Annotated in this window: 55 protein-coding genes (2 of these 55 cut by a window edge); 28 read left to right on the plus strand and 27 right to left on the minus strand. The window is 71.2% G+C overall.

From position 1 onward, the window contains the following. Both DEJ09_RS17955 and DEJ09_RS18185 read right to left on the minus strand, forming a co-directional pair. Positions 1-957, minus strand: partial view of a helix-turn-helix transcriptional regulator gene (locus tag DEJ09_RS17955; RefSeq protein ID WP_146245722.1) — the 5' portion only. 6 nt of this gene lie to the left of the window's left edge; 957 of the gene's 963 nt are visible here — the first part of the coding sequence; the start codon lies at positions 955-957; its stop codon lies off the left edge, out of view. After that, entirely contained in the window at positions 954-1,121 is a 168-nt protein-coding gene (locus tag DEJ09_RS18185; protein ID WP_181433362.1) for a hypothetical protein, read from the minus strand. The genes DEJ09_RS17955 and DEJ09_RS18185 overlap by 4 nt, the downstream gene beginning before the upstream one ends. A 196-nt stretch (positions 1,122-1,317) precedes the next feature. Here DEJ09_RS18185 and DEJ09_RS13065 point away from each other — a divergent pair, with 196 nt between their 5' ends. The 3 genes from DEJ09_RS13065 to DEJ09_RS13075 all read left to right on the plus strand — a co-directional run bounded on the left by DEJ09_RS13065 (position 1,318) and on the right by DEJ09_RS13075 (position 3,641). After that, a complete protein-coding gene (locus tag DEJ09_RS13065; protein WP_111088875.1) occupies positions 1,318-2,076 on the plus strand; it encodes an AraC family transcriptional regulator in 759 nt (252 codons plus the stop codon). Positions 2,077-2,182: 106 nt separating this feature from the next. Beyond that, entirely contained in the window at positions 2,183-2,560 is a 378-nt protein-coding gene (locus tag DEJ09_RS13070) for an ATP-dependent DNA ligase (RefSeq protein WP_071245963.1), read from the plus strand. A 55-nt stretch (positions 2,561-2,615) separates the two neighbouring features. After that, the gene (locus tag DEJ09_RS13075) at positions 2,616-3,641 is read left to right on the plus strand and encodes a glycosyl hydrolase family 18 protein (protein ID WP_111088876.1); all 1,026 of its coding nucleotides are present in this window, start codon (positions 2,616-2,618) and stop codon (positions 3,639-3,641) included. 98 nt (positions 3,642-3,739) lie between these two features. Here DEJ09_RS13075 and DEJ09_RS13080 read toward each other — a convergent pair whose 3' ends face one another. The 4 genes from DEJ09_RS13080 to DEJ09_RS13095 are packed head-to-tail and all read right to left on the minus strand — an operon-like array spanning position 3,740 to position 9,451. Continuing rightward, positions 3,740-6,253 carry a glycoside hydrolase family 3 N-terminal domain-containing protein gene (locus DEJ09_RS13080; RefSeq protein ID WP_220034942.1) on the minus strand — a complete coding sequence of 838 codons (2,514 nt, stop codon included), beginning with the start codon at positions 6,251-6,253 and terminating at the stop codon, positions 3,740-3,742. Continuing rightward, on the minus strand, positions 6,250-7,131 hold the full coding sequence (locus tag DEJ09_RS13085) for a carbohydrate ABC transporter permease (protein ID WP_017886791.1): 882 nt from the start codon (positions 7,129-7,131) through the stop codon (positions 6,250-6,252). The genes DEJ09_RS13080 and DEJ09_RS13085 overlap by 4 nt, the downstream gene beginning before the upstream one ends. Then, positions 7,131-8,153, minus strand: a complete 1,023-nt coding sequence (locus DEJ09_RS13090; RefSeq protein ID WP_027464452.1) for a carbohydrate ABC transporter permease — start codon at positions 8,151-8,153, stop codon at positions 7,131-7,133. Before DEJ09_RS13090 ends, DEJ09_RS13085 begins: the two co-directional genes overlap by 1 nt. A 2-nt stretch (positions 8,154-8,155) precedes the next feature. Further along, positions 8,156-9,451: an ABC transporter substrate-binding protein gene (locus tag DEJ09_RS13095; protein WP_111088877.1), complete on the minus strand. Its 1,296-nt coding sequence runs from the start codon at positions 9,449-9,451 to the stop codon at positions 8,156-8,158. 146 nt (positions 9,452-9,597) lie between these two features. Here DEJ09_RS13095 and DEJ09_RS13100 point away from each other — a divergent pair, with 146 nt between their 5' ends. After that, positions 9,598-10,641, plus strand: a complete 1,044-nt coding sequence (locus tag DEJ09_RS13100) for a LacI family DNA-binding transcriptional regulator (protein ID WP_181433144.1) — start codon at positions 9,598-9,600, stop codon at positions 10,639-10,641. A gap of 13 nt (positions 10,642-10,654) precedes the next feature. Here DEJ09_RS13100 and DEJ09_RS13105 read toward each other — a convergent pair whose 3' ends face one another. Beyond that, entirely contained in the window at positions 10,655-11,638 is a 984-nt protein-coding gene (locus tag DEJ09_RS13105) for a helix-turn-helix domain-containing protein (protein WP_111033623.1), read from the minus strand. Between the two features lie 121 nt (positions 11,639-11,759). Here DEJ09_RS13105 and DEJ09_RS13110 point away from each other — a divergent pair, with 121 nt between their 5' ends. After that, complete coding sequence (locus tag DEJ09_RS13110) at positions 11,760-12,206, plus strand: MarR family winged helix-turn-helix transcriptional regulator (protein WP_111029629.1); 447 nt, start codon at positions 11,760-11,762, stop codon at positions 12,204-12,206. Positions 12,207-12,301: 95 nt separating this feature from the next. Here DEJ09_RS13110 and DEJ09_RS13115 read toward each other — a convergent pair whose 3' ends face one another. The 4 genes from DEJ09_RS13115 to DEJ09_RS13130 form a co-directional block, all read right to left on the minus strand. Next, positions 12,302-13,150 (minus strand): carbohydrate ABC transporter permease, encoded by an 849-nt coding sequence (locus DEJ09_RS13115; RefSeq protein ID WP_027464448.1) that lies wholly within the window; start codon positions 13,148-13,150, stop codon positions 12,302-12,304. Continuing rightward, positions 13,150-14,118 (minus strand): carbohydrate ABC transporter permease, encoded by a 969-nt coding sequence (locus tag DEJ09_RS13120; RefSeq protein ID WP_171907805.1) that lies wholly within the window; start codon positions 14,116-14,118, stop codon positions 13,150-13,152. Before DEJ09_RS13120 ends, DEJ09_RS13115 begins: the two co-directional genes overlap by 1 nt. Beyond that, a complete protein-coding gene (locus DEJ09_RS13125) occupies positions 14,115-15,434 on the minus strand; it encodes an ABC transporter substrate-binding protein (protein ID WP_111088878.1) in 1,320 nt (439 codons plus the stop codon). The genes DEJ09_RS13120 and DEJ09_RS13125 overlap by 4 nt, the downstream gene beginning before the upstream one ends. Positions 15,435-15,653: 219 nt before the next feature. Then, the gene (locus DEJ09_RS13130; protein ID WP_258373898.1) at positions 15,654-16,670 is read right to left on the minus strand and encodes a LacI family DNA-binding transcriptional regulator; all 1,017 of its coding nucleotides are present in this window, start codon (positions 16,668-16,670) and stop codon (positions 15,654-15,656) included. Between the two features lie 201 nt (positions 16,671-16,871). Between DEJ09_RS13130 and DEJ09_RS13135 the strand changes: the two genes are divergently transcribed. From DEJ09_RS13135 to DEJ09_RS13155, 5 genes are read left to right on the plus strand one after another with little or no spacing between them, the layout of a single operon-like run. After that, entirely contained in the window at positions 16,872-18,107 is a 1,236-nt protein-coding gene (locus DEJ09_RS13135) for an ABC transporter substrate-binding protein (protein ID WP_071405204.1), read from the plus strand. Positions 18,108-18,109: 2 nt separating this feature from the next. Then, positions 18,110-19,075, plus strand: coding sequence for a carbohydrate ABC transporter permease (locus tag DEJ09_RS13140; protein ID WP_027464443.1), 966 nt, complete (start codon positions 18,110-18,112; stop codon positions 19,073-19,075). Further along, complete coding sequence (locus DEJ09_RS13145; RefSeq protein WP_111039974.1) at positions 19,068-19,955, plus strand: carbohydrate ABC transporter permease; 888 nt, start codon at positions 19,068-19,070, stop codon at positions 19,953-19,955. Before DEJ09_RS13140 ends, DEJ09_RS13145 begins: the two co-directional genes overlap by 8 nt. A gap of 32 nt (positions 19,956-19,987) precedes the next feature. Beyond that, entirely contained in the window at positions 19,988-20,833 is an 846-nt protein-coding gene (locus tag DEJ09_RS13150) for a ThuA domain-containing protein (protein WP_111088879.1), read from the plus strand. Then, positions 20,830-21,933, plus strand: coding sequence for a Gfo/Idh/MocA family protein (locus DEJ09_RS13155; RefSeq protein WP_111088880.1), 1,104 nt, complete (start codon positions 20,830-20,832; stop codon positions 21,931-21,933). The genes DEJ09_RS13150 and DEJ09_RS13155 overlap by 4 nt, the downstream gene beginning before the upstream one ends. Before the next feature lie 139 nt (positions 21,934-22,072). On the opposite strand, the gene opgC is transcribed toward DEJ09_RS13155, so the two are convergent. The 4 genes from opgC to DEJ09_RS13175 all read right to left on the minus strand — a co-directional run bounded on the left by opgC (position 22,073) and on the right by DEJ09_RS13175 (position 28,014). Next, positions 22,073-24,562, minus strand: coding sequence for an OpgC domain-containing protein (gene opgC / locus DEJ09_RS13160; protein WP_146245723.1), 2,490 nt, complete (start codon positions 24,560-24,562; stop codon positions 22,073-22,075). Further along, complete coding sequence (locus DEJ09_RS13165) at positions 24,559-24,969, minus strand: ATP-binding protein (protein ID WP_111047424.1); 411 nt, start codon at positions 24,967-24,969, stop codon at positions 24,559-24,561. The genes opgC and DEJ09_RS13165 overlap by 4 nt, the downstream gene beginning before the upstream one ends. Next, positions 24,966-27,038, minus strand: coding sequence for a glycosyltransferase (locus DEJ09_RS13170; protein ID WP_258373899.1), 2,073 nt, complete (start codon positions 27,036-27,038; stop codon positions 24,966-24,968). Before DEJ09_RS13170 ends, DEJ09_RS13165 begins: the two co-directional genes overlap by 4 nt. A 190-nt stretch (positions 27,039-27,228) precedes the next feature. Continuing rightward, the gene (locus DEJ09_RS13175) at positions 27,229-28,014 is read right to left on the minus strand and encodes a TetR/AcrR family transcriptional regulator (RefSeq protein WP_111088882.1); all 786 of its coding nucleotides are present in this window, start codon (positions 28,012-28,014) and stop codon (positions 27,229-27,231) included. Between the two features lie 122 nt (positions 28,015-28,136). Between DEJ09_RS13175 and DEJ09_RS13180 the strand changes: the two genes are divergently transcribed. Then, positions 28,137-29,060, plus strand: a complete 924-nt coding sequence (locus tag DEJ09_RS13180; protein ID WP_258373900.1) for an NAD-dependent epimerase/dehydratase family protein — start codon at positions 28,137-28,139, stop codon at positions 29,058-29,060. A gap of 107 nt (positions 29,061-29,167) precedes the next feature. Here the strand turns inward: DEJ09_RS13180 and DEJ09_RS13185 are convergent, their stop codons facing one another. The 3 genes from DEJ09_RS13185 to DEJ09_RS18190 form a co-directional block, all read right to left on the minus strand. Further along, positions 29,168-30,502, minus strand: a complete 1,335-nt coding sequence (locus DEJ09_RS13185) for a fibronectin type III domain-containing protein (RefSeq protein ID WP_181433363.1) — start codon at positions 30,500-30,502, stop codon at positions 29,168-29,170. A gap of 319 nt (positions 30,503-30,821) precedes the next feature. Further along, positions 30,822-32,630: a DEAD/DEAH box helicase gene (locus tag DEJ09_RS13190; protein ID WP_071245939.1), complete on the minus strand. Its 1,809-nt coding sequence runs from the start codon at positions 32,628-32,630 to the stop codon at positions 30,822-30,824. A gap of 91 nt (positions 32,631-32,721) precedes the next feature. Further along, entirely contained in the window at positions 32,722-33,186 is a 465-nt protein-coding gene (locus DEJ09_RS18190; protein ID WP_163343313.1) for a MarR family winged helix-turn-helix transcriptional regulator, read from the minus strand. A gap of 96 nt (positions 33,187-33,282) precedes the next feature. Here DEJ09_RS18190 and DEJ09_RS13200 point away from each other — a divergent pair, with 96 nt between their 5' ends. Further along, positions 33,283-35,457: an MDR family MFS transporter gene (locus tag DEJ09_RS13200; RefSeq protein ID WP_111088885.1), complete on the plus strand. Its 2,175-nt coding sequence runs from the start codon at positions 33,283-33,285 to the stop codon at positions 35,455-35,457. A gap of 76 nt (positions 35,458-35,533) precedes the next feature. Further along, positions 35,534-36,121 (plus strand): TetR/AcrR family transcriptional regulator, encoded by a 588-nt coding sequence (locus DEJ09_RS13205; protein WP_071405192.1) that lies wholly within the window; start codon positions 35,534-35,536, stop codon positions 36,119-36,121. Between the two features lie 319 nt (positions 36,122-36,440). Here the strand turns inward: DEJ09_RS13205 and DEJ09_RS13210 are convergent, their stop codons facing one another. The 3 genes from DEJ09_RS13210 to DEJ09_RS13220 all read right to left on the minus strand — a co-directional run bounded on the left by DEJ09_RS13210 (position 36,441) and on the right by DEJ09_RS13220 (position 38,299). Continuing rightward, positions 36,441-36,863 carry a hypothetical protein gene (locus DEJ09_RS13210; RefSeq protein WP_111088886.1) on the minus strand — a complete coding sequence of 141 codons (423 nt, stop codon included), beginning with the start codon at positions 36,861-36,863 and terminating at the stop codon, positions 36,441-36,443. Next, a complete protein-coding gene (locus tag DEJ09_RS13215) occupies positions 36,860-37,465 on the minus strand; it encodes a nucleotidyltransferase domain-containing protein (protein ID WP_111024632.1) in 606 nt (201 codons plus the stop codon). Before DEJ09_RS13215 ends, DEJ09_RS13210 begins: the two co-directional genes overlap by 4 nt. A 72-nt stretch (positions 37,466-37,537) precedes the next feature. Further along, positions 37,538-38,299 (minus strand): SDR family NAD(P)-dependent oxidoreductase, encoded by a 762-nt coding sequence (locus tag DEJ09_RS13220; RefSeq protein WP_111029641.1) that lies wholly within the window; start codon positions 38,297-38,299, stop codon positions 37,538-37,540. A 68-nt stretch (positions 38,300-38,367) separates the two neighbouring features. Between DEJ09_RS13220 and DEJ09_RS13225 the strand changes: the two genes are divergently transcribed. Together DEJ09_RS13225 and DEJ09_RS13230 are read left to right on the plus strand one after the other, a co-directional pair. After that, positions 38,368-38,946, plus strand: coding sequence for a TetR family transcriptional regulator (locus tag DEJ09_RS13225; protein ID WP_027464431.1), 579 nt, complete (start codon positions 38,368-38,370; stop codon positions 38,944-38,946). A gap of 48 nt (positions 38,947-38,994) precedes the next feature. Continuing rightward, positions 38,995-39,405, plus strand: a complete 411-nt coding sequence (locus DEJ09_RS13230) for a VOC family protein (RefSeq protein ID WP_111088887.1) — start codon at positions 38,995-38,997, stop codon at positions 39,403-39,405. 19 nt (positions 39,406-39,424) lie between these two features. On the opposite strand, the gene DEJ09_RS13235 is transcribed toward DEJ09_RS13230, so the two are convergent. Continuing rightward, positions 39,425-39,694, minus strand: coding sequence for a hypothetical protein (locus DEJ09_RS13235; RefSeq protein WP_071245932.1), 270 nt, complete (start codon positions 39,692-39,694; stop codon positions 39,425-39,427). A gap of 94 nt (positions 39,695-39,788) precedes the next feature. Between DEJ09_RS13235 and DEJ09_RS13240 the strand changes: the two genes are divergently transcribed. The 3 genes from DEJ09_RS13240 to DEJ09_RS13250 all read left to right on the plus strand — a co-directional run bounded on the left by DEJ09_RS13240 (position 39,789) and on the right by DEJ09_RS13250 (position 42,483). Continuing rightward, a complete protein-coding gene (locus tag DEJ09_RS13240) occupies positions 39,789-40,664 on the plus strand; it encodes a DUF808 domain-containing protein (RefSeq protein WP_111088888.1) in 876 nt (291 codons plus the stop codon). A 135-nt stretch (positions 40,665-40,799) separates the two neighbouring features. Beyond that, positions 40,800-41,024 carry a VOC family protein gene (locus DEJ09_RS13245; protein WP_111088889.1) on the plus strand — a complete coding sequence of 75 codons (225 nt, stop codon included), beginning with the start codon at positions 40,800-40,802 and terminating at the stop codon, positions 41,022-41,024. A gap of 61 nt (positions 41,025-41,085) precedes the next feature. Further along, complete coding sequence (locus DEJ09_RS13250; RefSeq protein WP_111054938.1) at positions 41,086-42,483, plus strand: FAD-binding oxidoreductase; 1,398 nt, start codon at positions 41,086-41,088, stop codon at positions 42,481-42,483. Positions 42,484-42,603: 120 nt separating this feature from the next. Here DEJ09_RS13250 and DEJ09_RS13255 read toward each other — a convergent pair whose 3' ends face one another. Continuing rightward, complete coding sequence (locus DEJ09_RS13255) at positions 42,604-42,999, minus strand: hypothetical protein (RefSeq protein ID WP_111024640.1); 396 nt, start codon at positions 42,997-42,999, stop codon at positions 42,604-42,606. Positions 43,000-43,276: 277 nt separating this feature from the next. Between DEJ09_RS13255 and DEJ09_RS13260 the strand changes: the two genes are divergently transcribed. Continuing rightward, positions 43,277-43,960 carry a hypothetical protein gene (locus DEJ09_RS13260; protein ID WP_110865654.1) on the plus strand — a complete coding sequence of 228 codons (684 nt, stop codon included), beginning with the start codon at positions 43,277-43,279 and terminating at the stop codon, positions 43,958-43,960. A gap of 141 nt (positions 43,961-44,101) precedes the next feature. Beyond that, positions 44,102-46,525, plus strand: a complete 2,424-nt coding sequence (locus DEJ09_RS13265) for an excinuclease ABC subunit UvrA (protein ID WP_111088890.1) — start codon at positions 44,102-44,104, stop codon at positions 46,523-46,525. A gap of 54 nt (positions 46,526-46,579) precedes the next feature. On the opposite strand, the gene DEJ09_RS18195 is transcribed toward DEJ09_RS13265, so the two are convergent. Continuing rightward, positions 46,580-46,735, minus strand: a complete 156-nt coding sequence (locus tag DEJ09_RS18195) for a hypothetical protein (protein WP_155896774.1) — start codon at positions 46,733-46,735, stop codon at positions 46,580-46,582. A 185-nt stretch (positions 46,736-46,920) separates the two neighbouring features. On the opposite strand from DEJ09_RS18195, the gene DEJ09_RS13270 reads away from it, so the two are divergent. After that, the gene (locus DEJ09_RS13270) at positions 46,921-47,799 is read left to right on the plus strand and encodes a serine hydrolase (protein WP_111088891.1); all 879 of its coding nucleotides are present in this window, start codon (positions 46,921-46,923) and stop codon (positions 47,797-47,799) included. 41 nt (positions 47,800-47,840) lie between these two features. On the opposite strand, the gene mtnN is transcribed toward DEJ09_RS13270, so the two are convergent. Further along, positions 47,841-48,548, minus strand: a complete 708-nt coding sequence (mtnN, locus tag DEJ09_RS13275) for a 5'-methylthioadenosine/S-adenosylhomocysteine nucleosidase (protein ID WP_110864380.1) — start codon at positions 48,546-48,548, stop codon at positions 47,841-47,843. A 57-nt stretch (positions 48,549-48,605) separates the two neighbouring features. After that, positions 48,606-49,562, minus strand: coding sequence for a serine hydrolase (locus tag DEJ09_RS13280; protein ID WP_111088892.1), 957 nt, complete (start codon positions 49,560-49,562; stop codon positions 48,606-48,608). Positions 49,563-49,628: 66 nt separating this feature from the next. On the opposite strand from DEJ09_RS13280, the gene DEJ09_RS13285 reads away from it, so the two are divergent. The 4 genes from DEJ09_RS13285 to DEJ09_RS13300 all read left to right on the plus strand — a co-directional run bounded on the left by DEJ09_RS13285 (position 49,629) and on the right by DEJ09_RS13300 (position 52,406). Then, a complete protein-coding gene (locus tag DEJ09_RS13285) occupies positions 49,629-49,961 on the plus strand; it encodes a hypothetical protein (RefSeq protein ID WP_111046720.1) in 333 nt (110 codons plus the stop codon). Between the two features lie 107 nt (positions 49,962-50,068). Next, positions 50,069-51,196, plus strand: a complete 1,128-nt coding sequence (locus DEJ09_RS13290) for an NAD(P)/FAD-dependent oxidoreductase (RefSeq protein WP_181433364.1) — start codon at positions 50,069-50,071, stop codon at positions 51,194-51,196. Further along, a complete protein-coding gene (locus tag DEJ09_RS13295; protein ID WP_181433365.1) occupies positions 51,196-52,218 on the plus strand; it encodes an arsenic resistance protein in 1,023 nt (340 codons plus the stop codon). The genes DEJ09_RS13290 and DEJ09_RS13295 overlap by 1 nt, the downstream gene beginning before the upstream one ends. Then, positions 52,215-52,406, plus strand: coding sequence for a hypothetical protein (locus tag DEJ09_RS13300; protein ID WP_146245725.1), 192 nt, complete (start codon positions 52,215-52,217; stop codon positions 52,404-52,406). The genes DEJ09_RS13295 and DEJ09_RS13300 overlap by 4 nt, the downstream gene beginning before the upstream one ends. A 122-nt stretch (positions 52,407-52,528) precedes the next feature. Here the strand turns inward: DEJ09_RS13300 and DEJ09_RS13305 are convergent, their stop codons facing one another. Then, positions 52,529-53,131, minus strand: coding sequence for a TetR/AcrR family transcriptional regulator (locus DEJ09_RS13305; protein ID WP_111088896.1), 603 nt, complete (start codon positions 53,129-53,131; stop codon positions 52,529-52,531). A gap of 154 nt (positions 53,132-53,285) precedes the next feature. On the opposite strand from DEJ09_RS13305, the gene DEJ09_RS13310 reads away from it, so the two are divergent. From DEJ09_RS13310 to DEJ09_RS13320, 3 genes are all read left to right on the plus strand, one after another. Next, positions 53,286-54,212, plus strand: a complete 927-nt coding sequence (locus DEJ09_RS13310; RefSeq protein WP_111088897.1) for a chlorophyllase — start codon at positions 53,286-53,288, stop codon at positions 54,210-54,212. Beyond that, positions 54,209-55,186, plus strand: a complete 978-nt coding sequence (locus DEJ09_RS13315; protein ID WP_111088898.1) for an SDR family NAD(P)-dependent oxidoreductase — start codon at positions 54,209-54,211, stop codon at positions 55,184-55,186. Before DEJ09_RS13310 ends, DEJ09_RS13315 begins: the two co-directional genes overlap by 4 nt. 61 nt (positions 55,187-55,247) lie before the next feature. Continuing rightward, positions 55,248-55,580 carry the 5' portion of a GNAT family N-acetyltransferase gene (locus DEJ09_RS13320; protein WP_258373901.1) on the plus strand. Its footprint extends 123 nt past the window's final position, so only the first 333 of its 456 coding nucleotides appear in the window; it begins with the start codon at positions 55,248-55,250; its stop codon lies beyond the right edge, outside the window.

Here is a 55,580-nt window from a genome sequence, read left to right on the forward strand (position 1 = left end):
GCTCGTCTGGAGCGTCTTCTTCGGGTACTCGTCGAAGCGCTGGAAGTACGTGCTCGAGAACCGCCCCATGTGGCGGAAGCCCCACCGGTGCGCGACCTCGGCCACCGTCGTCTGCGCGCAGTCGGCGAGCTGGAGCGCGATCCGGACCCGGTCGAGGCGGACCTGCAGCAGGTACGTCAAGGGGCTCACGCCGACGTGCTGCACGAAGTTCTCCTGCAGCGTGCGGGAGCTGACCCCGACGGCCCCGCAGACGTCCGCGAGCTGGAGCGGCCGGTCGCAGTGCTCCGCGAGCCAGGCCTGTGCGAGCTGCACGGTGTTCACCGTCCGGCGGACCGGCGATGCGTCGGGTTCGGCGTCCGTCCCGCCGAAGGCCCGCAGCACGGACTCGGCCAGCAGCACCTGTGCCGACAGGTGCCCGCCCGGGTTGCGGTCGGGGTGCAGTGCGTTGACGGCGACCGCGTCGATGCGGGCGACCAGGTGGGACACCTCGGCCTCGGCCGGGCGGGATCGCAGTCGGCCGGCGAAGCGGTGGTCGAACACGACCCCGTTCACGGCGTCGAGGAATCCGCGGTCGACCCGCAGGACCTGGACGGTCCCCGCCGGCACGAGCAGCGTGAACGGCCGGTCCGTCGGCAGGAGCACCGGCACACCGGGCCGGGCGGGCGCGTCGTCGTCGACCCGCAGGCACCCCGCGGTCGACCACGCCAGCACCGGCGTGCCGTCCGGCGTGAACGAGGCGGCGGCGGCGGTCGACACCGCCGACGACAGCAGCGCGACGTTGTGGTGGCGCACCGTCCGGTGGCGGAACGCGAACCGGTCGGTGGGCGCGAACCGGACGTCGCGACCGTCGTACACGGCACGCACCGTCCGGACGGCGTCCGCGGTGGTCCGGCCGCACCGCTCGGCGGTCCGGGGCGCGTTGCCGACGGCGACCCGCGGGACGGTGTCGCTGCTCACTGGCCCGACCCTCGCCGGGCGCGGAGGTCCGCGAAGGTGAACCGCTCGCGGTCGACGTCGTCCTCGGACTGCACGATCCACCCGCGTCGGGCAGCGCGTGCCCGAGCCCGGTAGGAGGTGATGTGGACCGGGGTGACCCCCGGTGCACGCTCGTAACCACTCATCAGATCCTCCGATCTGTCCCCGTGCCTCCGACCCTGTTCGGAGGGGGACAGTTTGAGTACCTCTTGGACGATAAGCGCCCTCACCGGGGTCCACAATGGCCCCCGAACGGGTGCGATCCACATCCGCGCACGCCGGATAGCGGCGGCGTCGTGGCGTCGGAGGCCGATCGGCCCGACCGACTCGTACCCTCCACGTATGGACCAGGCACCGACCACGGCGAGTGGTCCCGAGCACGGCGGAGCACGGCTGTCCCGCACCGTGCACGAGGCGCTGCGGTTCGTGCACGCCCACGCCCGCGAAGCGATCTCCGTACCGGACATCGCCGCCGCCGCACACCTGTCGACCCGCGGCCTGCAGAGCGCGTTCCGACGGGAGCTGCAGACCTCACCCGCGTCGTACCTGCGCGGGGTGCGACTCGAGGGCGTCCGCCGCGACCTGCTGTCGATGACACCGGCCGACCGTCGCACCATCGCGGACGTCGCGAAGCACTGGCACTTCAGCAACGCCGGGCGGATGGCGGCCGAGTACCGCGCCGCGTTCGGCACCGCACCGTCGGCGGCGCTCCGGTCGTTCGACCCGGAGGACCCGGACCCCCGCGCCACGTCGGACCTCGCCGGGTCCCCGGGCGAGGGATCACGCTTCCGGATCGTGCTCGACTGCGAGGTGGAGGTCGACGACGCCGACGCGACTTTCGCCCATGCCCTGCGCCGCGCCCAGGGCGACGACCGCCCCTGGCACGGCTACGACCCCGACGGCAGCACGGCCGACGTCGTCGCGTTCCTGCTGGCGAACGCCGTCCGCGGGGTCGCCGAGGACACCTCCGGCCTCCGGCTGCGTGCGGTCAACCCGATGCTGCGGGCGCCGGACGAGCACGGCGGGTACCCGTCCGCCGAGCTCCCGCCGTGGTCGGCGCCGACCGTCCCGCCGTCGGGCATCGGCCCGGACCGGGACTGATCACGCCGTAGATGGACGGAATGCGCCACGCTTCGTGGATCCGCGGGAGGATGGACCCCGCGGGTCCGGCACATGCGGCGGGCCCCGGCGAACGGAAGGCAGCGCCATGGGCCAGCTCATCTACGACTCCCAACCCCTCGAACTCCGCCTCGACGACCGTGCCCTCACGCACCTGCAGATCGTCATCGTGAACCTCATCCGCCGCGGGGAGAGCTTCGTGTTCTCGTGGAAGGACGACCCCGCCGTCGGGGGCGGCCGCAGCAGCATCTGGATCCACCCGTACTGTGGACTGCACTTCAAGTTCGCCGGCGGCAAGTCCCCGAGCGTGAACCGCTCGTGGCTCGACGAGCTCTACGCCAGCGCGGCGAGCGGCTCCGGCCTCGTCCTGAGCCCGGAACCGACGGACGCCGAGGGGCCGGTCTCCGCCGACGACGTCGCCGGCGCCCCGCCGGCACGACCCACCACGACCATCAGCGCCTCCTGACCGGGGCGCCGACGACGCGCCCCGACCGGGCACGAACGACAGGACGCCCCTCCCCGTGACCACCACCCCGCGTCGACGCCGCTCCGCGCTGCTCGCCGCCGCGCTCACCACCGGACTCGCACTCGCCGGCTGCACGGCCCCGGCCGCCGCCCGGGCCGACGCGTTCGACGTGACCGGTTTCCAGCCCGAGAACGCCGACACCGCCCTGGTGGACGCGAACGCCGCCGCGATGGACGTGGTCGGCGTCGACGGCCTACTGCTGAACCGCACGGGCACGAAGGTCACCGCCCCGTCACGCGCCACCAAGGCCCAGCGCAACCGGGCGCACGCCAACGGCCTCACCGCGCAGCTGCTCGTCAGCAACTACTCCGAGGCCGACGGGGACTTCAGCGAGCCGATCGCCCGGAAGCTCCTGACCTCGGCCGCGAACCGCGCCCGGGTCGTCCGATCACTCGCCGCCGACGTGGCCACGGGCGGCTGGGACTCGGTCATGATCGACCTCGAGGCGCTGACCCCGGCCGAGAAGCCCGGCCTCACCGCCTTCGCCCGGGAGCTCCGGGCCGCCGTCGGCGACGACGTCCGGCTCGACATCGCCCTGTCCGCGTCGACCACCGCCGCCGGCTACGCCCGCCTCGGCTACGACGTGCGCGCCCTCCGCGCCCCGCTCGACCACCTGACGCTCATGGCCTACGACCAGCACGGCCCCTGGGAGTCGGACGCACCCGGCCCGGTCGGGTCGCTCGCGTGGTCGTCGAAGGCCGCCCGTGCACTCGCGACCCTCGCTCCTGCCGACCAGATCGTGCTCGGTGTCGCCGGGTACGGCTACCACTGGAAGGGGAAGCGTCCGGCCGGTCAGCTCTCCGACGCCCAGGCCCGGCTCCGGGTCCGGAAGGCGGGCGCGACCGCCCGCTGGGACGCGACGGTCGGCGAGTGGACCGCGACCCTGCCGAGCGGTGAGGTGCTCTGGTGGTCCGACGCACGCTCGCTGCGCGAACGGGTCGCGCTGGCGGAACGGCTCGGCCTGACAGGCGTCGCCGTCTGGTCACTGGACCTGTCCGACCGGATCGAACCGGTCGGGTGACCGCGACCCGCTGACGGGACAGGAGGCGCGGTGCGAGCCCGCACCGCGCCTCCTGTCCGTCACCCGGTCATGCCCAGGACGCGTGGCCCGTCACCAGGTCAGACGAGCGACCACTCCACCAAGCGGGGGTCGCCCGGGGTGACCTCGTGCACCGCGCCCGTGACCGCGACGGTGGCGCGCTCCGTGGCGGTGCCGGGGACGGGGTGTCGGACCGGCCCGTCGCCCGAGGCGACGATCCCACCCGCTGCCACCGGGCCTCCCGGCCGGGACGCCGCCGCGTGCGACGCGACCCAGACCTGCACGTCGCCGGGCTCGACCACCTTGCGCATCCGACGGTCGGTGAACGCGAAGCGCTGCACCGGGACGCGGAAGCGGACCCGCGCGGACTCCCCCGCGGCGAGCGCGACCCGCGCGTACCCGAGGAGCTGCACCTCGGGCCTGGTGACGCTGCCGTGCACGTCGTGCCCGTAGAGCTGGACGACGTCCTCGCCGGCACGGGACCCGGTGTTCCGGACCGTCACCGACGCGGTGAAGACGCCGTCGGATCGGACGTCCGGGTCGACGACGAGCTCCTCGTACGCGAAGTCGGTGTAGCCGAGGCCGAAGCCGAACGGTCGCACCGGCGTCGAGTCGGCGGCCGTGACGTCGGACGGACCGCCGAGCCGGGGGTGCAGGTACGTGAACGGCTGCGCACCGGCGGACCGGGGCAGGGACAGCGGCAGGCGACCCGAGGGTGAGGCCGCGCCGGTCAGCAGGTCGGCGATCGCCAGCCCGCCGCCCTCGCCCGGGAAGAACGCCTGCACGACCGCGGCCGGACGCGGCTGGTCACCGTCGAGCGCCCAGCCGATCGCGTACGGCCGGCCGGTCAGCAGCACCATCACGGTGGGGGTGCCGGTCGCGACGACGGCCTCGACCAGCTCACGCTGCACGCCGGGCAGGTCGAGCGACTCGGTGTCGTTGCCCTCGCCGACCGTGCCGCGGCCGAAGAGTCCGGCCTGGTCGCCGACGACGACCACCGCGACGTCCGAGGCGGAGGCCACGGCGACCGCGTCGGCGAAACCCGCCCGGTCGTCGCCCGTGACGGCGCAGCCCGCGGCGAAGCGGACCGCCGACGAGCCGAGGGCCCGGGTGACGGCTTCGCGGACGGTCGGGATCGCGAAGCCGAGCGGCAGTTCGGGGTGCGAGGCGAGCACGTGGTTGGCGAACGAGTAGCAGCCCTGCAGGGCCTCGGCGCGGTCGGCGTTCGGGCCGATGACGGCGACGGAGGCCCCCGGTGCGAGCGGGAGGACGGGGGTGGTGCCGTCGGCGGTGGCGCTGCCGCTGTCGTTCGACAGCAGCACGAGCGACTTCGCCGCCAGCTGGCGTGCGAGTGCCTGGTGCAGCGGGGTGTCGAGGTCGATCCCGGTGGGGGCGTCCTCGGCGAACGCGTCCGGTTCGAGCAGGCCGAGCCGCTCCTTCTGCCGGAGCACCCGGAGCACGGCACGGTCGACGAGTGCCTCGTCCACCTGCCCGCTGCGGACCCGCTCGACCAGCGGCGCGAGGTACGCGTCACCGGTCGGGAGCTCGACGTCGATGCCGGCCTCGAGCGCCAGCGCCGCGGCCTCGCCACGGTCGGCGGCGATGCCGTGCATGACCTCGAGGAACGCCACCGAGAAGTAGTCCGCGACGACGGTGCCGTCGAAGCCGAGCCGGTCGCGGAGCAGGTCGGTGAGCAGCTCGCCACTCGCCGCGACGGGCACGCCGTCGATCTCGGCGTACGAGTTCATGACGCTCCGGGCGCCACCGTCGCGCAGCGCCATCTCGAACGGCGGCAGGTACACGTCGGCGACCTCGCGGGCACCGGCGTGCACGGGGGCGTGGTTCCGCCCCGCCTGCGACGCCGAGTAGCCGAGGAAGTGCTTCAGCGTCGCGTCGACCCCGGCGGACTGCAGGCCACGCACGTACGCGGTGCCGACCGTGCCGACCAGGTACGGGTCCTCGGCGATGCACTCGTCGACCCGCCCCCAACGCGGGTCGCGGATCACGTCGAGCACCGGTGCGAGCCCCTGGTGGACGCCGAGCTGGCGCATGGATGCACCGATCGCGGCGCCGACCTGCTCGACGAGTTCCGGGTCGAACGACGCGCCCCACGCCAGCGGGGTCGGGAACGTCGCGGCCTTCCACGCGGCGAGGCCGGTCAGGCACTCCTCGTGGACGAGCGCCGGGATCCCGAGCCGGGTCTCGCGCTGCAGGCGGCGCTGTTCGGCCCAGAGCCAGGCAGCACGTTCGTCGGGTTCGACGGGGCGGGTGCCGTAGACGCGGGTGAACTGCCCGATGCCGTCGCGGGTGATGTCCGCCAGGGCGCTGCCCTGCTGCACGGCCGCCATCTCGCCCTGCATGGGGGCGACGACGCCGTTCTGGTCGAGCCAGTAGCCGACGAGCTGGGCGACCTTCTCGTCGAGGGTCATCACGGCGAGCAGGGCGTCGGCGCGGGGTCCGGCGGTGGTCGCGGTCGCGTCCGTCGCGGTCGCGTCCGTCGCGGCTGCGTCCGTCGCGGTCGTCGCGTCCGTCGTGCTGTCGGCCTGGAGGCGCGGATCGCGTCCGGCGGTCCGCGTCGCGTCCGTCGCGGTCACCCCTTCACCGCCCCGGTCAGGCCGCCGACGATGCGGCGCTGGAAGATCGTGAAGAACACGAGCGCCGGGATCATCGACATCGAGGTGAACGCGAGCACCTTGGCGGTGTCGACGGAGTACTGCGACGAGAACGACTGGACCCCGAGCGGCAGCGTGTACGCGGCCTCGTTGTTCAGGATGAACAGCGGCAGGATGTAGCTGTTCCAGCTGGCGATGAACGCCAGGATGCCGACCGTGACGACGCCGGGCAGCGACAGCGGCACGACCATCCGGAAGAAGAACCCGAGACGGCTCGCTCCGTCGATCGACGCGGCCTCCTCGAGCTCGTCGGGGATCGCCCGCAGGAACGGCACCAGGATGATGACGGTGGTCGGCAGCGCGAACGCGATCTGCGGCAGGATCACGCCGGCCAGGCTGTTCGTCAGACCGAGGTCCTTGACGAGCAGGTACAGCGGGGTGATCGCGACGGTGATCGGGAACATCAGACCAGCAGCGAACAGGGCGTACAGCGCCCCGCGGCCGGCGAACCGGTAGCGGGCGAGCACGAAGCTCACCATCAGCCCGAGCACGACGACCCCGAGGGTGGTCGTGACGGCGCTGATCGTGGAGTTGCCGAGCTGCTGCCAGAAGATACCGCTGGACAGCACGGACCCGTAGTTGCCGAACTCGAACGGTGCCGGCAGCCCGGCGGGGCTCGTGGTGATCTGCGAGTTGGTCCGGAAGCCGCCCAGCACGATGTAGAGCACGGGTGCCAGGTTGGCGGCGACGAACAGGATCGCGACGACGTAGGTCAGCGGGTTCGCGCGTCCGATCGCGGCACTGGACCGGCGCTCCCGCACGGCCCGGCGCCCGGGGGCGACGATGCTCGTGGTGGCCATCAGTTCTTCCTCTCGGTGAGTGCACCCGCGGTGTCGCGGCGGAGCACGAAGCGCTGGTAGATCAGGGCGACCACGAGCGAGATCACGAACATCACGACCGCGACGGCGCTGCCGAAGCCGAAGTTGCCCGAGGTCCGGCCGTTGGCGACCATGTACGTCGCCATCGTCGAGGTGCCCGCGGTCGACGCGATGTACTGCCCCCAGATGATGTAGACGAGGTCGAACAGCTGCAGCGAGCCGATGATCGACAGGAACGCCCAGATGCGGATCGTCGGGCCGAGCAGCGGCAGCGTGATGCGCCGCTGGATCTGCCAGTAGCCGGCGCCGTCGATGGCGGCGGCCTCGAACAGTTCCTCGGGGATGCTCTGCAGGCCGGCGAGGAACAGGATCACCGCGAAGCCGATGTACTTCCACGAGATGATCACGAGCAGCGTCCAGATGGCGATGTCGGGGTTCGACAGCCAGTCCGCACGGAGCCCGCCCAGGCCGATGCTCTGGAACAGGTCGTTCACGGCGCCGTTCGACTGGAGCATCAGGCTCCATCCGGTGCCGACGATCACCTCGGAGATGACGTACGGCACGAAGACGAGCACGCGGACGAGCCCGCGGCCGTGCATCTTCTGGTTGAGCAGCAGTGCGAGCACGATCGCGATCGGCCCCTGCAGCACCAGCGAGAGCACGACGATGAAGCCGTTGTGCATCAGGACCGCGTGGAACGCCTTGTCCTGGAAGATGATCAGGTAGTTCTGCAGCCCGACGAAGTCGGTGGGCGGGCCGTAGCCCTGCCACTTGAAGAACCCGTAGTAGGCGGCGAGCGCCACGGGCAGGATCACGAACGTGACGAAGACGATGACCGCGGGTCCGGCGAGGACCGCGATCTCGACGCGCTTCCGCCAGTCCGCGATGCGGCGCTTGGTCCGCCGACCGGCGGGGAGCGGCGAACCGCTCCCCGCCGGGGACGTCCCCGCGGCCGTGTCCGACCCGGTGGTCGGAGTCGTACCGAGCGAGGTGTCGAGGGTCATGCTCAGCCCTTGGCCGCAGCCTGGTTGGTGGTCTCGACGATGTCCTTCGCGCTGCCCTTGTCGGCGAGCAGGTCGACGACGCTGGTGTTCAGCGCGTTGCCGACGTTCTGGCCGTACAGGGTGTCGAGGTACTGCGAGACGAACGGGGCCTCCTGGTAGGCGGCCAGGGCCGACTTCAGGTAGTCCGAGTCGACGACCGACTGGGCCTCCTTGTTCACCGGGATGGCGTTGAAGGCCTTGTAGTAGCCCTCCTGGTTGTCCTTCTGCACGATGAAGTTCAGGAAGTCGGTGCACGCCTTCTTCGGGGCCTGTGCCGAGCAGGAGTTACCGTCGACACCACCCATCATCGACTTCGGGTCACCCTTGCCACCGTCGATCGCGGGGAACGGGAACCAGCCGAGGTCGGGCAGCGGCTTGGCGTCCGGCGTCAGCGACGCGATCACGCCCGGGTCCCACGCGCCCATGAGCTCCATGGCGGCCTTGTGGTTGGCGAGGAGACCGGCGGAGCTGCCGGCGCCCTGCTGTGCTGCGGTGGTCAGGAAGCCGTTGTTGAAGGGCTTGGTGGCGTTGAAGTCCTCGAGCTGCTCGCCGGCCTTCGTCCAGCAGGCGTTGTCGAACTTCAGCGACTTCGCCGTGTCCTCGAGGGTCTTCTGGCTGCACTCGCGGAGCGCGAAGTTGTAGTACCAGTGGGCGGCCGGCCAGGCGTCCTTCGCGCCGACGGCGACCGGGTCGATGTCCTTGGCCTTGAGCTTCGTGATCGCGTCGTTCAGCTCGTCCATGGTCGTGGGCGTGCCCTCGATGCCGGCTTCCTTGAACAGGTCCTTCGAGTACCAGATGCCCTCGGGGAGCACCGCGCCCGGCATGGCGTAGGTCTTGCCGTCCTTCTCGTACCCGGCGAACGTGCCCGCGCTGATGGACTTCTTCGCGTCGGCGCTGATGGAGTCGGAGATGTCCATGAGCTGCCCGGCAGCGATCATCGCGTCCATCTTGCCGCCGCCGCGCTGCAGGAACACGTCGGGGGCGTCGCCGGAGTTGAGGGCGGTCTGGAGCTTGCCGTCCAGGTCCTCGTTCTGGATCGCCTGGGTCTTGATGGTGACGTTCGGGTACTTCTCCTCGAACGCCTTGACCGTCGAGGCCCAGTAGGCCTTGCCCGGTCCGGTGGTCGAGTTGTGCCAGAAGGTCATCGTGACCTTCCCGCCGTCCTCGGAGGCATCGCTGCCCGCCGAGCACCCACTGGCCACCAGTGCTGTGGCCCCGATCAGCGCGATGGCTGCCGCGGCACGGATCTTCCTCGTCATCGTGGAACTCCTGAAGTGTCGTCGTTGACATGCGCGACATCGACTGCCGCTGCGGAGAGCATGCCTGCTGCTCCTGGCCCATGTCAATCGATATCGATAACGTTTTCTTTACCGTTCGCATGGTGCCGCAGCGGTACGGTGTGCACATGGACTCGGCACTCGGCGCGCGTCCCGGTGCCGGCCGGGTGACGATCGGCGACGTGGCGCGGGTGGCCGGGGTCTCGATCCCGACGGTGTCCAAGGTGATCAACCAGCGGGACGGGGTCGCACCCGCCACGATGCTCCGCGTGCAGCAGGTGGTCGACGACCTGGGGTACGAGACGTCGCTGGTCGCCCGGAGCCTGCGGAGTTCGCGGACCGGGGTCGTCGGCATCCTGGTGCCCGAGTTCGAGCCGTTCTCGACCGAGCTGCTCCGCGGCATCTCGCGGGCGGCCACCGGCACCGGCTACGAGCTCCTCGCCTACGCCGGCCTGATGACCGGCGCCGACCGACCCGGGTGGGAGCGCCGGTCGCTGTCCCGCCTGTCCGGCACCCTGATCGACGGCGCGATCGTCGTCACCCCGACCACGGCACTGTCGAGCTCGTCGATCCCCGTCGTGGCGATCGACCCGCACACCGGGCCGGAGGGGCACGCCACCGTCGACGCGGACAACGAGGCCGGCGCGGTGCAGGCCGTCGAACACCTGCTGTCACTCGGGCACACCCGCATCGCGCACCTGCAGGGACGCGCCGACCTGGCCTCCGCCCAGCTGCGCGCGGCCGGGTACCGCTCGGCCCTGACAGCTGCGGGCATCACGGTCGACGAGTGTCTGCTGCGTGACGGCGGCTACCAGGAGGACCAGTCCGCGGCCGTCGCCCGCGAGCTCCTGACCCTCGCCGACCGCCCCACCGCGGTGTTCGCCGCGAACGACTCGTCGGCGATCGGTGTGCTCCGCGCCGCGGCCGAGGTCGGGCTCCGCGTCCCCCAGGACCTGTCCGTCGTGGGCTTCGACGACGTGCCGCAGGCGTCCACCACGACCCCGCCGCTCACCACGGTGTCGCAGCCGCTCGCCGAGCTCGGGTCGCACGCCGTGCAGATGCTCCTGACGATGCTCCGTGGCGAACCGACGACGGACCACGTCCGGCTCCCCACGACCCTGCGGGTTCGGGCGAGCACGGGCCCCGCGCCGAGGCCGACGCCCGGCCGCTGAGCACCCGCCGCCGTCAGCGGCGCAGGGTCTGCTTCGGGTACTCGCCGAACCGGGCCGCGTAGGCCGCCGAGAACCGGCCGAGGTGGGCGAACCCCCAGCGGCGGGCAACGTCGCCGACGACCCCGGCCTGCGGGTCGAGCTCGAGCAGTTCGCCGCGCACGCGGTCGAGCCGGACCTCGCGCAGGTACGTCAGCGGCGACACGTCGAAGACCCGGCGGAACGACTCCTGGACCGACCGCACGCTCAGGCCGGCGACCTCGGACAGCTCCTGGACCGTGACCGGCTCGGCAGCGTGCGCGTGGATGTACTCCACCGCGGCGCGCAGCCGGGCGTTCCGGGGCAGGCCGAGCACCGCGGGCAGGTCGTCGGCCTGCGGCGGGAACGTGTCGAGGAACGCGGTGGCCGCCGACCGCTTGGCCTCGTGCCACGCGTCCGAGTCGGGGCCCTCGGCGCGAAGCGCCCGGGACAGCGCCACGAGCGCCCCCTGCCAGCGCTCGGCGGTCTCCGGTTCCGGCATGCGGGTCGGGTCGAACCGCAGCGGTGCCGCTTCGACCTCCAGGTGCTCGAACGCGACGCGGTGCACGTACTCCCGCCCGAAGTGCACCAGGCGCTGGTCGTGGTCCTCGGCCGTGAACACGAAGTCGTCCTCGGGCGGCAGGAGCACGGGGACGTCCCGGCGCAACTCCATCCGGACGCGCCCGGAGTCCAGGTGCGCGGTCCCGCTGGTGATCCACGTCACCACGTAATCGGCGCCCACGGGGACCGAGCCACGCACGGCACCGCGGAGCTGCGAGCGCCGGATGCTCACGTCGGAGTCGCCGACGGCCGTGTACCGGTACGAGAAGTCCTCGTCGATGCGCCGCACGGACCACCGATCGGCGCCGTGGACGGCGGCGAGGTCGCGCTCGGCCGCGTCGGGGTCCCCGCCGGAGACCTCGAAACGGACCGGTTCCCCGGCGGGTGCAGCGGACTGTGGAGTCGGGACAGGGTCAGCCACGGTGCCCCGCTCCCGATGCCGTCACCCACACCGTTCCACGCTCCGCGTTATGTGGATACGCTGGTGCGGTGACTGCGGCGTATCGTGACCCGGACGAGACCCGTGCAGAGGGGACGTTGTCGTGAGCGATGTCGACCTGAACGCGGCGCTGACCCGGCTCGAGGCCGCGGTCTCCGAACTGCGCGGACGACTGCGCGACGAGCTCGGCGTCTCCGGCGGCGACCTGACGCTGCTGCAGTTCGTCTCGCGTGCCGAGGAAGCAGGTCGGACGGTGCGCGTGAAGGACCTGTCGAAGCACCTGGGACTCACCGGCCCGGCGGTCACCGGCATGGTCGACCGCCTCGAGCACAGCGGACACCTCAGCCGTGTCCCGAACCCCGACGACGGCCGCAGCCGGTACATCGAGCTGACCGATGCTGCCCGCCGCGACTACGCGCGCGCGATGGACGGCACGAACAAGCACCTGCACGACCTGATGGCCTCCTTCTCGGAACGGGAGCGGGCCAGGTTCGTGCGGATCATCGACCGCATCGTCGCAGCCGTCGATCTCGGCGCACCGAGCCCCTGACGGCAGGGTACGGGCGGTCAGGACGGCGCTCGGACGAATGTCCAGCATGCGCAGCTAGGTAAGTTCTCTACCTATCTCCGCATGCCGGACACCCGTCACCCCTTGACGGCTCCGGAGGTCAGACCGGACACGATCGAGCGGCGGAACACCAGCACCAGGATGACGATCGGCACCGTCGCAGCGACGCTCGCGGCGAAGATCTGCGCGAACGGCACCGTGAACTGCGTCCCGAAGAGCGCGATGCCGACCGGGATCGTCCGGAACGAGTTCTCGCTGTTGAACGTCAGGGCCATCAGGAACTCGCTCCACGAGGCCGTGAAGGTGAAGACGCCGACCGTGAACAGGCCCGGCTTCGCCATCGGCAGGATCACCGACAGCACGGTCCGCCACGCCCCGGCCCCGTCGATCTCGGACGCCTCCTCGATCGTCGACGGGATCCCCTGCAAGTAGTTCCGCATGATCCAGATGGCGAACGGCAGGTTGAACGCCACGTACGGCACGATCAGACCCGGGTACGAGTTGAGCAGCCCGAGGTTGCGCTCGAGCAGGTACAGCGGCGTCAGCACCGCGATCGCCGGGAACACCGACAGCATGAGCAGCGAGGTCATGATCGCCGTCCGTCCCCGGATGAACCGGCCGGCCAGGGCGTACCCGGCGAGGAACGCCAGCGCGAGCACGATCACCGTGGTCGACACCGACACGATGACGCTGTTCACCATGTACTGGCCGAGCGCGTTGTCGCGGAAGGCCACCACGAAGTTGTCGAAGGTGAACGACTGCGGCCAGACGGTGGGCGGCGACTGCCCGATCTCGGACGCCGGCTTGAGCGACGTCGTGACGAGCCAGTAGAGCGGCAGCGCGGTGAGCACCGCGATGACGACACCGCTGACGTTGACGGTGTTGACCCACTTGCGCCAACCCTTGCGCACGCGTTGACGGGGCATCAGTCGTCCCCTCCCTTCGCCTGGTTCCGGAACGCCCGGAGGAACAGCAGACACCCCGCCGCGACGATGACCGCGGTGGAGGTCGCGATCGCCGCGCCCGGTCCGATGTTGATGTCCTGGAAGAGCACCTTGTAGCCCATGATCGCGAGGGACTGGGTGGCGGTGCCCGGGCCGCCGTTCGTCAGCACGAACGGCAGGTCGAAGACCCCGAACGCCTGCAGGATGCGGAACAGCACCGCGATCGTCAGGGTCGGGGTGAGCTGCGGCAGCACCACGCGCCAGAACGTCTGCCAGGTGCTCGCGCCGTCGAGCTCGGCGGCCTCGTAGTGGTCCTCCGAGATCTGCACGAGCCCGGCGAGCAGGATGATCGCGACGAACGGCGTCGTCTTCCAGATGTCCGCCACCATCAGCCCGGTGATCGCGGGCACCGGTTCGCCGAGGATCACCGGGGCGTCCCCGAACAACCCGAAGAACCACGTCGCGACGCCGTAGGTGCTGTCGTAGATGTACTTCCACAGCTGCGCGTTGACGATGGTCACGAGCGACCACGGGATGAGCATGAGCGCGAGCATCCAGCCGCGGGTGGCCCCGAGCCGCTCGAGCACCAGTGCGACGAGCATGCCGAGCACCAGCTCGACCGACACCGTCACCACCGTGTAGAGCACCGTGAAGCCCAGCGCCCGGTACCAGTCGGCGCTCTGCAGCAGGGCCGCGTAGTTGTCGAACCCGAACGACTGGATCGTGAAGCCCTCGTAGCCGACCTCGACGTCCGCGAAGCTCAGGACGACCGAGTACACGACCGGGAAGATCGTCACCGCCGCGACCACCAGGAGCGCCGGTGCCGCGAAGCCCCACGCGCCCCGCGAGCGGATGCGGTCGAGACGTGACCGCCCCGTCGGCCGGGGCGGCGGATCGACGCGACCCGTGCCTCCAGGCCGTGCCGGTCGTGTCGCCGTGCCGGCGCTCACAGCGCTGCTCCCTGCAGGGCGAGCGAGATGGCGGAGGCCATCGCGCTGGTGCCGCCGTCGACGGACGCCTGCCCGCCGAGGATGCTGTTGCCGTTCTGGTAGACGCCCTGCGAGACCTTCGGGTAGTAGGCCGTCGAGGTCGGGCGGGGCACGAGCGTGATGCCCGCCGCCGTGTCGTAGGTCGGGCGCTCCTGCCGCTTCGCGTCCGCACTGACGAGGCTCGCCGACCGGGCCGGCAGGACCCCGCCCTCGCGGGTCAGGAACTGCTGCGCTGTCTCGCTCGACATCCAGCGCGCGAAGGTCAGTGCCGCCGCGGGTTCCTGGGTGTGCGGGTTGATGTAGTTCCCCCACCCACCGATCGTCGAGTGGTGCTCGTCCATGCCGTCGAACGTAGGTCGCGCGGCGAGCCCCTCCTTGCCGGCGACCTGGCTGTCCGGGCCGTTCGCGATCCCCCACGCGTACGACCAGTTGCGGAGGAACGCCGCGCGGCCGCCGGAGAAGGCGTCGTTGGTGTCCTGCTCCTGGTATGTCAGGGTGGCCCGTGGCGACGCTCCCGACGTGACCAGCGACCGCATGAACTCGAACGCGCGCTTGGTCTCGGAACTCGTCGTCTCGGGCTTCGTGAGGTCGTCGTTGAGCAGCGACCCACCCGCGTCGGCGACGAACTCGGTGACGTTGCAGGTCAGTCCCTCGTACACGTCGCCCTGGAACGCGAACCCGTACGACACGTCGCCGGTGTCGACGAGCTTCGCGGCGGTCTCGCGCACTTCCTCCCACGACCCCGGCACCTGCAGGGAGTGCTTCGCGAGCAGGTCCTTCCGGTACAGGAAGAACGACTCGTCGATGTAGAGCGGGAACATGTAGTACGTGCCGTCGACACTCGCCGCGAGCCGGAGCCCCTCGGGGAACTGGTCGAAGAAGTCCTCGCCGACGAGCTGGTTCACGGGGGTCGCGAGCTTGTTCTTCGCGAACTGCCCGGGCCAGGCGACATCACCCAGGTAGACGTCCGGCGTGCTGCTGCCGGCCGCGATCTGGGTCGTCAGGCTGGTGCGGTTCGTGTCGGTGTCGCTCGGGGCACTGACGATCCGGACGCGGATGTTCGGGTGCTCCTTCTGGAACTCCGCGATCAGCCTTCGCCGCAGGTCACCGCCGTCCTTCGAGGCGACCTGGCCGGCCCACCAGCTGATCGTCGCCTCGCCCTCGGGCGGTTCGGTGGGCCAGTCCTCGACCCGCGTGCGCTCGGGTCGGGTGGAGCAGCCGGCGAGCAGCAGCACCCCCGCTCCCCCGAGCATGAACGTCCTCCGGTCGATTGCCATCCGTCCTCCTCGACGTGTGGTGCTGCGAACCTGTACGTCCACACAACCAGGCGGAGCCTGGTCTGTCCGCCAGGCGGCGGCGAGTGGTGCCGCGCTTTCGCGGTGGACGACAGTTCACGTGTTCGTGGCCCTGCGAACTGTCGCTCAGCCCGAAACGTGGGAACGGGCGGCCTGGAGGCGCGTGGCGGGGCCGACCCGCGCCTCCAGGCCGGCAGGGGGTCAGGCGGGGGCGGGGGCCGTCGAGTCGGCCAGGTGCAGGGCGCACGGGATGAGCGTGTGGGTGCGCTCGGTGCTGCCGCCCTCGAGGCGGTCGACCAGCGACTCGACCGCCAGGCGGCCGAGCGCCGGGCCGGGGGCGTTCAGCGTCGTGAGCACCGGTTCGGTCGCGGCGCCGGCGCCGTCGGAGGACACGATCGCGATGACCGAGACGTCCTCGGGGACCCGCCGACCGCCGGCCCGCAACCCGCTGACGAGCCCGAAGTTCGAGTCGTCCTTCATGATGATCGCGGCCGTGACGTCAGGGTCGTGCGCCAGCAGGTCCGCCGCCGCACGACGACCGCCCTCGGCCGAGGCGCCGGCGGCGACCACGGTGCCGGTCAGGCCGCGGCGCTCGATGCCGGCGTGGAACGCCGCCTCGGAGCGGACCTTCGGCCCGTAGTCGGCCATGGTGGTGCCGTCGAGGTCCTCGACCACGAGCCCGATCCGACGGTGCCCGAGCCCGGTGAGGTGGTCGAGGGCGTCCTCGACCGTGCGCTCGAAGTCGATGTCGACGTACGAGATGCCCGAGGGGTCGGCGGTGCGGCCGATCGCGACGAACGGGACCTCGAGCTCGGTGAGACGGGCGATCCGGGGGTCGTGCATCGTGACCTCCATCACCACGACCCCGTCGGCGAGACCGCCGGAGATGAGTTCCTGCACGTCGTCCGCCGTCGTCACCGCCGGCCAGAGCACCAGGTGGTACCCGAGCTCGGAGGCGCGGCTCGCGGCACTCGTGAAGAACTGCAGCGCGGTCTGACCGAGCCGGTGCTCGAGCACCGGGAACACGAGCGCGAGGATCCGGGTGCGGCGCGATGCCAGTGCCCGGGCGACCACGTTGTTCCGGTAGCCGAGCTCCCGCATCGCCGCCGTGACCCGGGCACGGGTGTCGGCGGACACGCGCTTGTTGCCGTTCACGACGAAGGACACCGTCGCGATCGAGACGCCCGCCCGGTCGGCGACCTGCTGCATCGTCGCCATGCCGCTCCCTCACCCTGTTGCGCTCACTGTAGCGGGGGCGGTGTCCGAAAAAGTTCGTCTAAGCGCTTTACCATCTAACCGCTTCGATGCTAGCTTCGACCCCACTCGGGACGCGACGGAGCGGTTCTGGTCCGGTCGTCCCCGATCCACGAGCGACACGTTCGACTCGTGTCCGGCAACCATCCAGAGAAGAGCGAAGCAATGAAGCCTCGACACCGCAGGATCGCCCCGGTCCTCAGCGCGGTCGCCATGCTGGCGACCGTCCCCCTCGTCCTCGCCGGCTGTTCCGGCGGCTCGTCCGCGAGCTCCGGCGGCAAGGTGGACTCCATCACCGTGCTCGACTACTACAACCAGGGCAACGACAAGAAGGTCATCGGCGAGTACCTCGACAAGTGCGGGGCCGAGAACGACGTCACCATCAAGCGCAGCCTGGTGCCCGGCTCGTCGCTCATCCAGAAGGTCCTGCAGCAGGCGTCGTCGAAGACCCTGCCGGACGTCCTGATGCTCGACAACCCGGATCTGCAGCAGATCGCCGAGACCGGTGCGCTGTCGCCGCTGTCCGACTACGACATCTCGACCGACGGCTACGCCAAGGGCGTGCTGCAGGCCGGGACCTACGAGGACAAGGTCTACGGCCTCGCCCCCACCGTGAACACCATCGCGCTCTTCTACAACAAGAAGGTGCTGTCCGAGGCCGGTGTCACCCCGCCGAAGACGTGGGACGAGCTGCAGTCCGCCGCGGCGAAGCTGACCAAGGGCGACCAGTACGGGTTCGCCGTCGACGCCAACGCCACCTACGAGGGCACCTGGCAGTTCCTGCCGTTCATGTGGTCGAACGGCGGCGACGAGAAGGACATCGCGACCCCGGAGACCGAGGAAGCGCTGTCGCTCTGGAAGGGCCTGGTCGACGACGGCTCGATGTCGAAGAGCGTCGTGAACTGGACCCAGGCCGACGTGAACGACCAGTTCATGGCCGGCAAGGCCGCGATGATGATCAACGGCCCGTGGCAGATCCCCGGTCTGAAGGAGTCGAAGGTCGACTACGGGATCGCTCAGATCCCCGTGCAGTCCGCCAGCGACAAGGCCGTGGCCCCGCTCGGTGGCGAGGTCTGGACCGTCCCGAACACCGGTGACAAGGCGAAGCAGGCCGTCGCGGCGAAGATCGTCGACTGCATGAACAGCGACGCGAACCAGCTCGCGATGGCGAAGCTGCGGTACACGATCCCCTCGAAGACCGACGTCGCCCAGCAGTTCGGCAAGGACGTCCCCGAGGAGCAGGTGTTCGTCGACCTCGTCGCCGACGCCCGTGCCCGCACCGGCGAGCTCGGTGCCGACTGGCCCAAGGCCGCGACGAAGATCTACACGGCCGTGCAGTCGGCGCTGACCGGGCAGGACTCCCCGGCCGACGCCCTGCAGAACGCGCAGTCGAGCAACTGAGCATGACGAGCACCGCGACCCCCGTCGCCCCACGGCGGGCCGCCGGGAACGGAGCACCCGCTCCGTCCCGGCGGCCCCGCCCGGGCCGCTCGCTGCGCTTCGAACGGATCGCGCAGCTGCTGTTCCTGCTGCCGGCCGTCCTGTTCCTGCTGCTGTTCTTCGGCTACCCGGTGGTCAAGAACATCGTCATGAGCTTCCAGGCGTACACGACGTCGACGTTCTACACGGGCGAGGCGCCGTGGGTCGGCCTGGCGAACTACGCCTCGGTCGTGTCGTCCCAGCTGTTCGGCACGGCGATGCTCAACACGGCGCTGTTCACGATCGGGTCGATCGTCGGCCAGTTCGTCCTCGGCCTGCTGCTCGCCCTGTTCTTCCGACGGAACTTCCCGCTGTCCGGTCTCCTGCGCTCGCTGCTCCTGCTGCCCTGGCTGCTGCCGCTCATCGTCTCGAGTGCGGTCTGGAAGTGGATGCTCGACCAGGACTCGGGCGTCGTCAACCAGTTCCTCGGCACCTTCGGCATCCCGTCGGTCCCGTGGCTGACGAGTCCCGCCGTGGCGCTCATCACCGTCATCGCGGTGAACATCTGGATCGGGATCCCGTTCAACACCACGATCCTGTACGGCGGTCTGCAGGACATCCCCACCGAGCTGTACGAGGCCGCGGCACTCGACGGCGCGACCGGGTGGAAGGCCTTCTGGGCGATCACCTGGCCGATGCTCCGCCCCGTCGTGAGCGTCACGCTCGTGCTCGGCGTCGTCTACACGATCAAGGTGCTCGACATCATCCTCGGGTTGACGAACGGCGGGCCGGCGAACGCCACCCAGACCATCGCGACCCAGTCCTACGACCTGTCGTTCAAGCAGTTCGACTTCGGGCAGGGCGCCGCGCTGAGCAACATCCTCATCGTGATCTCCGCCCTGTTCGCGATCGTCTACCTCCGCCTCAACAGGAAGGCCGTCGATGACTGACGCAGCGTCCACCACCGACGTCCTCCGGACCCGCGCGGTGGTCACCCGCGGCACCCGGCGACCCGTCCGTCCCACGAGCGCGAAGCAGTGGGTGTTGTCCGGCGTCGGGATCCTGATCCTCGCCGTGATGCTGTTCCCCGTCTACTGGATGATCAACATCTCGCTGCAGCCGGCCGGCTCTGCGATCGAGGCCGCCTGGTTCCCGATCAACGCGCAGCTCGGCGGTTACGCGCAGGCCATCGCCGACCAGGGCGGCGCCCTGGTCACGAGCCTGGTGATCGCCCTGGGCAGCGTCGTCGTCAGCCTGCTCATCGCGACGCCGGCGTCCTACGCGCTCGCCCAGTTCAAGGTCAAGGGCATCAACGCGGTGCTGTTCGGCATCCTCATCTCGCAGATGATCCCGGGCATCGTCGTCGCGAACGCCCTGTACGCCGCGTACAACGACCTCGGCCTGCTCAACACCGTGCCGGGGCTGATCCTGGCCGACAGCACCGCCGGCGTACCCTTCGCGATCCTGATCATGCGGGCGTTCATGCAGAACATCCCGCCGTCGATCATCGAGGCCGCCAAGGTCGACGGTGCCGGCAACTTCCGGGCCTTCCGCTCGGTCGTCGTGCCGATCAGCGCCAACGCCCTGATCACCGCCGGGCTGTTCACGTTCCTGTTCACCTGGAGCGACTTCCTGTTCGCCCTGACCCTCACCACCACCGAGGACGTCCGGCCGATCACGCTCGGCATCTACAACTACATCGGCACCTTCACCGCCGACTGGTCGACCGTCATGGCCGCCGCGGTGATGGCCTCGATCCCTGCCATCGTGCTGCTGCTCGTGGCGCAGAAGTTCATCGCCGCCGGGGCCACCGGCGGCGCAGTCAAGTGACCGGGTCCCACCACCCCCGAAAGGCACACACCATGACCAGCACCCCGCTCCGCATCACCGTCTGGGGCGAGAACGTCCACGAACAGGTCGAGCAGCACGTCGCCGAGCGGTACCCCGACGGCATGCACGGTGCGATCGCGGACGGCATCCGCGAGCACCTGCCCGAGGCCGTCGTCCGGACCGCCACCATGCAGGAGCCCGAGCACGGCCTCACCGACGAGGTCCTCGCGAACACCGACGTCCTCACCTGGTGGGGGCACGCCGCACACCAGGACGTCGACGACGCCGTGGTCGACCGGGTGCACAAGCACGTGCTCTCCGGCATGGGGCTGCTCGTCCTGCACTCCGGCCACTGGTCGAAGATCTTCGGCAAGCTGATGGGCACCACCTGCACCCTCCGCTGGCGCAGCGAGCACGACCAGGAGCTCGTCTGGACCGTCAACCCGCAGCACCCGATCACCCGCGGGGTGCCGAACCCGATCGTCATCCCCGAGCAGGAGATGTACGGCGAGTACTTCGACGTCCCGACCCCCGACGAGCTCGTGTTCATCTCGGGCTTCACGGGCGGCGAGGTGTTCCGGAGCGGCATGACCTACCGCCGCGGCCTCGGGAAGATCTTCTACTTCTCCCCCGGTGACCAGGACTTCCCCGTCTACCACCACCCGGACGTCCGCCGCGTGATCGCGAACGGCGCCGAGTGGGCCCGGCCCGAGCGGGAACGGGAGATCCCGACGCTCCGCCGCTACGACCTGGGCGAGTACTTCGACGGGCAGCACTACCGCGGCCCGTTCGACGACGCCGAGCCCGAGACCGCCGAGCCGGCGGCCAGCGAGCCGGCGGCCGAGCAGGCAGCCGAGCGCGACGGGGCGCAGGCGTGAGCCCGCTCCGCGTCCTGCAGGTCGGCGCCGGCGGGATGGGACGGGCCTGGCTCGCCACCGTCGCCGCCGCCCCCGAGGTCGAGCTGGTCGGCATCGTCGACCTCGACCTCGACGCCGCCCGCGCCGGGGCCGAGCACGCCGGCGACCCGTCGATCCCGGTCGGCACGGACCTGACCGTGCTGGCCGCCGAGACCGGTGCCGAGGCCGTCCTCGACATCACCGTGCCGGTCGCGCACCACCCGGTCACGCTGCAGGCGCTCCGGGCCGGGCTCCCCGTGCTCGGCGAGAAGCCAGCAGCGCAGACCGTCGCCGAGGCGCTGTCGCTCGCCGCCGCCGCCGAGGCCACGGGCAAGCTGTTCATGGTGTCGCAGTCCCGCCGCTACAACGACCAGCTCGTCGCGTTCCGGCAGCACGTCCGCGACCTCGGTGCCGTGGGCGGGCTGAGCACCCGGTTCGCGAAGGCGCCGCACTTCGGTGGGTTCCGCGAGGAGATGGACGACGTCCTGCTGCTCGACATGGCCATCCACGCCTTCGACTCCGCCCGGTACGTGCTCGAACGCGACCCGGTGTCGGTGTACTGCGAGTCGTGGAACCCGTCGTGGTCCTGGTACCGGGGCGACGCGGCCGCGGCAGCCGTCTTCACGTTCGAGGACGACGTCCGCTACGTCTACGACGGCTCGTGGTGCGCGCCGGGTGCCGAGACCTCGTGGAACGGCGACTGGCGTGCCTCCGGAGCGGCCGGCACGGCGCTCTGGGACGGCGACCACGACCCGTCGAGCGACCTCGACGGCACTCCCGGTTCCCCTGCCGCTGCGCCGTCGGTCGGGCACGAGATCGCCGGGTCGCTGGCGTCCTTCGTCCGGGCGGTCCGCTCCGGCGAGGTGCCGGACGGCGAGGTGCACGGCAACGTGATGAGCCTGACCATGGTCGATGCGGCCATCACGTCGGCGCGCAGCGGGCGCCGGGTCGTCATCGACGAGGTGCTCGAACAGGCGCACCGGGACGCCCTGGCCGCCGAGCAGGACGACGCGATCCGCGACCGCCTGGCCGGGTGGGAGTCGGTCCGCGGCGCCCTGCGCGAGCGCCTGCCCGCGTCCTGAGACGCGACCGCAGGACGGACGGGAGGCCCGTGGCGACGCCGCCACGGGCCTCCCGTCCGTCCGCCCTCGCTTCGTGAGCAGGAATGGTCGGGTCCGCACGTCGGACCCGACCATTCCTGCTCACCATCCGTGCGCGCGGTCAGCGCGGGATGACCGAGAACAGGAACTTCTTGCGGACCATGTACCAGGCCAGCAGGATCAGCGCCGTGTGCACCACGAACCCGATCCAGAAGTCGCCCCACGGCACACCGGGGATCGACGCGATCGCCAGGGCGAAGAACACCTGCCAGACGAACACGTACAGGCTCGCCTGCCCGAGCGGGATCCAGAGCCAGCCGATGGCGGCGGCGATGGGCTTCCAGAACACCGTGAGGATCGCGTACGACACGACCGCGAAGAACGCGATGTCCACCAGGCGGCCCCACTGCAGGTCCACCCGCTGGTACGCCGTGTTGTACAGGGACTCGTACATCGTCGCCGGGAACGGCACCGGGGTGAACCCGAAGTGGTCGCCGGCCCACACGTAGACCAGGAACGCCGCGTACCCGCCGACGGCGACGCCGACCAGGACCTTGCCGAGACGCCCCGTGAGCGCGCCGACGATCTGCCGCCGGTAGTACCCGAGCACGAGCCCGTGGGTGAACACCACCTGCCAGGTGAACAGGGGGAACACCGCCTCGAACTGTGAGTTCAGCGGACGGAAGTCCGGGTTGAGCGCCTGGAACACGTAGAGCGCCCAGCTGGCGGCGAGGAGCGCCCACCAGAACCCGCGGCGGATCACCCAGATCAACGCCGGGATGAACAGGCTCAGCACCACGAACAGGCCCATGATGTTGAACGGCCACGGCCCCATCTCGAGCAGCAGGAACTGCCGGATCGCGTACCAGGGCGGCGGGTAGGCGAGCAGCTGCATCGCGTTCGGGTACAGGTCGTAGACCCGGCCCTCGGCATCGACGCCGCCGGTGCCCGTGCCGCGGTCGGTGAACGTGGTGATGGCGTCGGTGTTCAGGAACGGGACGAAGCTCAGCGCGAAGACCACCAGGATCACCACGAGCGTGACGACGTACTGCTTGCGCGCGCGCTTCCACGCCCCGATCGCGGCCGCCCACTCGCCGAACTTCTTCACGGCGAACGGGTACGTCATGCCGAGGACCATGCCGGACAGGAACACGAACATCTCGGCGCCGGTGATCGCCCCGACGGCGTGCAGCGTGAGGTACGAGTACGGCCCGCCGATCTCGATGTGGGTGATCACCACCGCGAGGATGATGAACCCACGGAACAGGTCGAGGCGCAGGTCACGGCCGGGCTTGCCGTCGTCGGGGTAGCGCCAGCTCGGCAGGAGCCGTCCGAACACCCCGCTCAGCAGGAACACGATCGCCAGGCCGGCGGCCAGCCAGACGATCCACGCCATCTGGTCGCCGCCGGTCTCGTACTCCTGGGAGATCGCGGCGTTGCCCTGCTGCACGGTCACGCGGTCGGTGACCGGGCCGAAGGCGAAGTCACCGGACCGCTCGAGATCGGCGCGGAAGGCCTCCGCGACGTCCGGGTCCGCGGTGAGCCGCCAGTCGGCCACGCGGTTGCCGGCCTCGGGCTCGCGTCGCTCCGCCTCGAGCACGGTCATGCCCCGGATCAGCGGGCGCTCCTGCACGGCCGCGAGCACCTGCCGCCACCAGCTCCGCTTGACCTGGAGCTCGGTGTCGCCCTGCAGCTCACGGTTGTACAGGGCACCGGTGTCGAGCAGCATCGGACGGTCGTCGGCCGCCGCGAACCGGTCGTAGAACGTGCCCGACTGCGGCTGGTCGTAACCCCAGTCCTCGTCGAACCGCGACTCGACCTCACCGCTGCGGGTGAGCGGCACGGCGCGACCTGCGGCTTCGGTCGGGTCGCCCTTGCCGTACGAGAACATCGAGAGCCCGACCCAGTCGACGGCCTCGGCGCCCGGCCAGTACGGCCCGTACGGGTCGTCGGCACCGGTGAGCTGTCCGTCGCCGTTCGTGTCCGCCTTCGCGACGTCGACCGGGGACAGGTTCCGCAGCCGCCCGGCGGACTCGCCGAACGGGTAGCCGGCACCGTACCCCGGCGACCAGACCATGAGCGCGTCCGACGTGCCCGCGTGCACGGTCGTCCCGAGCGCCCGGAACGCCCGGACGAACTCCGTCGGCTGCTGGCCCCAGCGGACCCACGTGCCGTTCATCTGCGGTGCGAACCGGACGAGTACCTGGGTGTCGTACTGGTCGTGCAGGTCCTCGAACACGGTGTTGACGGCACGGGTGTCCGCGGTGTCGAGCGACCGCAGTTCGCGGTCGGGTTCGAGGCTCACGACGAGCACCGCGCCCTGGGTCGCCGCCGCACGCGCCGAGCGGAGGAGCTCCTGCTTCGCCGTGCGGTCGAGCGGGTAGTCGACGGAGACCCCGTACATCGACGGCGTCGCGCCGAGCCGTCCCTCGTACCCCTCGGGCGAGTCACTGGCCCAGTCGAGGTCGGGGCCGAACCACGTCGACCCCTCGGCCGGCTGCACGGCGGCCGCTGGGTGCACGGACGCAGCCGACGCCGGCAGCGCACCACCGAGCAGGAGCGTGGCGATCGTGACGAGGAGGGCGACCGCGCGGACCACCGGCTGCTTCACCGGTCGCACGCAAGCGTCCAGACGTTGTGGCCGGGCTCGTGCCGGTGCTCGAGGCGGTCGAGGGCGGCGATCGCGAGGGCCAGACCGCGCCCGCTCTCCTGCTCGACGTCGGCCATGGTGACGGCACTCAGGTCGATGTCGACGGGCATCCCGTTGTCGGTCAGCACCGCGGTCAGGGCCTGGTCGGTGGCCTCGAGGCGCACGGAGTACCGGCGCCCGGTCCCCCGGTCGGCACGGACGGTGTGCTCGACGATGTTCGCGGCGACCTCGGCCAACGCGGTCTCGAGTGCGAACCGGAGCCGCACGTCGTCGATGCCCAGGCCGTCCCACCACGCGGCGAAGCGGTCCTGCACCTCGTCGAGGGAGTCGGGCGTCGCGGCGACCTCGAACGTGGTCTCGGTGCTCACAGGGGTCCTCCGGCGGTGCTCGACTCGTGTTCGGACTGGGCTGGGGTGGCCGGGCCGCGGTACCGGACGGCCCGGATCACGATGCTGAAGATGAACAGGTCGAAGACGACCCACGCGGTGTTCACGAGCGGTGCGATCCCCTCGGCCTGGCCGGTCAGGTAGCGGATGCCGATCATGACCAGGGCGGCGACCAGGGCACCCATGGCGTACAGCTGCGGCTTGACCAGGTCCCACCGCGGCTTCTGCTCGGTCTCGTCGCGCACCTTCGGGGTGACGCGGAACCCGAGCGGCTTGCCCCGGTAGACGTTCTGGAAGGCGCTGGTCACCGACTCGATCCAGACCGGGAACAGGGCGAGCGAGTACTGCTGCCCGCGCCAGGTCGGTCTGCCGGCGGCCACCACCCAGAACAGCAGCTGGTTGAACACCAGGAACGGGATGAGCCGGGCGAAGAAGTCGACGCTGTAGGCCTGCACCGGGATGACCCCGAACGACAGGCAGAGCACCGGGGCGGCGATGTAGACGATCGCTGCGAACCCCGACAGGTAGCTCCACATCGTCGAGAAGTACATGAGCCGCTGCCCCCACGACAGCCCCTTCTGCACCAGGGGGTTCTCGCGGAAGAACACCTGCATGGTGCCCTGCGCCCAGCGGAGTCGCTGCACGAGCATCGTCGGCAGGTCCTCGGGGGCCAGGCCCTTCGCCAGAATCTCGTCGTGGTACGCCGACTTCCAGCCGAGGCCGTGCAGGCGCATCGCCGTGGCCATGTCCTCGGTCACCGAGATCGTCGCCAGCGGCATGATCGGCTGCGCCTCGTCGTCGCGGTTGACGTCGAGGGCACGGGCGAGCACCGCGATGGACTCGATGGCAGCGACCGGTGAAGCCTCGCGCCGGCCGAGCACGTCGAGCGCGGCGTCGTCGAGACCGGCGAAGGTGTTGGCGTCGGTCGACATCGCCGCGAGCTCCTGCAGGTCGTTCCGCACGGACTCGAGGTCGGCGGCGGCGAACCGGAAGGCGATGGCGTCGATCCCCCGCTGGAACGCGTAGGTCACGTCACCGAGGGGCTCACCGGCGCGGACCTGTTCGCGCGCCTGGTCCACGACGGCCTCGGCGTCGTCGAGGGCGGCGAGCACGCGCGGGTCGGTCTCGGTCTCGCGGGAGCGGGCGAGGAGCTTACGCGAGGTCGCGAGGGTGCGCTGCACGGACGCCTCGACCTCGGCCACGTAGCGCGAGATGCCCAGCTGCATGAGCGCTTCGCGTCGCAGGATGGCGTTCGACCCGCAGAAGAACGCGGCGTTCCAGCCGTCCTTCGACTGCTGGATCGGACCGTAGAACAGCGGCGCCTGGCTGCCGAGGGGGTCGTCGTCCGGCACGTTCTCGAACCACTGTGGCGTCTGCACGAGCGCCATCTCCGGGTCCTTGAAGTAGCCGAGGGTGCGGTCGAGGATCGCCGGGTCGGGCACCTGGTCGGCGTCGAGGATGAGCAGGAACTCGCCCTGGGTCGCGAGCAGGGCGTTGTTGAGGTTGCCGGCCTTGGCGTGCCGGGGTCGGTCCACCCAGTCGGCACCGCGGGTGATGACGCCGATGCCGAGCGCGTCGGCCGCCGCACGCATCTCGGGGCGGTTGCCGTCGTCGAGGATCCAGGTGGTGTGCGGGTGCGTGATCGCCTTCGCGGCCCGGGCGGTGCGCTCGACCAGGTCGATCGGCTCGTTGTAGGTCGTGATGAAGACGTCGACGGTGACGTCGGTGGACGGCTTCGCCGGTGGTTCGCCGCGCTCCCGGAGCCGCCAGGCCCCGAGGGCGAAGAGCAGGGAGTCGATGACGCTGTAGGTCTCGGCGAGGATCAGCGGCACCGCGATCCACCACGAGTGCCAGTTCACCGAGGCCGCCCAGCGCCACACGATGTAGTTCACCCCGGCGAGGGACGCCAGGAGCGCCACCGTCCGCACGGTCACCAGGCGTCGGCGGGCGGTGCCGGTGGTCAGGCGGCGGCGGTCCTGTCGGCTGACGTCGAGCGCGGTCACCGGGTCGCCCCGTCCGTCGTGCCGCCGCACGTGCTGCGTCGCAAGCATGCCTCCTGATCAGCGCGGGCCCCGGCCGCGTCGCACACGCCCGAGTGTGGTTCCGGCCGGCAGCTGACCCGGGGGTCGGATGCCGGTCGTCCGCTCCGGTCATCGGGCACGACCTCGGCGTGACGACCTGTCTACCGCACGGGCGGGCGCTCTGTCAGGCTGCGCACCCGATCTGGGGACAGCACCCGCGTCAGAACGTGGCGGTGAACCCCAGGTCATCCGCCAGGCGCACGATGACCTGGTCGAAGTAGGCGGCCGGGTCGGACACGGAACCGACGAAGTGCCCGAAGAGCTCGAACGAGATCGTCCCGAACACCGTCGTCCAGGCCATCAGGGTGCGGACGAGGACCTCGTCGGGCAGGGTGATGCCGAACGAGCGCAGGGTGGCGACCCCGTCCGCGACGGCGGGACCGGCCACCCCGGGAGCCGCCGTGGGCGCGGTGGGTGATCCGGGCCTCCCGGCCGGCCCCGGCGTCGACGTGACGGACGAGCCCGCCGCACCGGACGCACCAGGCGCACCGGACGTACCGGGCGCACCGGAGCCGACGGCGTCCGCGACCACGCGCACCAGCGCCAGCGTCGTCCGCGACGCGGGCACGACGGTCTCGCGCGGCGCCGCGTAGCCCGGCACGGGCGAGCCGAACAGCAGCGCGAAGTCCCCCGGGTGCGCGATCGACCAGTCGCGGATCGCCCGGCACATCGCCACCCAGCGTGCACCGGGAGCCGGTCCGGCCGCGGCACCGGCGGCCTCGACCGCGGCGCCGAGTTCGTCGTAGTCGGTGATGAGCAGGGCCGTCAGCAGGTCGTCACGGCTCGGGAAGTACCGGTACACGGCCGACGAGACCATCCCGACGTCACGCGCGACGGCACGCAGGCTGAGGGCGGCCGGACCCTCGTCGGTCAGGCGGGTGCGCGCCGCGGTCAGGATGTCCGCGGTGACGGTCTGCCGTGCGAGTGCTCGGGCGGTGGGTGCCATCCGACGATCCTGGCACGAGAGAGCACCGCACACAAAGGAGAGCACTGCTCTTGCTTTTGCAACGGCGAACCGTCATGCTCGATTCCGAGAGCGGTGCTCTCGCAACCAGGAAGCAGGAGCCCATGCCCCACCACCTCATCGTCGGTGCCGGCCCCGTCGGCCGGCACGTCGCGGAGCTGTTGACCGTCCGGGGCGACCGCGTCACCGTCGTCTCCCGCTCCGGTCGCAGCACGGGCATCGCCGGTGTCGAGCACCTCGCGCTCGACGCCTCCGATGCCGACACCCTCTCCCGCGCCACCGAGGGAGCAGCCGCCCTCTACAACTGCGCGAACCCCGGCGACTACACGCAGTGGGAGCGCACCTGGCCCCCGCTCGCCGCAGCACTGCTCGCCGCGGCCGAACGGACCGGGGCGACCTACGCAATCACCGGGAACCTGTACCCGTACGGCCCGGTTGACGGGCCGATGCACGAGGGACTGCCGGACGCCGCCACAGACCACAAGGGGGTGCTCCGGGCGACGCTGTGGGCGGATGCCCTCGCCGCGCACGACGCCGGCCGTGTCCGGGCCGTCGAGGTCCGCGCCTCGGACTACCTCGGTCCCGGGATCGGCGCGAACGGGCACGTCACGCGCGTGCTGCCGGCGGCGCTGCGCGGACGGGCGGTGTCGATGGTCGGTCGCACGGACCTGCCGCACACCTTCACCGACGTGCTCGACGTCGCTCGGACCCTCGTCGCCGCTGCCGAGGACGAGAGCGCCCACGGCCGCACGTGGATGGTGCCGAGCAACGCGCCGCGGACGCAGCGCCAGGCCCTCACCGACGTCCTCGCGGCGGCGGGGAAGCCCGCGGTGCCGGTGCGCCGGATGCCCGCGGCCCTGTTCCGCGTCGGCGGGCTCGTGTCGCCGATGATGCGCGAGCTGGCCGACCTGACCTACCAGTGGACCGCGCCGTACGTGGTCGACGACCGCGAGAGCCGGGCGCGCTTCGGCATCGAACCGACCCCGTGGGACGAGGTGTGCCGCCGGACGGCCGCCGGCGCGGCCTGAACCACCGCCGCCGACACCGCCACCGCCACAACCCGCCGCCGCCGCCACACACGGAAGGGGGTGGGACGCGCCGTTGCGTCCCACCCCCTTCCGCCTCGCACCGCCGGTCAGATCACCAGCAGCCTCGAGTACTGCGCCGCGTCGAGCTGCTGCGCAGCTCCACCCGCGGCGGGGACCTTCCACAGCCCGACCGAGGGGCCACTGTCGACGGAGACGAACACGTCCCCGTCGGCCGAGGCGGCACCCAGGTGCTCGCCACGCGACCCGGCGGTCAGCCCGGTGACCGGCACGGTCGACGTCCCGCCGCTGCCCACCACGAGCTTGTCCGGGATGCCGCGGTCGATCGTGCACCCGCCCGGCCGGTACTCCGACGGGGCGGGGCAGAACTGGGCCGACTGCAGGAGCGAGAAGCCGTCGGCGTTCGCGGCGGCGTACTCGAACGCGTACCGCGGTTCGATCTGCGTCAGTTGGGTCGCCCCGGGCTTGAGCTGGTACCAGACCCACGACCCGGCGCCACCGGTCGATCGGATGTCGACGTAGACGTTGCCGTGCGAGTCGGCGAGCACGCCGGCGGGGTAGCCGACGATCGTGCCGGTCGGCCCGATGAACGTGCGGGGCGCGATGCCGGTGCCCTTGACGTACGGCTGGCTGACCGTTCCGCCGAGCACGACGACCTTGCCGTCCGGGGTGACCGTCCAGAAACGCTGATCGCTCCCGACGGCCTTGCCACCCAGGTCCAGCACGACCTTCGGGGTCGAGGTGCCGACGGACAGCTTCTGCACCGCACCGCTCACCGAGTCCACCCAGTACAGGTTGCCGTCGGCGTCGGAGCGCAGGTCCGGGGTCAGGTGCAGGCCGGACGCGATGATCGAGACCCCGCTGCCGTCGGCCGGGTCCCGCAGGATCTCGGTGCCGTCCGCCGACGGGGTGAACACGTCACCGTCGGCGTTCGCGGTGAAGCCTTCGCCGTCCGTCGCGACGACGGTCTCCGCACCGCTGCCGGAGTCCGCGAACCGCACGACGTCACCGTTGCCGTCGAGCGCGAACAGCGACTGCGTCGTCTCCGGCTCGGGCACCGACGGTGACGTCCAGCGCAGCGTGATCGTGCGTCCGGTCCCCCGGTGTCCGAGGGCACGGAGGGAGAACCGGTACGTGGTCGCGGGCGAGAGCTCGTCGAAGCGGTCGGAGCGGGCGCGCGGGTGGAGTCGGTCGACCTGGCGGTCGTGGCGGTTCGCGACTGCGGCGACCGCGACCTTCCAGCCCGTCACCTTCGCGCCGTGCTTCGGGCCGCGCCACGTCAGCGTGGCACTGTCCGCGTCGCCGGTGACGCGGACGGCGGTCGGTGCTCCCGGCACCGACGGAGAGGTGTGCGCCGTCGCCGGCACCGCACCTCCGAAGACGAGCGCCGCGGCGGCGACCGCGGTGATGAGTGCTCGGTACACGATGGTTCCCCTGCCTTCCCCGCGGCTCCCTGCGTCACGGCTCCACGTATCACAGCACCGCGCTGCCCCCAGGGGAACGCTTGCGGGTCGGATCTGCGGTTCCCCGCACCGCAAGATGCCGCAGGGCTGGACCGGCAGACGCCGTCGTGTTCCCGAGACGCCGCTGAATCCGACGGCGTCTCGCCGACTCGGCGGCGTGGAGCCGACACGACGGCGTCTCGCAGGCCCGGGACCCGCACCGACGACGGACGGGAGGCCCGGTGCCAGCTGGCACCGGGCCTCCCGTCAGAAGGGGGTCGCGTCTCGGACGCGGCGCGTCTCAGTAGCGCGGCTTGCGCTCCGGACGGTCGTCGCGGTCGTCGCGGCGGCCACCACCACGGCGGTCCGCACGGATCTCGATGAGCTTGCCGCTGATCCGGGTGTCGGTCAGGCGGTCGAGCACACCGGGGTCCATGTCGGCCGGCAGTTCGACGATCGAGAAGTCCGGGCGGATCTGGATCGCACCGAAGTCGTCGCGACGCAGGCCACCCTCGTTGGCCAGGGCACCGACGATCTGGCGCGGCTCGACGCGGTGACGACGGCCGACCTCGATGCGGTACGGGGACATCGGCTGCGAACGGCGCGGGCCACGGTCGCCGCGGTCACCACGGTCGCGGTCGCCACCACGGTCGCCGCGGTCGTTGCGGCCGCCACGATCGTCGCGGGCACCACGCTCGTCACGCTCGCTGCGGCGGGCGTCGCGCTCCATCTGGCTGCGGAGGGCGTCGTCGGCTGCGGTGAGGAGCAGCGGCGAGTCGCCCTGCGCCACGACTGCCAGGGCCGCGGCGACGTCGTCCGAGGGGACGTCGTGGTGCTCGACGTAGTGCGCGATGACGTCGCGGAAGGCCGCGATCCGGCCCTGGTCCTCGAGCGCCGCGGTGATCGCGTCGTCGAAGCGGGTCAGGCGCGTCTCGTTGACGTCGTCGATGGTCGGCAGCTGCATCTGCGTGAGCGGCTGCTTGGTGTGGCGCTCGATCGCGGACAGCAGGCGACGCTCACGCGGGGTGACGAAGCTGATCGAGTCACCCGAGCGGCCGGCACGGCCGGTCCGGCCGATGCGGTGCACGTAGGACTCGATGTCGACCGGGATGTCGAAGTTCACGACGTGCGTGATGCGGTCGACGTCGAGGCCACGGGCGGCGACGTCGGTGGCGACCAGGATGTCGAGCTTGCCCGACTTCAGCTGGTTGACCGTGCGCTCACGCTGGGCCTGGGCGACGTCACCGCTGATCGCGGCGGCGGCGTACCCGCGGGCACGGAGCTTCTCGGCCAGGGTCTCGGTCTCGCTCTTGGTGCGGACGAAGATGATCATGCCCTCGAAGTCCTCGACCTCGAGGATGCGGGTGAGCGCGTCGACCTTCTGCGGGTACGAGACCATCAGGTAGCGCTGCGTGATGTTCGCGGCGGTCTTCGTCTTGGTCTTGACGGTGATCTCGGCCGGGTCGGTCAGGTACTGCTGCGAGATGCGGCGGATCTGCGCGGGCATGGTCGCCGAGAAGAGCGCGACCTGCTTGTCGTCCGGGGTGTCGGCGAGGATCGTCTCGACGTCCTCGGCGAAGCCCATCTTGAGCATCTCGTCGGCCTCGTCGAGCACCAGGTACTTCAGCTCGGACAGGTCGAGCGTGCCCTTCGCCAGGTGGTCCATGATGCGACCGGGGGTGCCGACGATGACGTCGACGCCGCGGCGCAGGGCGGAGAGCTGCACGCCGTACGCCTGGCCGCCGTAGACCGGCAGGACGTGGACGTTCTTCATGTGGGACGCGAACTGCTCGAACGCCTCGCACACCTGCAGGGCGAGCTCGCGCGTCGGGGACAGCACGAGCGCCTGGGGCTTCTTGCTGCCGGACTCCATGCGGGACAGGATCGGCAGCGCGAAGGCCGCGGTCTTGCCGGTACCGGTCTGTGCCAGGCCGACGACGTCGCGCCCGGCGAGGAGGGTGGGGATGGTGGCTTCCTGGATGGCGGAAGGGGTCTCGTAACCGATGTCCTTGACGGCCTTGAGCACAGCGTCGCTCAGGCCGAGATCGGCGAACGTCACCACGGGCCCGTCGTCGAGGGTCTCAGTGGTGGGGGTGGTGTCCGTGCTCATACCACCAACGGTATCTCGAATGCGCGCTCCGCAGGGACGGGAGGCCCGTGGCGGAGCCGCCACGGGCCTCCCGTCCGCCGTGTTGGTCACGTCAGGAGCGCGTGGTGCCGATCCCCAGGACCGCGTCCGCCCGGTCGTTCAGTCGCGTCAGCATCTCGGCGAGCGAGCGCAGCTCGTCCGAGGCGAACTCCTCCGTCAGGTCGTCGAACACCTCGGCGCCGGCGGCGTCCAGTTCGTCGAGCAGCCGTCGGCCGGCGGGGGCGAGCGTGACGAGCGTGGCGCGGCCGTCCGCGGGGTCGGGCGACCCGATCAGGTGCTCGGCCTCGATCAGCGAGGCGACCCGGCGGCTGATCACCGGGCGCGACAGCCCGGTCGCGTCGGCGATCGCGGTCGCCCGCACCGGGCCGTGTCCGGCGACGGCGCGCAGGATCACGCGGGCCGTCGGGTCGAGGCCGCCCCGGGACTCGATGAGCGAGGAGCGCAGGGTCTGCCGGACCCACAGCCGGTCGAGCTGGGATCGCAGGAGTCGCTCGGCGGCACGCCGGTCGTCGGTCACGCGCTCAGCGTAGCGGGCACATTTAGTTGCTTGCCGGAAGCAACAGATGTATCGTTGCGCGGTCTGCAAAGTTTCACAGCCAGAAAAAGGAGTTCGATGACCGCCACCGCACCCGTCTCGGTGCAGCACGGTCGGCACACCGCCGAGGCCCCCGCGGCCTCCGGAGGCGCCGGCCAGCAGCCGCTGATGACCCACCGTCAGATCCTCCTGGTGATCTACGGCCTGATGGCGGGCATGTTCCTGTCCTCGCTCGGCCAGACGGTGTTCGGCACGGCGATCCGCACGATCGGCGACGACCTGCACGGGCTCGACCAGCAGGCCTGGGTGACGACCGCGTACCTCATCACCTCGACGATCGCGACGCCGATCTACGGCAAGCTCTCCGACATCTTCGGCCGCCGCCCGCTGTACATCTTCGGCATCGTCGTCTTCATACTCGGGGCCGTCCTGTCGTCGATGTCCACCTCGATGCTCATGCTCGCCGCCTTCCGCGCGGTGCAGGGCATCGGTGCCGGCGCGCTGATGTCGCTGCCGCTCGCGATCATGGGCGACATCCTCGCCCCGCGTGAGCGTGCCAAGTACCAGGGGTACTTCCTCGCCGTGTTCGGCATCTCGTCCGTGATCGGCCCGCTCATCGGTGGTCTGCTCGCCGGTTCCTCCGAGATCCTGTGGATCACGGGCTGGCGCTGGGTGCTCCTGATCAACGTGCCGATCGGTGTCGCGGCGCTCCTCATGGTCATCGTGTTCCTGCACCTGCCGAAGGTGCACGGCGCCGGCGACGCGAAGCCGAAGGTCGACTGGTGGGGTGCGACCGCCGTCATCGTCACCCTCGTGCCGCTCCTGCTCGTCGCCGAACAGGGCCGCATCTGGGGCTGGGGCTCCCCCGCCGCCATCGCTTGCTACGTCGTCGGTGTCGTCGGCCTGATCGGTCTGCTGCTCATCGAGTCGAAGATGGGCGACGCGGCGATCATCCCGCTCAAGCTGTTCCGCTCGGGCACGTTCTCGATGGCGACCGTCATCGGGTTCCTGGTCGGCTTCGCGATGTTCGGCGCGATGCTCACGATCCCGCTGTACCTGCAGATCGTCGTCGGACTCACCCCGACCGAGTCCGGTTTCGCGACCCTGCCGCTCGTCGGCGGTCTGATGATCGCCTCGATCACGAGCGGTCAGATCGTCGCCCGCGTCGGCCGGTACCGGATCTTCCCGGTCATCGGCACCGCGCTCGTCTCCGCCGGCTACGTCGTCCTGACCTTCATGTCGATCGACAAGCCGCTCTGGTTCCTGATGATCGGCATGTTCCTCATCGGACTCGGCCTCGGCTCGGTCATGCAGTCGCTGACCCTGGCGTCGCAGGGCTCCGTCGAGGCTCGTGACATGGGCGTCGCCACGTCGTCCGCCACGTTCTTCCGCCAGATCGGTGGCACGCTCGGCACCGCCGTGCTGCTGTCCATCCTGTTCTCGGTGATGCCGGCGAACATCCTGACCGCGACCGCAAACCAGAAGGACCTCGGTCCGGCACTCGACGCCGCGCTCAACCCGACCGTCGCCAGCGCGAAGGCGAACCAGGGCGCCATGGACAAGATCTGGACGCCCGTCGTCACCCCGCTGACGAAGACCGTGCAGTCGCAGCTCGACGCAGCCTCGGCCAAGGCGAAGCAGGCCGCCGACGCCGCGGTCACCGAGCAGGTCACCGCGGCCGTGCAGCAGCAGGTCGCCGCGGGTGCCGTGCCCGCCGCAGCAGCGCAGACCGTCATCGACCAGCAGGTCGCCGCGGCCACGCCGGCCGCCGAGCAGTCCGCACTCGAGCAGGTCGCCGACCAGGCGCACGCCAGCGTGCAGGACGGCACCGTGTCCGTCGACTGGTCGAACGCCTCGCAGCGCTCGTACTGGGTCGACGAACTCACCCCGGAGCTGGCGAAGAAGATCGACGACGGCAACACCACGAGCGACAGCGCCACCAGCACGAACGACACCTCGTTCCTGACCGGTGCCGACAGCCGCCTGACCCGGCCGTTCATGGCGGGCTTCAACGCCTCGTCCGTGACGATCTACTGGGTCGGTCTCGGCGTCATCCTGCTCGCGTTCGTGCTGACCTGGTTCTTCCGGGTGCCGCCGCTGCGCCAGCGTTCCGCGCTGCAGGAGCAGGCCGACATGTCCGCCGAGGCGCAGCTCGAGGCCGAGGCGGGCGCCGCCGCAGCCGAGGCCGGCTCGTTCACGGGCCCGATGACCGGGTCCGTGCCGACCGGATCCACGCCGACGCACCGTCGGTGACCGACCGGGGCGTCCGTCCGTGCCCCCTTTCCGGGCGGGCGCCCCTCCCACACACTGCAAACCACCAGGAGTCCACGTGATCACCACCCCGGCAGCGGCTGCGGCAACGGAGCCGTGCACGCTGCGTGAACGGAAGAAGCAGCAGACCCGGCAGGCACTGCACGACGCAGCGCTCACCCTGGTGTCCGCGCACGGGCTCGACGGCGTCACGGTCGAGCAGATCTGCGCCGACGCCGACGTCTCCCCCCGCACCTTCTTCAACTACTTCTCGTCGAAGGCGCACGCGGCGCTCGGGCTCGACTCGGTCGAGGTCCCGGAGCGCTCCGCGGCCTGGTTCGCCGAGGCCGACGGTGCCCTGGTCGACGACCTGTGCGCCCTGGTCGCGGCCACCGTTCCGCTCTCGCAGGACCGCCGTCGCATGAAGGAGCTGCTCGTGCTCCGGCCGGAGATGTCCTCGATGGTGATGCAGTGGATGGCCGAGTCGCGCCAGTCCCTGCTCAGCGTCGTCGGCACCCGCACCGACGTGCAGACCGCCCGCACCGCGGTGACCCTGGTGATGTCGGCGCTCAGCGAGGTGGCGCACCGCGAGACCGTTCGGAGCAACGACGAGCTCGCGGACCGGCTCCGTGCCGTCGTGCGCGAGATGGCGGCGCTCGTCTCCTGACGCGGGGGTAGCGGGGCGCGGGGTCGAATCGGGCGTACCTGGTCGAATCGGGCGTACCGGGCAGGAACTTCCTGCCCGGTACGCCCGATTCCGCTTTCCAGTGCGCGCGCAATGGGAAGGAACCGCGCGTCGTCGACGCGACCGAAGGGCGGACGGGAGGCCCGTGGCGGCGTCGCCACGGGCCTCCCGTCCGTCAGGTGGTCACGCCCTGACGCCGCCGCGCCGGTCGGTGCCACACGAGTGCGTCACGCGAGCGGTCGCGGGCGAACCGGAGCACGCGCAGCACGACGATGTCGTGGTCGCCCGCTCGACCAGCGCGTCAGACCGACCGCGCGGCCGCCTCGAGTGCCTCAGCGGCTTCGCCGGCGCGCACGATGTCACCGTCGCTGACCGACCTCGCGTTGTACTCGGCCTTGGTCTTCACCGCCAACAGCACCTCGAGGTGCTTCGCGACCGCTGGCCCGGCAGCTGCGCGGAGCACGGGCACCGCCTCGTGGTGCGCTCCCGATCGCGAGTAGTTGCCGGTCCGAGCCACGCAGATCGCGTCAGCCGCGGCGATGCCGCTGAGGACGCACTGTGTGACGAACGCGTTCGCGAACTGTGACCCGGCGCTGAACACCCCTCCGTCACCACCGAACGCGCGGAGGACGTCAGCGGCGTCGAGGAACTCCGTCGCCTTGGCGAGCCGGCCCCTCCGGAACGAATCGTCGCCCGGTGCGGTGGCGCCGGTTCGCGGGGTCATCCGTTCAGCGTACGGAGCTTCCGGGACAGCCATCGACCGTCACCTGCGATGGGAATCCCGTCCCGAGCAACCGACGCGAGGAGCGGATCCGTGCCCTCGATCTCGTCCTCGTCGAAGACGACCGGCCGCACGGCGTTGCCGGTCCAACGACCGGCTGCGCGGCACAATGCGTGGATCTGGTCCTCGGCGTCCGCGCGTCGGCCGCGAGTGACGACGAAGCAGAGATCGAGATCGCTGTCCGGGCGCATCGCACCGCGGGCTCCGGATCCGAAGAGCGCGGCGTACCGGAGGGGGATCGACCGACAGCCGGAGCGGAGTCGTTCGAGCAGGGCACGCCGGAGGTCGGCCAGGGCGGTGACCGCATCGGCGGCGAGGTGCTCTCGGTTCAGGGTGAAGGACTTCGTCCGTCCGGTCCGGTGCCCGTCGACGAGGCCCTGCTCGACCAGCCGATCCGCACTGTTCCGGACCCCGGCGTACGACCGGTCGGGCACCAGGCTGCAGATGCCCGCGATCGTCAGGGGTCCGGGGGCCAGTGCCAACACCGCGAGGACATCGCCGTCCACGGAGGTGGTGACCGTCGCGAGGGGAGATTGCAACTGCATGGAGATGTCCGATCAGGTCGAGTAGAAATCTACCACTCCAGGTAGATTTCTACTCGTATCTGAGCAAATCCGTCAGACCACGGACCAGCCACCGTCGCTCGGCAGCACCGCACCGTTGACGTTCGCCGAGTCGTCGCTCAGCAGCCAGGTGATGGCGGCGGCGAGCTGCTCGGGCTGGGCGACCGGCGGGATGGTGGTCTGCATGATCGGACCGACCCGGCGGGCCGCGTACTCGCTGCGCATCGGCGCCTCGATGTTCGTGGCGACCGCACCCGGCGCCACGGCGTTCGCCCGGATGCCCTGCGGCCCGTGGAAGAACGCGACGCTCTTGGTGTACCCGGCGATGGCGTGCTTCGACGAGGTGTAGGCAGCACCGGCGGCCGAGGCCTTCAACGCAGCCTCGGACGCGACGTTCACGACCGATCCCTTGCCGGCGGCGATCATGAGCGGCAGCACGGCGCGGGTCAGGCGCATCGGGCCGGTGACGTTGACGCTGAAGACACGCTCCCAGGTGGCGTCGTCGACCTCGTCCGGCGGCAGGAACGCGTCCATGATGCCGGCGACGTTGGCGAGCCCGTCCACCCGGTCGCCGGCGGCGGCGATGAGTGCGTCGATGGTCTCGCTCGCGGCGACGTCACCGACGACGGTCTCCACGGCGAAGCCCTCGAGCTCCGTGCGGAGTGCGTCGAGCCGTTCGGCCACGACGTCGGTCGCGATGACCCGCCCGCCCTCGTTCGCGATGCGTGTCGCCGTGGCGCGTCCGATGCCGGAACCCGCTCCGGTGACGATGATGGTCCTGCCGGTGAACCGTCCGGCGGTGGTGGTGTCGGTCATGTCGTCTCCTCGATGAGAGGCGCTCGCTGCGCCACACCGGTTATAGCACTCAGTGCCGAAAGGTCTCCATGAGCTCGACGAACGACCGTCCGACGGGGCGCCCGCGCACCATCGACCCTGACGCCGTGTCCCTCGTCGCACTCCGGCTGTTCGACGACCAGGGCTTCGACGCGGTGTCGATGGACGACGTCGCCGCGGCGGCCGGGGTCAGTCGCCGGTCGCTCTTCCGGCTGTTCCCGAACAAGGCGGCGCTGGTCTGGGGCGGCCTCGACGAGTTCGCCGCACGGTTCCGCGAGGCCCTGCGGTCACGGCCGGCCGACGAGCCCTCGGCGGTGGCGCTCCGGGCGGCCTACCGGATCGGTGCGACGTTCCCGGACGACGCCGTCGAGGTCACCCGACACCGGCTCCGGGTCATCCGCGCGAACCCGTCGCTCGAGCACGTCGGCGCTGCCACGGTCACGGCCCTGACCGACGAGATCCTGCGGTACGTGGCCGAGCGGGACGGGGTCACCGCCGACGACCTCGCCGTCGCCGTGCGCGCCCACACGCTGGCCGCCGCCGCGAGCGCCGCACTGACCTGGTGGGCACTGCACGGCGACGGCCGTCCGGAGGACGTCCTGGAGCGCGCACTCGCGCTGCTCGACTGACGAGCCCCGGGGTTCCCGCACGCCGCACTCCGGAGTACCTTGCCGGGCATGCACACGACCGGACCCGCGCCGTACTTCCAGTTCGCCGGCACCGCCAGGCAGGCCCTCGAGCACTGGCAGCGGGTGTTCGGCGGCGAGGTGCAGATCGCGACCTACGCGGACTTCTCCCGCACGGACGGCCCGGCCGACGCCGTCGCGCACGGCCAGCTCACCGGTGAGCTGCAGCTGTTCGCCGCGGACGCGAGCGAGGGCGACACACCGTTCTCGGCGACCGGGCTGCTCTTCTCACTGCTCGGCGCTGCGGAACCGGACGTCCTGCGTCGGTGGTTCGACCAGCTCGCCGAGGGCGGCATGGTCATCGACCCACTGCAGCAGCGCCCGTGGGGCGATTGGGACGGCACCGTCCGCGACGCGCACGGGGTCACCTGGCTGATCGGGTTCGAGGACTCCGCGCGCTGAGTCCCGCGCGCTGCAGCGCCTACTGCTGGTCGGACGGCAGCAGCGGCGCCCAGAAGGCGTCGGGACCGTCGGCCTGCACGGCGTCGCGCTCGAACCGGAACCCGTAGTCGCGCACGAAGTCGAGGGCCGCGGCCTGCTCATCCTCGGCGTCGTCGTGGTCCGCGTCGAACAGGTACACGCCGTGCCCCATCGCGACACCGGCGTCGCTGATGACGGAGAGGTCCCAGCGCCCCTGCTCGGAACGCTCGATCCGGACGACGGCGGCCTGGGATGCGGTGAAGTCAGCCATGCTGCGAGCCTACGGACGCCCCGCGGCTGGCGTTCAGGATGCTCCGCGGCCACTACGCTGTGCACGGTCACAGGTCAGACGAGTGGAGAACGCATTGTCAGTCGGATTGCTCGCCGTGGTGGACGACATCCTCTCCGCAGCCCTCAAGGCCAGCGCGAAGACCGCCGGAGTCGTCATCGACGACGCCGCCGTCACGCCCCAGTACGTGCAGGGCCTCGAGCCCGCTCGTGAACTCCCGGTCGTCGGGCGCATCGCCCTCGGCAGCCTGTTCAACAAGTTCATCATCATCATCCCGCTGGCGTTGCTGCTCACGGCGTTCGCACCCGGGGTGCTGCCGTGGCTGCTGCTGCTCGGTGGCACGTACCTGTGCTTCGAGGGCGCCGAGAAGGTCACCGAGTGGTTCGGTGTCCACCACGAGGGCGGGTCCGACGAGGCCGTCACCGAACCGAAGCTCGTCTTCGGCGCCATCCGCACCGACCTCATCCTGAGCACCGAGATCATGCTCATCGCGCTGGCGGGCCTCGACCCCGATCTGGGGCTCTGGCCGACGCTCGGCGCCCTGATCGTGATCGGTCTGGTCATGACGGCCGTCGTCTACGGCGCCGTGGCACTGCTCGTGAAGGTCGACGACATCGGCCTGCAGATGATGAAGAACTCCGTCCGCCGCACCCGTCGGATCGGTGCCCGCATCGTCCGCGCGATGCCGATGGTCTTCCGGGTCATCAGCGTCATCGGGACCGTCGCGATGCTCTGGGTCGGCGGACACCTGGTCATCGCGAACCTCGCCGAGACCGTCTGGCACGGGCCGTACGACCTGCTGCACGTGATCGAGCACGCACTCGAGGCCGCAGGCCCCGTCGTCGTCTGGATCGCCGACACCGCCGTGTCGGCCGTGGCCGGCCTCGCGCTGGGCATGGTCGTCGTCGGCATCGTGCTGGGCATCGGCCGCCTGCGCGGCACGCAGCACTGACGCAGCTGCGCGACGGACGGGAGGCCCGTGGCGGCCTGGCACCTTGGCTCCCGTCCGGCGCACCGTGCGCCCACCGCTGACGGTGCGGGCCGCGCTCAGCGGACGCCGGTCGCGCATCGTCGTATCCTCGGCGCCATGGCAACGGTGCGACAGGTCCAGGTGACGTTCGACTGCGCCGAGCCGGACGTCCGGGTCGGAACCGGGATGGCCGGTGCCGAACGGCTCGCGGCCCTCGACGCCGAGAGCGCCCGGCTGGTCGGGCTCGGCGCCACCCAGGTCCGTCGCATGACCGCGGACCAGGTGAACGAGTCGTGCATCGTCATGCAGGACGTCGAGGGCAACGAGTTCTGCCTGGACTGACCGGCGTATCGTCGACGGACCCGAACCGCACCGCCGCGCCCCGGAAGGAACCGCACCCCGCATGACCGTCACCGCCGCATCCGCCACCGCAGCCGACGCCACCGCCCTCGAACACCTGCTGGGGTCCGACCAGGTCCTCCGCGACCCGGAGTCGCTCGAGCGCTACCGCCACGACGACGCCGAGTGGGCCGACTCAACGGCACCGCTCGCCGTGGTCCTGGCACGCAGCACCGACGACGTCGTCACCGCCGTCCGCTGGGCAGCCGCCGCCGGTCTCCGGGTCGTCCCCCGCGGTGCCGGCACCGGCCTGTCCGGCGGCGCCAACGCGATGGCCGACTCGATCGTCGTGTCGCTCGAGCGGATGGACCGGGTGCTCGAGGTGAACACCGACGAGCGGTACGCGGTCACCGAACCCGGCGTCATCAACGACGCACTCCGCGCCGCGGTCGCCGAGCACGGCCTCTGGTACCCGCCGGACCCCGCGAGCTCGGCGATCTCGACGATCGGCGGCAACGTCGCGACGAACGCCGGCGGCATCTGCTGCGTCAAGTACGGGGTCACCCGCGACTACGTGCTCGGCATGACCGTCGTGCTGGCCGACGGGTCGGTGGTCGAGCTCGGCCGCCGGACGGCGAAGGGCGTCGCCGGGTACGACCTCACGGGGCTGATGGTCGGTTCCGAGGGCACGCTCGGCATCGTCGTGTCGGTCACCGTGCAGCTGCTCCCCCTGGCCGGCCGTGACGAGCGGGCCGTGATCGGGTACTTCCCCTCGCTGACCGCGGCGGGCGACGCCGTGGCCGCGATCTCGCGCGCGGGGATCATCCCGGCGGCACTCGAGATCGTCGACCGCACCTGCCTGCGCGCCGTCGACGACTGGATGCACCTCGGGCTGCCGGCGGACGTCGACACCCTGCTGCTCGCGCGGGTCGACGAGCGCGGTGCCGCCGGGGACGCGATCGCCGACCACGTCGCGGACGTCTTCGCCGAGGCCGGCGGCACGGACGTCGAGCGGGCCACCGACCCCGGGGACATCGACCGGCTGTTCCAGGCCCGCCGGCTCGCCTACCCGGCGCTCGAACGGCTCGGCCCGGTGCTGACCGAGGACATCTGCGTGCCGCGGAGCGCGGTGCCCGAGATGCTCCGGCGGATCCAGGTGACCGCGGACGCACAGGACGTCACGATCGCCAACATCGCGCACGCCGGCGACGGCAACCTGCACCCGCTGATCATCGCGCCCGAGGGCGACGACGCCGCGAAGGCCCGCGCGAAGACCGCGTTCGACCAGATCGTGGCGGACTGCCTGGCGCTCGGCGGGACGGTGACCGGTGAGCACGGCGTCGGGCTGCTGAAGCTGCCGGGCCTGCGGGTCGAGCTCGGCGACCGCGTGCTCGCGATGCACCGCTCCGTCAAGGACGCGCTCGACCCGGCGGGGACCCTGAACCCGGGCAAGGCGTTCTGACCCGAGCGGACGACGGACAGGAGGCCCGGTGCCAGCTGGCACCGGGCCTCCCGTCCGTCAGGTGGTCGCGTTCAGCGACCGGTGTGCGTCACGCAGGAGCGCATCCGCACGCACGCGCACTCAGTGGCGACGGAAGTACCCGTTCGCGCCGCCGACGTACATCAGGATCGTCGCGATGAGCACCGCGACGCCGCCGATCCAGCCGAAGGCGTTGCCACCCGAGGCCGCGCCGACGCCGACACCGATGAGCTGCAGGACCGCGAGGACCGTCAGCACGATGCGGGCCCAGTTGCGGCCGTCGCGCATCTTGAAGACGATGATGAGCTCGATCACGGCGAGGATGAACGCGAAGATCGCGCCGCCGACGAGCGGGGCGGTGCCGACACTGTCAGCGACGTCGGCGGAGGAGCCCGACGTGAGGTTGATGATGCCCTGCAGGATGTTCGCCAGGACCACCACCAGCCAGATGACGAACGCGACGGTGACGGACGTGGGACGACTGGACGTCGATGCCATGGGGAGTGCCTTTCTCGATGGACCACGTTCAGCGGCCTCTCAGAGAACGTACTTGCGGGCGTGACCGCTGTCCGAATGTGCCCGAAGGTCACAGAGCGGTAACGACAGCAGATCCGTCCAAACCCTTCGCCGCAGGGTGCCGAATCACCTGCAACGACCGGGAAACACCCGGAGCGCTCACCAGCCGCACATCGCTGGTTCTCCACCCCACCAAGGGTGTGTTCGGCGCGCACACAGCAGCCGCGCCGAGCGCGACAACAGCAAAGGACTGATCACGATGCGTAAGAGCCTCAAGACCTCCATCACCCTCGCCACGACCGGCGCCCTCGTCCTCGGCGGTGCCGCGTTCGGGATCTCCTCCGCCCAGGCCGCGACCCCGAACGTGCACACGGTGTCCTCGTCGTCCGAGTCGAAGATCCCCGCACCCGTCGCCTCGGTCCCCGAGGTCCTCGGTGGTTCCACCGCCGTGAAGCTCGACTCCGGCTTCACCGACGCCCTCACCGCCCTGAAGCTCACCCCCGGCGTCTCGGGCGACGCAACCCTGGCTGACGGGTCGGTGTCGTTCCCGATCACCGCCGGGTCGGTCACCTACTGGTCGCCGGATGGCAACTACCGCCCGTACGTGCAGGGCCTGCTGAACCACGACGACTCGGGGCTGACCCTGAAGGCCGGCGACACCACCGTCACGCTGGAGAACTTCGTCGTGAACCCCGGCTCGTCCAAGCTCTACGGCGACGTCCTCGTCAACGGCAAGGTCGCCGCGGCCAACGCGTTCCTGTTCGAGCTGCACGGCGGCTCCCTCAAGCCCCTCCAGCTCGAGGGCGACAACGCCATCCTCACCGGCACCACCGTCCACATCAGCGAAGACGCCGCCGGCCTGCTGAACAAGACCTTCGGCACCGACGCCGTCAAGCGCGGCCTCCTCGTCGGCACCGCCACCATCACCGCACAGATCAAGTAACACCTGCCGCAACACCGCACCACGAGCACCACCGCACGACGCGAAGAGTCGCTCCGCCGATCAGGGCGGAGCGGCTCTTCGTCGTTCGCGGTCCCGGCGGCGGTACTGCTTCTCCCAGTGGCCGAGCCTACGATCGAGCGAATGCCCGCTCCTCGCTCGACCCAGACCGACGACCGACCCGGGCCGGACGACTTCATCCGCGTCCGTGGCGCCCGCGAGAACAACCTGCGCGACGTCGACGTGGACATCCCCCGCGACCGGATCGTCGCGTTCACCGGCGTCTCCGGCTCCGGCAAGTCCTCGCTCGCCTTCGGCACCGTCTTCGCCGAGGCCCAGCGCCGGTTCCTCGAGTCCGTCGCCCCGTACGCGCGGCGGCTGATCGCGCAGGGTTCCACCCCGCACGTCGACTCGATCACCGGACTGCCGCCCGCCGTCGCCCTGCAGCAGCGTCGCGGTGCTCCGAGCTCCCGCTCCACCGTCGGCACCATGACCACGCTGTCGAACTCGATGCGCATGCTCTACTCGCGTGCCGGCACGTACCCGTCCGGCGCCGACCGGCTCGAGTCGGACTCCTTCTCGCCGAACACCGTCGCTGGCGCCTGCCCCCGGTGCCACGGCATCGGGACCGCGCACGAGGTCACCGAGGCATCGGCCGTGCACGATCCGTCGCTGAGCATCCGCGACGGCGCGATCACCGCCTGGCCCGGGGCATGGCAGGGCAAGAACCTGCGGGACGTCACCGCCGTGCTCGGCTACGACATCGACCGCCCGTGGCGCGAGCTGTCGCGCAAGGACCGCGACTGGCTGCTCTTCACCGAGGAACAGCCCGTCGTGCAGGTGCAGCCGAAGCGCGACCGCGTGGCGAAGCCTTACAAGGGTCGATTCTGGAGCGCCCGCCAGTTCGTGCTGCACACCCTCGCCGACTCGCAGAGCGAGACCCAGCGCAAGAAGGTGCTGCAGTTCGTCGAGTCCGGCCCGTGCGGGCTCTGCGGCGGCACGGGCCTGACCCGAGCCGCCCTCGCCGTGACGATCGGCGGCCACTCGATCGCCGAGCTGAACGCGCTGCCGCTGACCGGCCTGGCTGACGTCCTGCGCCCGATCGCGGCGATCACCGACGCGGCAGCGGCGACGTCACGGGCATCGTCCGGCGAGCACACCGAGGTCGCCGTGGCGATCTCCCGCGACCTGCTCACCCGCGTCGAGGTCCTGGTCGGCCTGGGTCTCGGCTACCTCGCGCTCGACCGCGCCACCCCGACGCTCTCCCCCGGTGAGAGCCAGCGGCTGCGGATCGCGACGCAGCTGCGCTCCGGCCTGTTCGGCGTCGTCTACGTGCTCGACGAACCGAGCGCCGGGCTGCACCCCGCCGATGCCGAGTCCCTCGTCGACGTCCTCGACGACCTGCGTGCCGGCGGCAACAGCGTCTTCGTCGTCGAACACGACATGAGCATCGTGCGCCGAGCCGACTGGATCGTCGACGTCGGCCCCCGCGCGGGCACCGGTGGCGGCACCGTCCTGTACAGCGGCCCGGTCGCCGGCCTGGCCGAGGTCGAGGCGTCTGTCACCCGGCGCTTCCTGGAGCCCCGGCAGCCGACCGCCGACCGCGCCGTCCGGACCCCCATCGGCACGCTCGAACTCCGCGACCTCACCCTGCACAACCTCCGGGGGCTCGACGTCGACCTGCCGCTCGGTGTCCTCACCGCGGTCACCGGGGTCAGCGGGTCCGGCAAGTCGTCACTCGTCGGTGGCGTGCTGCCCGGCGTCGCGACGTCGCACCCGCTCATCGACCGCGTCGTGCAGGTCGACCAGAAGCCGATCGGCCGGACGCCCCGCTCGAACCTCGCCACCTACACCGGCCTGTTCGACGCGGTCCGGGCCGCCTTCGCCCTGACCGACGAGGCCAAGGCCCGCGGTTGGGGCGCCGGGCGGTTCTCGTTCAACGTCGCCGGCGGCCGGTGCGAGGTCTGCCAGGGCGAGGGGTCGGTGTCCGTCGAACTCCTCTTCCTGCCCGGCAGCTGGGCCCCGTGCCCCGAGTGCCACGGCTCCCGCTACACGGCCGAGACGCTCGAGGTCCGGTGGAACGGGGCGTCCATCGCCGACGTCCTCGGCATGACCGTCGACGAAGCGGCGCCGTTCCTGGCATCCCTGCCCGCAGCCGGGCGCGGACTCGAGACCCTCCGCGAGGTCGGGCTCGGCTACCTGCGGCTCGGCCAGCCCGCTCCGGAGCTGTCCGGCGGCGAGGCGCAGCGCATCAAGCTCGCCACGGAACTGCAGCGTGCGCGGACCGGCCACACCCTGTACCTGCTCGACGAGCCCACCACCGGCCTGCACCCGGCCGACGTCGAGCTGCTCACCGCCCAGCTCGCCCGCCTGACCGACGCGGGCAACACGGTCGTCGTGGTGGAGCACGCCATGGACGTCGTCGCGAGCGCCGACCACGTCATCGACATGGGCCCTTCCGGCGGTGTCGAGGGTGGCCAGGTGGTCGCCTCCGGCACGCCAGCCGAGGTCGCCGCCTCGACGACCAGCCGGACCGCCCCGTACCTGCGGGACCAGCTCGGTCGCTGACGCAGAAGTGCCCGCCAGGATCGCTCCTGGCGGGCACTTCGTGGCTGCCGCTGGTTACCGCTGGACCGCTTCCGGAGCGTCGTCGCGGAAGAAGTCGCTGCCACTGTGTGTGTAGCCGACCTCACCCGTCCGACGCCACTGCTTGCGGACGCGCTTGAAGGTGGTGATGCGTGCAGGTTCGACGTTCTCGTCGCTCGTGTAGGCGCTCATGGCTGATCTCCCTATGTGATTGGCCGTGGTTCCTTGGCCCCCCGAAATGGAGGCTAGCGAGGGGCTCAGAGGCGAGTTCGCGATCCGTCCCGGAACGTCCGTGGAACGCAATTCCGGCCGTGCCGAAGGCCGGAACGCGCCCCTCCGGCACCTGGTGCTCGTCCACGCGGAACGAGGATCCCCGCATGACCGGCTGCGATCATGGTGGCTTCGACCAGATCAGGAGGACGAGCGTGGCCGCTGCGAACCGAGCCGTGATCATCGACACAGGGGGCGACGTCACCGCCGACCTCGGCGATCGCTACGAAGCGGGCGCGCTAGTGGAGTGGGCGAGCGTGACGAAGACCGTGACCGCCGCCGCCGTGCTCGTTCTCCTCGCTGAACGAGACATCCCACGGGACACCCCCGCCCGGGACCTGTTGCCGGACGTCCCCGACGACGCCACCTACACGGTCGACGACTTGATCCGACACCGCTCGGGCCTGCCCCGTGTGCACCAGGGCATGTCGGCCGGGATCGTCGGCGACCCGTACGCGGACGTGTCCGAGGCGGACATCACGCGTGCGCTGCGCCAGACCCCGACGACACCGGGTGAGCGGGACTACTCCAACCTCGGCTACGCGGTGCTCGGTCGGCTGCTCGAGCACGTCGCGCAGGAGGCATGGTCCACGGTCGCCGAGCGGACGGTCCTGGCTCCGCTCGGCATCACCAGCGCCACCCTCGACCCGGCACCCGAACGACGAACCCTGCTCCGGTCGTGGCGGGGCCGTCCCCGTGAACCCTGGACCGTCGGATCAGGTCCCTACGCACCGGCCGCCGGGATCTGGTCGACCATGTCCGACCTCCTGCGCTTCGGCGTGGGGATCGGACGCATCGAGCCGGACTTCCTGGCGTGGGAGCACCGCGACGGGCTGATCTGGCACAGCGGGCAGACACGGGACGTCGGCGTCTGCCTGCTCCGTCACGGCGACGTCACGATCGCGTCGCACGCCCTCGGCGCAGCGCCCGGAGCTGCTGACCGGCTCGCCGTCCGACGCCTCCGTGCCGTGGGAGTCGTCGCGTGAGCGCCGGCACTCGGGCTGGCTGAGGGAGCGCGCTGGCGGACTCAGGAACGCAGGCCGAGCACCAGGTCGTGGACCACGCGCGCTGCGCGTGCCGCGGCGTCGTCCAGGTGCTCACGGAACTCGGCGCCGTCCGGCGCGCAGAGGTCGCTGATGCACCGGACCGACACGAACGGCATGTCGTGCACGTGGGCGAACTGCGCGATCGCGGCCGACTCCATGTCGACCGCGGCCACCTCGGGGAACGCGACCCGGAGTGCGCGGGCACGGCCCTCGGTCACGAAGACCTCGCTCGAGCCGATCGTCGCCGACCGCAGGGGCCACGCGATGTCGGCACCCATCGCCAGCTCGACGAGCCGGGCGTCCGGCGCGTAGCCGGTCGGCATGCCGGGGACCTGGCCCAGGGCGTACCCGAACGCGGTGGCGTCGGCGTTGAGGTTGACGTACCGGTCGCCGACCACGACGTCACCGATGGCGACACCGTGCATGAGCCCGCCGGCGGTCCCGACGCTGATCACCGGGATACCCGGGCCGAAGTCGTGGAAGCCGTGGGCGACCGCGGCCGTGGCGTTCGTGAAGCCGATGCCGCTGCGGCGCACGACGACCGTCGCGCCGCCGATGTCGAGCAGCTGGTGCGGGTCGTGGCCACCGACGGGGCCGTCGAGGACCGGGACACCGCCGAACAGGTCGGCGAAGGCCGAGACCTCTTCGCTCATGGCCGCGATGATGATCGCGACGGGTTGCTGCTGCACTGATCGATCCTCCCACGCCGGGCGCGCGCGGACGTGCAGGTCGGATCGTCGACGGTGCTAGCGGCGGGGGTCCTGGCGGGCCAGCTCGTCGGCGACGAAGGCGGCGAGCGCGTCGGCGCCGAAGTGGTCGTCGGCGGTGATGGTGACGACGGTGCCGGAGTCGTTGCTCGCCTCGGTCTCGTCGAACAGCAGCATCTGACCGTACGCACCGTGCAGCCGCCAGAGTCGGCCGGGACCACCCCACCCAGCCATCGCGTACCGCTCGTAGCCGGGCCCGGTCCCCTCGCGCTCGACCCAGTCGGTGTGCATCGCGTCGCACCACCGCGCGCTGACGATCCGCTGTCCGTCGACGACCCCGCGGTCGCGGATCAGGCGTCCGATGCGGGCGAGCTCCTCGGTTCGGAGCGACAGTCCCTCGCCGCCGGCGACGAACCCGTTCGGGCAGCGTTGCCACTCGACGTCCTGGATTCCCAGCGGCGCGAACAGTCGCTCGGTGACGAACGCGCCGACGTCGCCGACCCGGGTCTCGAGCACGCGCATCGCCGTGTAGGTGCTGGCGTTCGCGTACTGGAACACCCGGCCGCGGGACGGTCGCCGCAGGAACTCGGCCGCCAGGTCCGGCCAGTCCGTCAGCTCGGTCGCCGACCAGGGCATGTCGATCCCGCTGGTCATGGTGAGCAGGTGGCGGAGGGTGACCCGGTCGACGCCGTCGCCGAGCGCGAGCCCGGTCTCCGTACCGAGGCCCGTGCCGACCAGGGACGTCGCGATCGGTTCGTCGACGTCGACCAGGCCGTCGTCGGCGGCGATGCCGGTGGCCAGGACGCAGACGCCCTTCGCGGCGGAGTGGATCTCGCGTCGGACGTCTGGCGTCCAGTGGTGCTCGGCGACGTCGTCCGCGGTGCCCTCGGTGCCCGGAGCCGCAGTCCTCGTGCGCACGTGGATGCCGTGTGCGGCGAACCCGGTGGTGTCGATGTGCCGGACGACGGCGTCGAGGATGGTCGCGGCGGTGTGCACGACCCCATCCTCTCGTGGCCGAGCGGCTGCGGGCACGGGCAGGGGCCGCCGCGTACCGTCCGGCTCGTGTCCGACGAACAGCCCCGCCGCCCCGATCCCACTCGCGTCGGCGACCAGCCCGCACTCCGGACGGCGTCGGGCTCGAACTGGCTCGTGTGGGGAGCCGTCACGGCCGTGATCGTCGCCGCGGTGATGGTCCTCATGGCGATCCGGGCGCCGGCGATCGGCTGGCCGGCGCTCGTGCTCGTCGTCGTGTTGTTCGTGACGATGGTCGTGGTGCGGGCCTCCGTCCGGCCGCAGCGCACCCGACTCGTCACCCTGGCCCTGCTCGACCTCGCCATCGTGGTCGTCGGACTGGTGGCGACCCTGGCGGTCCTGTACTCGACGCCGGTCGGTTGATGCCCCGATGGCATGTTGATAACGGTTCTCACTAAGATGGCGTGCAGCGACCACACCACGGTGGCCGTTCCATCGACGCAGCCGCAGCTGCTGGGAAGACCGACCCCATGCCAGCACCACACCCCACCGAGACCCTCGACGCCCTCGTGGTCGGAGCCGGACCGGCCGGCGTCGGCATCGGCCTGGCACTCCACGCCGTCGACGGCCTGCTGTTCGGCGTCGTCGAACGCGGCGTCGTCGGGGACACGTTCCGTCGGTGGCCGGAGCGCCAGCGGTTCCTGACGCCGTCCTTCACCGGCAACGGCTTCGGGGCCACCGACCTCAACGCGGTCCACCCGCGCACCTCACCCGCCTACAGCCTGGGGACCGACTACCCCTCCGGACCCGAGTACGCCCGGTACCTGCGTGGCGTCGTCACGGCCTTCCACCTGCCGACCCTGCTCGACACCGAGGTCGAGCGCATCGAGCCGGACGACGACGGCTTCCGCGTGACCACGAGCCGCGGCCCCGTCATCACCCGGAACGTGGTCTGGGCCGGCGGCGAGTTCTCCGACCCGATCCTGCCCCGCTGCGCCGGCACCTCGCTCGGGGTGCACGCGTCCGCCGAGGCAGCCTGGGTGGCGCGGTCCGGACACGTGGTGGTCGTGGGTGGCTTCGAGTCCGGCATCGACCTGGCGTGCCACCACGTCGAACAGGGGGCGACGGTGACGGTCGTCGACCCGTCCCACCCCTGGGACACCGGCAGCGGGTCGGACCCGTCGTTCCGCCTCGCCCCGCGGACCCGTCAACGACTCGCGGCCGCACGGGCCAGCGGACGCCTCACCCTGGTCGACGACGGCCAGGTCACCGGCATCAAACGATCCGGAGACGGGTTCACCGTCGGGGTCGCCGGACGGACCGCCCTGGTCGCGGACGCGCCACCGATCCTCGCCACCGGCTACGGCCCGGGGCTCGGACCGGCCGCGAGCCTGTTCGACACCCGCGCGGACGGCTGGCCGCTGCTCACCGAGGACGACGAGTCGACCACCACGCCCGGACTCTTCCTGGCCGGCACCGCGCTCCGGCACGGCGCACTGCAGTTCTGCTTCGTCTACAAGTTCCGGCAGCGGTTCGCCCACGTCGCCCGCGTCATCGGCGAACGAGCAGGGCGCGACTGCGGTGCCCTGCAGGAGTGGGACGACGCCGGGATGCTCACCGACGACCTGAGCTGCTGTGGTGTCGAATGCGCGTGCTGATGCCGGCACAGCGGGCCGCCCGCCCCGCCGGTGCACGACTCTGGGCCACCCCCGCGATCGTCGGCGGCGCCATACTGCTCGGGTCGGTGATCGGCGGCGCCTCACCCTCGGCCGGCGACGCGATGGGCTCGGTGGTGGATGCGTTGGTGATCACCCTGGTCGTCGCCCTGTTCGTCGACGTCCCCCTGCACCGCCTGCCACGGACGCCCGGCGCCTGGAAGGTCATCGGCATCGCCTGGAGCATGAACTTCCTGCTCGCCCCGCTCGTCGCGTTCCTGCTCACGCGCGTGGCCCTGCCCGGACACCCGGCCGTGCAGCTCGGCGTGATGCTGTACTTCCTGGCGCCCTGCACCGACTGGTTCCTGGCGTTCACCCGCCTGAGCGACGGGGACACCGCCGTGGGGGCGACCCTGCTGCCGATCAACATGGTCACCCAGCTGCTGCTGTTCCCGGTGTGGATCACGGTCTTGGGCGGCAACGTCGGCATCGACGCCGTGGGCACCATCGGCACCCTGCTGCAGTGGTTCGTCCTGCCCGCCGCGATCGCCGTGGTGATCCGCCTCGGGATCTCGCTCCTGCCGGACGGCGCTCGAGCCCGCGCCGCCGCCCTGCCCGGCCGCGCGGTCCCCTGGATCGTGGGCGCGATGGTCGCCGGGCTCTTCGCCTCGCACATCGGGCTGCTGCTGGCGAACCTGCCGGTGTTCGTCGCCGTGCTGGGGTGCGCGGTGGTCTTCTTCGCCGTCACGTTCATCGCAGCCGAGTGGGCGTCACGCCTCGCCGCCCTGTCGTACCCGCGGTCGGCACTGCTCGCGATGACGACGGCGGCCCGCAACGCACCCCTGATGATCGGGCTGACGAGCGCCGCACTCCCCCACCAGCCGCTGGTCACCACGGCGATCGTCGTCGGCATGCTCGTCGAGTTCCCGCACCTGCTCGCGGTCCGCCACCTGCTGCTGCGTCGGCGACGTGGTCAGCACGCCGGGCGACGCCCGCGCGGCACCGCCGCATGGGGGCACCCGTGACGCACCGGGTCCGACTCGTCGTCGTCCCGACCGAGCGACGGGTGATCGAGACCGAGCACGACGACCGGCGGACGGCGCTCCTGCTCGCGCTGGGCCAGGTGCCGCTCGGGTACACGGTCACCGACGTCGACGTGTTGCCGGAGCACGGGGACACCGAGTCCGACCCCGCGGAGCCGGGCGGGGTCTGAGCGGACCGGCCCCGACGGCGCTGGTGCGGCCCGAGACGGTCGCGACGCCGGACGGGAGGCCCGTCACGGGCCCGCACCGCGCCTCCAGTCCGGTGCCGGTCGCGACCAGTGCACGTGGCCGGCTACGCGCTGTCGGTCACCGTCGGCTGCGCCTGCCGCAGCCCGGTGACCAGGAGGGTCACGATCGTCCGGACGTCGTAGTCGGGGTCCTGGGGACTCCACGCCACCAGGTCGCCGACGGCCCGGAGCAGCTGGTACGGCGGGGTCGGCGCGGCCACCTCGCCGGACGCCCGCGCGGCGTCGAGCAGTCGGCCGAGCACGGGCACGAGCTCGTCGACGAACAGGGTGTGCAGCGCCGTGAAGCCGTCGGCGTCGCCCTCCCAGACGCGCGCCAGACCGTGCTTGGTGCCGAGGAAATCGACGAACTGGTGCAACCAGCGCAGCAGGGCGGCGAACGGTGTCGGCTCCGAGTCGAGCAGCGCCGGCCCCGCGTCGACCAGGGCCTCGATCTGGTGCCGGTAGACGGCGACGACCAGGTCCGAACGGGTCGGGAAGTGCCGGTAGAGCGTGCCGACCCCGACCCCCGCGGCGGTGGCGACCTCGCGCACCGGTGCGCCGACGCCCGAGGCGGCGAAGACCGCGGCAGCGGCGTCGAGGATCGTGCGCTCGTTGCGCTCGACGTCGCGACGGCGACGCGGCGCGGGGTCGGGCGACGGGGTGCTCATGCGTCGATCATCGCACGACACCGACGCGATGCGGAACAGCGCTCCGCTTCCTCTTGCAATCCGGATCGTTGTTCCGTATCGTTCCGGAACGTCGCTCCGTTTCGGACGACGATCGCTCCGACCACGGGCGACACCGCATCCCGGAAAGGCCCACATGGCACCCACAGCACCTCGACCGCAGGTCATCAGCGTGCGCCCCGTCACGCTTCCCGCACCCTCGCGCGGTCAGGACCTCGAGGTCCGGATCACCGCACCGACGACCGGAACGGACCTGCCCGTCATCGTCTTCGCCCACGGCTTCGGCCAGTCCATGACCGGCGGCGACCCCCTGGTCGACCACTGGACCGCGAACGGCTTCGTCGTCGTCCAACCGACCTTCCTCGACGCGAAGGCCTACGGGCTGACGCTCGAGGACCCGCGCTACCCGACCATCTGGCAGACGCGCGTCGACGACCTCGAGCGGGTGCTCGACGACCTCGACCAGATCATCGATGCGGTCCCCGGTCTGAGCGGGCGCGTCGACACCGCGCGCATCGCCGCGGTCGGACACTCGTGGGGCGGACAGTCCGTGGGCATGCTGCTCGGGGGCCGCGTCCTGGGCGCCGACGGGCGGCCGGGCGCGGACCGCACCGACCACCGCGTGCGCGCCGGGGTCCTGCTGTCCACCACCGGGATCGCGCGCGGCGACCTCGCGCCGTTCGCGCAGGAGCACTTCGCGTTCATGAGCCCCGACTTCAGCCAGCTGCACACCCCGTCACTGGTCGTCGCCGGCGACCACGACCAGTCCCAGCTCTCGACCCGAGGCCCGGACTGGTTCACCGACGTCTACCACCTGAGCCCCGGCGCGCGGCACCTGGTGACACTCCACGGCGGCGAGCACCTGCTCGGCGGGATCCAGGACTACGAGTCGACCGCCACCACGGACGAGAGCCCCGAGCGTGTGGACCTCGTCCGCCACACCACGACGGCGTTCCTCCGGACCGAGCTCGGGCTCGACCCCGACGCGTGGTCGGCGGTCGCCGACGCTGTCGGCCCCGCTACCGCCGTCGGCCACATCGAATCGAAGGAGTACCACTCGTGATCACCGACCAGCACCCCCTGCCCACTCCGTTCACCGCCGGGTCCACCGCCGCCGACGTCCTGGACGGCATCGACCTGACCGGCCGGAACGTCGTCGTGACCGGCGGACACAGCCGCCTCGGCCGTGAGACCAGCCGCGCCCTCGCGGCGGCCGGCGCCGACGTCACCGTCGCCTCCCGTGACGTCGACCGGGCATCCGCAGCCGTCGCCGACATCCCGGGCATCCGCATCGAGGCCCTCGACCTCACCGACCCGTCGTCGGTCGATGCCTTCGCCGCGCGCTGGTCGGCCTCCGGCCGCCCACTGCACATGCTCGTGAACAGTGCCGCGATGCTCTTCACCCCGGACCGCCGGCTCGACGGCCGCGGCAACGAACTGGCGTTCTCGACGACCCACCTCGGGCACTTCCAGCTCACGCGGGCGCTCCTCCCCGCCCTCCTGGAGGCCCGTGGTGCGCGGGTCCTGACCGTCACCTCCGGTGCGGCGCGGTTCGGGCAGATCCGGTGGGACGACCTGACGTTCGCGCACGGGTACGACCCGGTCACCGCGTACGGGCAGTCGAAGCGCGCCAACGTCCTGTTCACGGTGGAGCTCGACCGGCGGTACGCCGACCAGGGCATCCGCGCCTTCGCCGCACACCCCGGGGTCATCATCGGACCCGGCCCGCACGACGCTTCGCGGATCGCCTCCTACCGCGAGCAAGGACTGGTCGACGACCACGGGGCGACCGTCATCGACCCCGAGGTCGGCAAGAAGACCGTCGAGCAGGGCGCAGCCACGCTCGTGTTCGGTGCCGCGAGCCCGCTGCTCGACGGCGTCGGCGGGGTCTACCTGAAGGACAGCGACGTCGCCGTGATCGACGACCGGGTCCTTCCCCTCACCGCCGACCGCATCCCGTCGGACGCGAACTCGGCGATGCTCGACGCCGACGATGCCCGGCGGCTGTGGGAGGTCAGCGAGGGACTCCTGGCCTGATCACCGTCGGCCGGGGGCCTCGTCTGCCCACTGTTCTCGTCGTCCTCGCTACTGTGTGACGGTGCTGACCGTGCGGATCGAGAGCCCCCGGCAGGACGACGTCCTGCACCTGCTACAGCAGGGCGACGACTACGGACTGAGCCTGTACGCGGCCGAGAACTACCACGCCCTCGACGTCGACGACCTGGACCAGCCCGACGTCACGTTCCTGGTGGCGCGCGAGGACGGCACCGCCCTCGGCACGGTGGCGCTCGTCGACGCCGGCGACGGCACCGGCGAGGTCAAGCGCATGTTCGTGAGCGACGCCGCGCGTGGGCTCGGCGTGGGGACGCGGTTGCTCGACGCCCTGCACGACCGGGCCCGCGCGGTCGGCATCGGGACCGTCCGGCTCGAG

Origin of the sequence: Curtobacterium sp. MCLR17_055, assembly GCF_003234305.1 — a bacterium.
Classification (GTDB): Bacteria; Actinomycetota; Actinomycetes; order Actinomycetales; family Microbacteriaceae; genus Curtobacterium; species Curtobacterium flaccumfaciens.

Bases quoted from the DNA above. Each gene is read 5' to 3' on its own strand.
- DEJ09_RS18185 (WP_181433362.1), bottom strand. From the start codon at position 1,121: ATGAGTGGTTACGAGCGTGCACCGGGGGTCACCCCGGTCCACATCACC.
- DEJ09_RS13065 (WP_111088875.1), top strand. From the start codon at position 1,318: ATGGACCAGGCACCGACCACGGCGAGTGGTCCCGAGCACGGCGGAGCA.
- DEJ09_RS13070 (WP_071245963.1), top strand. From the start codon at position 2,183: ATGGGCCAGCTCATCTACGACTCCCAACCCCTCGAACTCCGCCTCGAC.
- DEJ09_RS13085 (WP_017886791.1), bottom strand. From the start codon at position 7,131: ATGGCCACCACGAGCATCGTCGCCCCCGGGCGCCGGGCCGTGCGGGAG.
- DEJ09_RS13090 (WP_027464452.1), bottom strand. From the start codon at position 8,153: ATGACCCTCGACACCTCGCTCGGTACGACTCCGACCACCGGGTCGGAC.
- DEJ09_RS13095 (WP_111088877.1), bottom strand. From the start codon at position 9,451: ATGACGAGGAAGATCCGTGCCGCGGCAGCCATCGCGCTGATCGGGGCC.
- DEJ09_RS13100 (WP_181433144.1), top strand. From the start codon at position 9,598: ATGGACTCGGCACTCGGCGCGCGTCCCGGTGCCGGCCGGGTGACGATC.
- DEJ09_RS13115 (WP_027464448.1), bottom strand. From the start codon at position 13,150: ATGCCCCGTCAACGCGTGCGCAAGGGTTGGCGCAAGTGGGTCAACACC.
- DEJ09_RS13125 (WP_111088878.1), bottom strand. From the start codon at position 15,434: ATGGCAATCGACCGGAGGACGTTCATGCTCGGGGGAGCGGGGGTGCTG.
- DEJ09_RS13130 (WP_258373898.1), bottom strand. From the start codon at position 16,670: ATGGCGACGATGCAGCAGGTCGCCGACCGGGCGGGCGTCTCGATCGCG.
- DEJ09_RS13135 (WP_071405204.1), top strand. From the start codon at position 16,872: ATGAAGCCTCGACACCGCAGGATCGCCCCGGTCCTCAGCGCGGTCGCC.
- DEJ09_RS13140 (WP_027464443.1), top strand. From the start codon at position 18,110: ATGACGAGCACCGCGACCCCCGTCGCCCCACGGCGGGCCGCCGGGAAC.
- DEJ09_RS13145 (WP_111039974.1), top strand. From the start codon at position 19,068: ATGACTGACGCAGCGTCCACCACCGACGTCCTCCGGACCCGCGCGGTG.
- DEJ09_RS13150 (WP_111088879.1), top strand. From the start codon at position 19,988: ATGACCAGCACCCCGCTCCGCATCACCGTCTGGGGCGAGAACGTCCAC.
- DEJ09_RS13170 (WP_258373899.1), bottom strand. From the start codon at position 27,038: ATGCTTGCGACGCAGCACGTGCGGCGGCACGACGGACGGGGCGACCCG.
- DEJ09_RS13175 (WP_111088882.1), bottom strand. From the start codon at position 28,014: ATGGCACCCACCGCCCGAGCACTCGCACGGCAGACCGTCACCGCGGAC.
- DEJ09_RS13180 (WP_258373900.1), top strand. From the start codon at position 28,137: ATGCCCCACCACCTCATCGTCGGTGCCGGCCCCGTCGGCCGGCACGTC.
- DEJ09_RS13190 (WP_071245939.1), bottom strand. From the start codon at position 32,630: ATGAGCACGGACACCACCCCCACCACTGAGACCCTCGACGACGGGCCC.
- DEJ09_RS13200 (WP_111088885.1), top strand. From the start codon at position 33,283: ATGACCGCCACCGCACCCGTCTCGGTGCAGCACGGTCGGCACACCGCC.
- DEJ09_RS13210 (WP_111088886.1), bottom strand. From the start codon at position 36,863: ATGACCCCGCGAACCGGCGCCACCGCACCGGGCGACGATTCGTTCCGG.
- DEJ09_RS13215 (WP_111024632.1), bottom strand. From the start codon at position 37,465: ATGCAGTTGCAATCTCCCCTCGCGACGGTCACCACCTCCGTGGACGGC.
- DEJ09_RS13220 (WP_111029641.1), bottom strand. From the start codon at position 38,299: ATGACCGACACCACCACCGCCGGACGGTTCACCGGCAGGACCATCATC.
- DEJ09_RS13225 (WP_027464431.1), top strand. From the start codon at position 38,368: ATGAGCTCGACGAACGACCGTCCGACGGGGCGCCCGCGCACCATCGAC.
- DEJ09_RS13230 (WP_111088887.1), top strand. From the start codon at position 38,995: ATGCACACGACCGGACCCGCGCCGTACTTCCAGTTCGCCGGCACCGCC.
- DEJ09_RS13235 (WP_071245932.1), bottom strand. From the start codon at position 39,694: ATGGCTGACTTCACCGCATCCCAGGCCGCCGTCGTCCGGATCGAGCGT.
- DEJ09_RS13245 (WP_111088889.1), top strand. From the start codon at position 40,800: ATGGCAACGGTGCGACAGGTCCAGGTGACGTTCGACTGCGCCGAGCCG.
- DEJ09_RS13250 (WP_111054938.1), top strand. From the start codon at position 41,086: ATGACCGTCACCGCCGCATCCGCCACCGCAGCCGACGCCACCGCCCTC.
- DEJ09_RS13255 (WP_111024640.1), bottom strand. From the start codon at position 42,999: ATGGCATCGACGTCCAGTCGTCCCACGTCCGTCACCGTCGCGTTCGTC.
- DEJ09_RS13260 (WP_110865654.1), top strand. From the start codon at position 43,277: ATGCGTAAGAGCCTCAAGACCTCCATCACCCTCGCCACGACCGGCGCC.
- DEJ09_RS13265 (WP_111088890.1), top strand. From the start codon at position 44,102: ATGCCCGCTCCTCGCTCGACCCAGACCGACGACCGACCCGGGCCGGAC.
- DEJ09_RS18195 (WP_155896774.1), bottom strand. From the start codon at position 46,735: ATGAGCGCCTACACGAGCGACGAGAACGTCGAACCTGCACGCATCACC.
- DEJ09_RS13270 (WP_111088891.1), top strand. From the start codon at position 46,921: ATGACCGGCTGCGATCATGGTGGCTTCGACCAGATCAGGAGGACGAGC.
- DEJ09_RS13290 (WP_181433364.1), top strand. From the start codon at position 50,069: ATGCCAGCACCACACCCCACCGAGACCCTCGACGCCCTCGTGGTCGGA.
- DEJ09_RS13295 (WP_181433365.1), top strand. From the start codon at position 51,196: ATGCCGGCACAGCGGGCCGCCCGCCCCGCCGGTGCACGACTCTGGGCC.
- DEJ09_RS13305 (WP_111088896.1), bottom strand. From the start codon at position 53,131: ATGAGCACCCCGTCGCCCGACCCCGCGCCGCGTCGCCGTCGCGACGTC.
- DEJ09_RS13310 (WP_111088897.1), top strand. From the start codon at position 53,286: ATGGCACCCACAGCACCTCGACCGCAGGTCATCAGCGTGCGCCCCGTC.